This window comes from Streptomyces sp. NPDC047525, from assembly GCF_040643025.1.
Classification (GTDB): domain Bacteria; phylum Actinomycetota; class Actinomycetes; order Streptomycetales; family Streptomycetaceae; genus Streptomyces; species Streptomyces durmitorensis.
The window spans coordinates 115,344-173,014 of sequence record NZ_JBEYTL010000008.1 but is presented as its reverse complement, the minus strand read 5'-3'; the positions used below and the strand labels follow the sequence as shown (position 1 = coordinate 173,014).

The following is a 57,671-nucleotide window of genomic DNA, read 5'->3' as shown; positions in this document are numbered from 1 at the left end:
GTGCCCCAGGAGCTGCGCGGGCGGGCCATGACCGTGCACACGGCGGGGCTCATGACGATCCAGGGAGTCGGGATGGCGCTCGCCGGGCTCGCGGCGGAGTTCTTCGCGGTGAGCACCGTCGTCATGGCTTCGGGTGTGCTCGGCACGGTCTGCTGCCTGGTCCTGGCCGCCGAGGTCCGCGCCACGCACCGTACGGACGACGGAGGGGAAGAGGGCAAACCCGCCAACCTACGGGAACGCGTGACCGAATCGCGAGACGGGGCTGACCACCATATGACCGGCGGGTAAGGTCTTTGGCGTGCCGAAGCCGCTCAGCCTCCCCTTCGATCCCATCGCCCGCGCCGACGAACTCTGGAAGCAGCGCTGGGGATCCGTACCGGCCATGGGCGCGATCACCTCGATCATGCGGGCGCACCAGATCCTGCTCGCCGAGGTCGACGCCGTCGTCAAGCCGTACGGACTGACCTTCGCGAGGTACGAGGCGCTGGTGCTTCTCACGTTCTCGCAGGCGGGCGAGTTGCCGATGTCCAAGATCGGCGAGCGCCTGATGGTTCACCCCACCTCCGTCACCAATACCGTCGACCGGCTGGTCAAGTCCGGCCTCGTCGACAAGCGCCCCAATCCGAACGACGGGCGCGGCACCCTCGCCTCCATCACGGAGAAGGGCCGCGAGGTCGTCGAGGCGGCCACGCGCGAGCTGATGGCCATGGACTTCGGGCTCGGGGTCTACGACGCCGAGGAGTGCGCGGAGATCTTCGCGATGCTGCGGCCGCTGCGGGTGGCGGCCGAGGACTTCGACGAGCAGTAGACGGGCAGTAGGGGAGCGGTAGGGCGGCAGTAGCGGGCGCGCGTAACCGGAAGCGGGGCCGCCGGAAGATCGCGCAAAACGGGCCGATACGCTCGTGGGCATGAAGCGAAGCGTGCTGACCCGTTACCGGGTGATGGCCTATGTCACCGCCGTCATGTTGCTCGTGCTGTGCACCTGCATGATTTTCAAGTACGGCTTCGACAAGGGCGAGGGCCTGACGCTGGTCGTCTCCCAGGTCCACGGCGTCCTCTACATCATCTACCTGATCTTCGCCTTCGACCTGGGCTCCAAGGCGAAGTGGCCGTTCGGCAAGCTCCTGTGGGTGCTCGTCTCCGGCACCATCCCGACGGCCGCGTTCTTCGTCGAGCGCAAGGTCGTGCGCGAGGTGGAGCCGCTGATCGTCGACGGCTCGCCGGCCACCGCGAAGGCCTAGCTCCACTGCGGCAAACACCGCCACGGACATACCCGTGGCCCCGCTGCGGAGCAGCTGATGCCGCAGCGCCTCGACATTTACTAGGACGTCCTAGTAAATTCGAGGGTATGGACGCTGACGCCATCGAGGAGGGCCGCCGTCGCTGGCAGGCCCGGTACGACACCGCGAAGAAGCGCGACGCGGATTTCACCACGCTCTCCGGTGACCCGGTCGAGCCGGTCTACGGGCCACGGCCCGGGGACACGTACGAGGGTTTCGAGCGGATCGGATGGCCCGGCGAATACCCCTTCACCCGCGGACTGCACGCCACCGGCTACCGCGGCCGGACCTGGACCATCCGCCAGTTCGCGGGCTTCGGCAACGCCGAGCAGACGAACGAGCGCTACAAGATGATCCTGGCCAACGGCGGCGGCGGTCTCTCCGTGGCCTTCGACATGCCGACCCTGATGGGCCGGGACTCCGACGAGCCCCAGTCCCTCGGCGAGGTCGGGCACTGCGGGGTCGCCATCGACTCGGCCGCCGACATGGAGGTCCTGTTCAAGGACATCCCGCTCGGTGACGTGACGACGTCGATGACGATCTCCGGACCCGCCGTCCCCGTCTTCTGCATGTATCTGGTCGCCGCCGAGCGGCAGGGCATCGACCCGGCCGTCCTGAACGGCACGCTCCAGACGGACATCTTCAAGGAGTACATCGCGCAGAAGGAGTGGCTCTTCCAGCCCGAGCCGCACCTGCGCCTCATCGGCGACCTGATGGAGCACTGCGCGCGCGACATCCCCGCGTACAAGCCCCTGTCCGTCTCCGGATACCACATCCGCGAGGCCGGTGCGACGGCCGCGCAGGAGCTCGCGTACACGCTCGCGGACGGGTTCGGGTACGTCGAACTCGGCCTGAGCCGCGACATGGACGTGGACGTCTTCGCGCCCGGACTCAGCTTCTTCTTCGACGCGCACCTGGACTTCTTCGAGGAGATCGCCAAGTTCCGCGCCGCGCGCCGGATCTGGGCCCGCTGGATGCGCGACGTGTACGGCGCGAAGACCGACAAGGCCCAGTGGCTGCGCTTCCACACGCAGACCGCGGGCGTCTCGCTGACGGCACAGCAGCCCTACAACAACGTCGTACGCACCGCTGTCGAGGCCCTCTCCGCGGTCCTCGGCGGCACGAACTCCCTGCACACGAACGCCCTCGACGAGACCCTCGCGCTGCCGAGCGAGCAGGCCGCCGAGATCGCGCTGCGCACGCAGCAGGTGCTCATGGAGGAGACGGGCGTCGCCAACGTGGCGGACCCGCTGGGCGGCTCCTGGTACGTCGAGCAGCTCACCGACCGCATCGAGGCCGACGCCGAGAAGATCTTCGAGCAGATCAAGGAGCGGGGGCGCAGGGCGCACCCGGACGGGCAGCACCCCATCGGGCCCATCACCTCCGGGATCCTGCGCGGCATCGAGGACGGCTGGTTCACCGGGGAGATCGCCGAGTCGGCGTTCCAGTACCAGCAGTCCCTGGAGAAGGGCGACAAGCGCGTCGTGGGCGTCAATGTCCACCACGGCTCCGTCACCGGCGACCTGGAGATCCTGCGGGTCTCCCACGAGGTGGAGCGGGAGCAGGTCAAGGTCCTCGGCGCGCGCCGCTCGGCGCGGGACGATGCGCGGGTACGGGCCTCGCTGGACGCCATGCTGGCGGCTGCGCGGGACGGGTCGAACATGATCGCCCCGATGCTGGAGGCGGTCCGCGCGGAGGCGACGCTGGGGGAGATCTGCAACGCCCTGCGGGACGAGTGGGGGATTTACACGGAGCCTCCGGGGTTCTAGTTCGGGCGCTTTGGATGCTTTGGGTGTGTGGGGATCTGCGGGCCTGTTTTGGCTGGTCGCGCAGTTCCCCGCGCCCCTAAAGGGGCGCCCGTCGGCGGTCGGCTGAAAGTCATGGGTGTCAGATGCACGGGGCTGGGTAGGCGCCGCCCGTCCAACCGTCCTGCCCCTGGAGTCACCCTGTGTCACCCGTGAGCCTGCCCGGCCCCACTCGTACCGCTGTGATCGCCATTGGAGCCGCCACGCTCACTCTGCTCGGTGCGCTGACGGTGTACGGCTCCGGTGAGGTGAGCGCGAGCCCGCCGGCCGAGCCGAAGGTCCAGGACACCTTCGACTCGCTGGGCCCGGAGGTGCACGCGGCGAAGCTGTCGAACGGCCGGACGGCTCACTACTCCGACACCGGGAACAAGAAGGGCAAGCCCGTCCTCTTCATAGGCGGCACCGGCACGAGCGCCCGCGCGGCGCACATGACGGACTTCTTCCGCACGACCCGCGAGGACCTGGGCCTGCGTCTCATCTCCGTCGAGCGCAACGGCTTCGGTGACACGGAGTACGACGAGAAGCTCGGCAAGGCCGACTTCGCCGACGACACCCTCGAGGTCCTCGACAAGCTCGGCGTGGACGACGTGAGCGTGATCGCGATCTCGGGCGGCGGTCCGTACGCCGCGGAGCTCGCCGGGCGCGCCCCCGGGCGGATCTCGGCGCTGCACCTCGCGGCGGCCCTGCCGCCCTACGGCGCGAAGCCCGCGTACTGCTCGATGTCCGACGACGAGCTGGCCGACACCGTCAAGGACTCCATCAGGGACCCGCGCAAGTGGTGGGCCTTCCCCGACGACAGCCCCGTGAAGTCGATACCGGGCTTCGCCGACACGGCGTACGAGGAAGGCGCGCGCACCTACAACCAGCGCGGCCAGCAGGCGGACCCCGCGCCGCAGGTGCACGAGCAGAAGCTGTACTGCGGACGGCCGGGCCCGGACCTGAAGAAGCTGGACGCCCCCGTGTACCTCTACGGCGGCGAGAAGGACACGACGGTGCCGCCGGCGACGCTCAAGACCTGGCAGGACGCGCTGCCCGGCAAGGCGAAGGTGCGGACGTACGCGGACTCCGGGCACGACGTGCAGTACCGCCACTGGGACCAGATCCTGGTCGACCTGGCCGGACACGGTGACCGGACGGTCATCTGCCGCGGCAAGCACAGCCGCGTCCTGCCCGCGCGGGAAGCGGACAGCCTCGTCGCCAAGGAGCGGGCCACTCTTGGCAGTTGCGCCTGGTCTCGCTAGCGGTCACCAATGTCCTCAATCGCCGGACGGGCTTAATTCCGGCCCAGCGTCAGTCTGAACAGTGCGCCCCCGCCCGGCGCCCTCTCCGCCGAGAGCTCCGCTCCGTGCGCGTGGGCGATCTGGCGGGCCATCGCGAGACCCAGGCCCGAGCCCGGCAGGGCGCGGGCCTTCTCCGCGCGGTAGAAGCGGTCGAAGACATAGGGAAGGTCCTCCTCCGCGATGCCGGGCCCGTGGTCGCGGACCGTCAGGGCGGTGGCGGTGAGGGAGGCCTCCACGGGGGTGCCCGGCGGGCTGAACTTGGCCGCGTTGTCCAGGAGATTGGTGACCAGGCGCGAGAGGCGCGCGGGGACCCCGGGGATGCTCAGGTCCGCCGCTTCCGGCGTCACCTGGAGCGTGAAGGGCACCTGCGGCCAGTGGCCGCGCGCCGCGTCCACGACATGGGCGACCAGGGGAGCGAGCCGCACTTCCTCCAGGAGGGGCTGCGGCTCCTCGTCGCGGGCCAGCTCGATCAAGTCGTTGACCATGCCGGTGACTTCGCGCAGCTGGCGGGCGAGCGCGCCGGACGCCCGTTCGCGCTGAGCCTCGTTCAACCGGTCGGCGCGGGCGAGGAGTTCGGCGTTCGTACGCAGCGCGGTCAGCGGAGTGCGCAGCTCGTGCGAGGCGTCGGCGACCAGGCGGCGTTGTGCGGTGACCGACTTCTCCAGCTCGGCCAGCATCGCGTTGAACGAGGCGGCCAGGCGCGTCACTTCGTCCTCGCGGCCCGGCGGGCCCGGCGGCAGCTCGATGCGGTGACGGGCGTCGCGGGTCGCCGCGATGCGTTCCGCCGTGGCGGTGAGGCGGGCGACCGGGGCGAGGCCGGTGCGCGAGACCCAGTAGCCGCCGAGCCCCGACAGGAGCACCCCGGCGCCGCCCACCGCCGACAGGAGCCCGGCGGCCTGCCGCACGCCGCGCTCGGCGATGTCGGCGCGCAGGGCGACCTGGACGGCGTCCCCCTTGCCGTAGTGGGTGGTGTACATCCGGGTCGGCCGCCCCTGGAGCGTGAGGCTCGTGTAGTACGGCGAGGCCTTGCCGCCCGCGACCAGCCGCGTGGAGTGGGTGACCGGGAGCAGATAGGGCTTCGACGGATCGTCGGCCGGGTCGGCCGGGACGATCTGGGAGCAGGCGGGGGCGCCCAGGAAACGGCACTCGCCCGTCAGGACGCCCGGCTCGTTGTCGTAGTTCCGCTGCTGGGCGATGAGGGTCGCCGACTGGGTGAGGTTCTGGTCGAGCTGCTGGTAGAGCTTGTAGCGGATGACGAGGAACGCGGCCACGCAGACCCCGACCGCGACCAGCGCGACGGCCGCCGCCGCGGCGAGCGCGAGCCGGGTGCGCAGCGGACGCCTGCGCCGCCACCGGGCACCGAGCCTGCGCCGGGCGCTCATGGGCTGCCGAGCCGGTAGCCGACGCCGTGCACGGTGTGCACGAGGCGGGGCTCGCCGCCCGACTCCAGTTTGCGGCGCAGGTAACCGACGTACACGGCAAGGGAGTTGGAGTCGGGCCCGAAGTCGCGCCCCCAGACCGACTCCTGGATCAGCTCGCGCGGGAGCACCTGTCCCGCGTTGCGCAGGAGCAGTTCGAGGAGGGCGAACTCGGTGCGGCTGAACTCGACGGCGCGGTGGCCGCGGTGGCCGGTGCGGGTCGCCGGGTCCAGGACGAGATCGGCGTACGCGAGGTCGTCGCCGTCGGCGGGGGAGTGCTGCTCCGGGGCGGCGCGGCGCAGGAGGGCGCGGACGCGGGCGACGAGCTCGTCGAGGGCGAAGGGCTTCACCAGATAGTCGTCGGCGCCCGCGTCGAGGCCGTCGACGCGTTCGCTGACGGAGCCGAGGGCGGTGAGGACGAGGACCGGGGTGCGGTCGCCGATGGCGCGCATCTGGCGGCAGACGGCGAGGCCGTCCATCACCGGCATCATCACGTCCAGGACCACGAGGTCCGGCTCCCACCGGGCGATGGCGCCGAGCGCGCGGCTCCCGTCGGCGGCGCCGCGGACGGAGTGGCCCTCGATCGTGAGGGCGTCCTCCACCGCCGCGCGGACTTCCGGGTCGTCGTCGACCACGAGGATCTTGGGCGCGGGGGGTGTGGTCACGCGGGGCCTGCCTGGGTGCGACGGGGGCGGCCTGGCTGCCCGCAGGGCGAGCTCCTCGGAGATCTCATGGTCCAAAGGTGCCAAACGCGGCTCTTAAAACCCTCTTAGACCTGCTCGTGATGCTCCATTGCCATGCGAACACCCGATATGCGATCTCCCGAGTCAGGGGCCCGTGCCCCTCTCTCCGTCGTCATCGGCGCGGGCGGCACCGGTGGACACATCTATCCCGGGCTCGCCCTCGCCGACGCCCTGCGCCGTGCCGTGCCGGGCGCGGTCGTCTCCTTCGTCGGCACGGAACGGGGGCTCGAGACCCGGCTGATACCGGACGCCGGGTACCGCCTGCACACCGTCGACATGATCCCCTTCGACCCGTCGCTCGGCGCCAAGCGGTATCTCCTGCCCGCAGCCCTGGTGAAGTCCGGCGCCCAGTGCCGGGCGATCCTGCGGGCGCAGGGCGCTCAGGTCGCCGTCGGGATGGGCGGCTATCCCAGCGCTCCCGTCATCGTCGGCGCCCGGATGGCGGGGCTGCCCAGCCTGATCCACGAGTCCAACGCCGTGCCCGGCCGCGCCAACCGCTTCGCGGCCCGCCTCACCCCGAACATCGCGGTCGCCTTCGACCGCAGCCGGGAGCATCTGCCGGGCGGCGAGCGCGCGTACACCACCGGGATGCCCATCGCGGCGCCGCTCGCCGTGCTCGACCGGGGGGCGCTGCGGGCCGAGGCCCGCCGGGAGTTCGGGGTGCCGGACGGGGCCCGGATGCTGCTGTTCAACGGCGGCAGTCTCGGCGCGGCCCGTCTCACCGAGGCGGCGGTGGGGCTCGCGGCGAGCTGGCGGCACCGCTCCGACGTGCATCTGCTGATCAAGACGGGGCCTGCCGCGCTCGACGAGACGCGGCGGCGGCTCGTGGAGTCGGGCGGGGACGCGGTCGCCAAGGCCGTGCCCTATCTCGACCGGATGGACCTCGCGTACGCCGCGGCCGACCTGGTGGTCTGCCGCGCCGGTTCGGCGACCGTCGCCGAACTCGCCGCCACCGGCGTCCCGGCCGTGCTCGTCCCCTATCCGCACGCTCCCGGCGACCACCAGACGCACAACGCACGGGTCCTCTCCGACGCGGGCGCGGGCCTGCTCCTGCCCGACGGCGAGACGACGGCGGCGCGGCTCGCCGAGCTCGTCGGGCCGCTCCTTGCCGATCCTGCGCGGCTCGCCGCGATGAGCGGGGCGGCCGATCCGGGCCCGCATGCGCACGCCGCCGATCTGCTCGCCGAGCGGGTCATCCAACTCACCGACCACACCACGCACTTGGAGTACGCATGAGCACGAGCCCGAGCACGAGCATGAGCGCGAGCAGCAACGCCACCACTGGGGACGGCACCTTCGGCTGGGCGGGCCGCACGGTCCTCGTCACCGGGGCCGAGGGGTTCATCGGCTCGACGCTCGTCGACCTGCTCCTTGAGCAGGGCGCGAAGGTCCGCGCCTTCGTGCACTACAAGCCGTACGCGGAGAAGGGCTACCTCGCGCATCTCCTCGGGGACCCGCGGGTCGAGATGCTCGCGGGCGACGTCCGGGACGCGGGGCGTGTGATGGACGCGGTGGAGGGCTGCGACACGGTCTTCCACCTGGCCGCGCTGATCGGGATCCCGTACTCGTACGACTCACCGGGGGCGTACGTCCAGACGAACGTCGTCGGCACGGAGAACGTGGCGGAGGCGTGCCGGCGGCATGCGGTGCGGCGGCTCGTCCACACGTCGACGAGTGAGGTGTACGGGACGGCGCTGACCGCCCCCATCTCGGAGGAGCACCCGCTCCAGCCCCAATCGCCTTACTCCGCGTCGAAGATAGGCGCCGACATGATGGCGCTGTCGCACTGGCACGCCTTCGAGCTGCCGGTGACGGTGGTGCGCCCCTTCAACACGTACGGTCCGCGGCAGTCGGCCCGCGCGGTGATCCCCACGATCCTTGCCCAACTGCACTCCGGGGCACGGGAGATCAAGCTGGGCTCGCTCACGCCCACGCGCGACTTCACGTACGTGACGGACACCGCGCGGGGCTTCATGGCGCTGGCGGAGTGCGAGGCGGCCGTGGGTCACGCGGTGAACCTGGGGGTGGGCCAGGAGATCTCGATCGGTGACCTGGCGGAGGCGCTGATCGAGGCGTCGGGGCGCGAGGCGAAGGTGGTCGTGGACCCGGCGCGTCTGCGTCCCTCGGGCAGCGAGGTGCAGCGGCTCCTGTCGGACAACTCCCGGGCCAGGGAGTGGGCCGGGTGGACTCCGGAGGTCTCCTTGGCGGAGGGCCTGAAGCGGACGTCGGAGTGGGTCGCGGACAACCTCCGCCTCTTCGCGGCGGACCGCTACCAGGTCTGAGGGGCACCTGCGGTGGGCGGGAGCAGCGCCTTCCTCCGCCCGGCGGCTTCGCTGCGCGCTGCGGGTTCGCCGCTGCGCGGCGTCATTCCCACCCACCCGCCCGATTGCCCCGGATCATCTGGGGAGGGGAATCCCCGGTCCGGGTCCAGCCGCAGCCGCAGGCGCGCTGCCCCGTGGAGGGGTGACGTCAGGGGGCGGTGGAGGCCTCCGGGCCAGCCGCCGCCGCGGCCAACCCGCCCAGCAAGAGCAACGTAAAACGCGCGGCCCAGTCCTCGTCGACCGGCTCCGCGCTGACCAGGGCCCGGTGGACCACCGCTCCGGCGATCACGTCGAAGATGAGGTCGGCCGTCCGCCCGGCGGCGGCGGGGTCCGGCTCCGGAGGGAGTTCGCCCCGCTCCTGCGCCCGCTTCCGCCCCGCGAGGACAAGCCGCTTCTGGCGGTCCACGATCGACGTACGGATCCGCTCCCGCAGCGGTTCGTCCGAGGTCGACTCGGCCACCACCGCCATCAGCGCCGTCTTCGTCTCGGGACGGCCGAGCAGCGCCGCGAACTGGAGCACCACACCCTCGATGTCCGCCGCGAGGCTGCCGCGGTCCGGCAGCTCCAGCTCGTCGAACAGCTCCGCCACCGCGTCCACGACCAGCTCGCTCTTGCCCGCCCAGCGCCGGTACAGCGTCGTCTTGGCGACCCCCGCGCGCGTGGCGACGTCGCCGAGCGTCAGCTTGGACCAGCCCAGTTCGACCAGGGCCTGGCGGGTCGACTCCAGGATCGCGGTGTCCGCCGCGGCGTTGCGGGGGCGGCCGCCGGTGCGGGCGTGAGGGGGGATGCGGCTCTGCATCCCGTGACCATACCGGCCAGTACGGAAGAGGCCGGAGCGGCGGCCGAGTGAGGCAGATCACCGAAGTTCACGCAGGTCCGCCTCCCACGCGGCAGCGCAGGACAGTTACGCTACGACTCGTAGCGAAAGAGATGTGGGCGGGACGAACGGCAATTCCTCCTCGGCGCCCACGCTCCTTCGCCGAGCGGCAACCAGTGACACAGCACAGCCACAAAGCACGGCGACACAGCACAGCGACAACCACAGCAGCGGCACCGGCACGGGGTGGGGACCCCGCGCCACAACCATCGGTCCTCCTCGGGACCTTGGCGCCACGGCCGTCCGTAGCCCCGCAATCCGGCGGGGGGCTCCGGACGGGCGCGGTTCCCGCACGGCTTGGGGGAGGATGTACTCATGCAGCCACGGAACATGTCCATGAGCGGAGTCGTCGACCTCGCCGCCGTGAAGGCGGCCCAGGAGGCCAAGGCGAAGGCGGAGCAGGCGCGCGCCGAAGCGGCCAGGCAGGGCGGGGGCGCGGTCCCCGCGGTCTCCCCGTCGAGTCTCGTCATCGACGTCGACGAGGCGGGCTTCGAGCGCGAGGTCCTCCAGCGCTCCACCGAAGTGCCCGTAGTCATCGACTTCTGGGCCGAGTGGTGCGAGCCGTGCAAGCAGCTGAGCCCGCTGCTCGAAGGCCTCGCGCGGGAGTACAACGGCCGCTTCGTCCTCGCCAAGATCGACGTAGACGCCAATCAGATGCTGATGCAGCAGTTCGGGGTCCAGGGGATCCCGGCCGTCTTCGCGGTGGTGGCCGGACAGGCCCTGCCGCTCTTCCAGGGCGCGGCCCCGGTGGAGCAGATCCGTCAGACCCTGGACCAGCTGATCCAGGTCGGCGAGGAGCGCTTCGGTCTCACCGGTCTCGCCGTCGACGCGGACGCCCAGGACGGGGAGCAGCAGGAAGCCCCCGTCGCCGAGGTGCCCGCCGGTCCGTACGACGCCCTGCTCGAAGCCGCCGTCCAGGCGCTGGACGCGGGCGACTTGGCCGGAGCCGTGCAGGCCTACCGCAATGTGCTGAGCGACGACCCGGGCAACACGGAGGCCAAGCTCGGCCTCGCCCAGGCCGAACTGCTGCAGCGTGTCCAGGGCCTGGACGCGCAGCAGGTCCGCAAGGACGCCGCCGACCGTCCCGCAGATGTGGCCGCGCAGATCGCCGCCGCCGACCTCGACCTGGTGGGCGGTCATGTGGAGGACGCCTTCGGGCGGCTCATCGAGGCGGTCCGGCGCACGGCGGGCGAGGACCGGGACGCCGCGCGCGTGCGGCTGCTCGAACTCCTCGAGGTGGTCGGCTCGGACGACCCGCGGGTGACCGCGGCGCGCACGCAGCTCGCACGGGTGCTTTTCTGACACAGCCGTTCGGCCACTCCGTGCGCCAGGCTGTTCGACCCCTCGCGAGCCGTTCGCTGACCAGTCGCTAAACGCTGGGGCTTGTGATGCCCGAGTGAAAAAACCGCTTCCAAGGCGTCACAGTGGCCGCGCTTTACCAAATCTTGGTAAACGCGGCCACTGTTACTTGGAGTAAGCCCAGGCCAGCCTTCTGTCCTGTTGTGCCCTTCAACATCCCGGTCTGTTCCTGGCCATGGGGACACCGTCTGTGGCCGACCGATACCGCGCGGTCGTGGTTCGGTTATCGCGCCGTTACTAGCCAGTAACGAACCCCCTTGTGCGGGGGCCGAGAATGCACCACGATCGGCGACGCTCGGTCCAATAACCCGCAGCCCGAAAGCCAGTCGGGAGCGGGGTTTCTGGGTCCCCACCGAGCAGGCCGGAGACACCCCGTCACCGGTCTTGGACAGGGGGGTCTCTGCCATCCGGCAGGGCCTGTCCGGCAGGTTGTGCGTGTCGCGTGCGACCAGTGGTTGTCGCTCGGGGGTGATCGCCGGTGCTGAGTGGCGCAGTTGCGCGCCTCCCATGCGGGCGCTCTCCTTCCCGAGGACGTAGCGCTTCTCCCATCCCTGCCCGACTGAGCCGCCCGAACGGGACCAGTCAGGGCCGGAGATGTACGTCCGAGAAGGAGGAAAGTCATGGAGTCCGTGGCTCGTGGCGGAACCAGATGGAAGCGGTTCGCCGTAGTCATGGTGCCGAGCGTCGCGGCGACTGCCGCGATAGGCGTGGCCCTCTCGCAGGGTGCACTCGCGGCATCGTTCAGTGTGTCCGGTCAGCAGTTCAAGGTGACTGCCGACCAGCTCGACGGTACGGGTTTCGTCCAGTACGGGGCGCTTGACAGCGGTAAGTCGGGTAACCACCCGGTCGCCGTCGTCGGCCTCAACTCGGCCAAGATCACCAACCTGTGTCAGTCCGTCGTCGTTCCGGTCCCCGTCTTCGGCGATGTGTCGATGACCCTCAAGGCCGGCGGCAAGGGCGGCCCGAGGGTCGAGGCGAAGAAGCTCTACATCGACGCCGATGACCTGAAGGCGGATGCGACGTTCACCAACGTCGACATCGGCGTCTCGGTCGACCAGACCACCAAGGGCCCCGGCCCGGCGAAGGGCGACAAGTACGCCCCGGACTCGTTCGCGCAGCAGGCTGACAAGGTGCGGTTCACCGACGTCAAGCAGCGCGCGTGGGCGACCACCGCCGGCACCTTCAAGCTCTCTGGTCTGGCCATGTCGGTCAAGAAGGGCAAGCACGAGTGCTACTGAGGCAATTGATGCCTTAAGAGCGGTACTTGTTGCGCAGCACGGCCGGGCGCGGGGGCGCGACGGAATCTTGACCTCACACCGTCCCCGTGCCCGAATCCGCAGCACACACAGAACCAACGCCATTCCCCGAGGAGCTGTACGACATGAGCGCCGAAGCGCAAGTGGGACTGGGCGATAAGCTCGGTCGGATGCGCCAATCGTTCCGAGGGTGGCGCGGTCAGCGCCCGTTCTGGGGTGGCCTGCTGACATTGCTCGGCGGCCTCCCGATCATGTACTTCCCGTACGCGAACCTCACGATCGGCACGATGACGATCCGGATGGCGACGACCGCCGGTGCCGGCTCGCTGATCATTGGCGTCCTGCTTGTCGTGCTCGGCCTGACCATGTGGTTCCAGCCGCATTCCCGGATCTTCGCGGGTGTCGCGGCGATTCTGCTCGCCCTGGTCTCTCTGGTGGTCTCCAACTTCGGCGGCTTCGTCATCGGCTTCCTGCTCGCCCTGCTCGGCGGTGCCCTCGGCATCTCCTGGGCGGCGGACAAGCCTGCGAAGGGATCCGCGAAGGGACGGGCCGACAGGTCCGACGGCGGGGCGCCGGAGCCCGCGGCCGCGGGGGCCGCGAACGGGGTGAGCGGCACTACGGACGATCTGTCAGGAACGAGCCCGGACAACGGGACGAACGGGAGGCACCGTGCCGGCTGACGAGGTGCACCAACTGGACTCCGCGGGTGAGCCCCGCGCGAGATCCGGGCCGCGCCACGCGGCACCCAGAAAGCCGCTCCTCACCCGCCTGCACGTGCCGGCGGGCAAGGCGATAGCCATCGCGGCCATGCCGACCGCCGTCCTCATGGGCATGGGACTGACCCCCCAGCTCGCGCAGGCCAAGCCGCTGCCGAAGAACCCCTTCCAGGACGGCCCGTGCGTCACGGCGCCGGACGACGCATCCGAGGCCACCAAGGACGCAGAGAAGGAAGCCGACAAGGCTGCCGCGGAGAAGGCGGAGAAGGAGAAGGCCGAGCAGGCGGAGAAGGACGCCGCCGAGAAGGCCGACAAGAGCGGCAAGGACGACTCCGGCAAGGCCACCGCCGAGCCGACGCCCTCGCCCTCCGCCGGTGACGACGCGGGCTCGGACGGCGACAAGGCCGAGCCGGATTCGTCCGCTTCGAAGGACGAGGCCGACAAGGCCGAAGAGCCTGCTCCGGAGCCCTCCGAGACCAAGAACCCGCTGGACCCGCTGGGTGTCGGTCCCGCTCTCAAGGACCTTTTCACGCCCGACGAGAAGGAATCCGCGAGCCCCACGCCGACCCCCTCCGCCTCGGAGGAGGCCGAGTCCTCGGAGTCCGCCGAGGACAAGGCGAAGGACACCGTCGACGACGTCACCAAGCCCGTCAAGGACACGGTCGACGGAGTCACGGACGGCGTCAAGGACGGTGCCGACAAGGCCGAGGACACGGTCGACAAGGCCAAGGACAAGGCCGAGGACCCGATGGCACCGGACGAGAACGGCAAGAAGCCGTTCCCGTGCGTGGTCGAGAAGAAGGTCGACGGAAAGGGCGAGCAGACGCCCGCGCCGATCCCGAACCAGCCGTGGAACCTGGAAGCCAGCTCGCTGACCCTCAAGGGCGCGGACTACCAGGGCGTCGTGAACCTGACGATGCCCAACGGCCAGTCCAAGCAGGCACTGAAGTACGTCGTCCAGAACACGGACATCGGCGACCTGCACCAGATCGTCGAAGGACCGGCCGGCAAGAAGTACCACGTCCAGGCCGAGAAGGGCTCCACGTCCACGATCCGTGGCGGGGAGACGACGATGTACACCGAGTCGATCTCCGGCAAGCTCTTCGGCCTGATCCCGATCACGTTCGACCCGGAGCACCCGCCGCCCCTGAACATCCCGCTGATCTACTTCACGGACGTGAAGGTCAAGCAGGCGGGCCAGTTCGGCGGCAACCTGCACGTACCCGGCCTGAGCCAGACGATCACCGACTGATCGTCCTGCGATCAGCGGCCGGTCGGCAAGACCCCACCGGGAGCCGCAAAAAGCGCTGAGGGCGCCCCCTGAACCAGGGGGCGCCCTCAGCGTCGTACCAGGTGTCCTGCGGAGGACCTCAGTCGCGCTCTCCGCCGCCCAGGTGGTGCACCCGGACCATGTTGGTGGTGCCGGGGACGCCGGGGGGCGAACCGGCGGTGATGATCACGGTGTCGCCGTCGTTGAAGCGGTTGAGACGGACCAGCTCGGCGTCGACGAGCTCGACCATCGCGTCGGTGTTGTCGACGTGCGGCACGACGTACGAGTCCACGCCCCAGCTCAGGGTGAGCTGGTTGCGGGTGGCCTGGTCGGTGGTGAAGGCCAGGATCGGCTGGGCCGCGCGGTAGCGGGACAGACGGCGGGCCGTGTCACCGGACTGCGTGAAGGCGATCAGCGCCTCGCCGCCCAGGAAGTCCGCGATCTCGCACGCGGCACGGGCCACCGAACCACCCTGCGTACGCGGCTTCTTGCCGGGCACGAGCGGCTGCAGGCCCTTGGAGAGCAGCTCCTCCTCGGCCGCCACGACGATCTTCGACATCGTCTTGACGGTCTCGATCGGGTAGGCGCCCACGGACGACTCGGCGGACAGCATGACCGCGTCCGCGCCGTCGAGGATCGCGTTGGCGACATCGGACGCCTCCGCGCGCGTGGGGCGCGAGTTGGTGATCATCGACTCCATCATCTGGGTCGCGACGATCACCGGCTTGGCGTTGCGGCGGCACATCTCCACGAGGCGCTTCTGCACCATCGGGACCTTCTCGAGCGGGTACTCGACGGCCAGGTCACCACGGGCGACCATGACGGCGTCGAAGGCCGCGACGACGCCCTCCATGTTGTCGACGGCCTGCGGCTTCTCCACCTTGGCGATGACGGGGACCCGGCGGCCCTCCTCGTCCATCACCTTGTGGACGTCCTTGACGTCGCCGGCGTCGCGCACGAAGGACAGGGCGACCATGTCGCAGCCCATCTTCAGGGCGAAGCGCAGGTCCTCGACGTCCTTCTCGGAGAGCGCGGGCACGTTCACGGCCGCGCCGGGCAGGTTGATGCCCTTGTGGTCGGAGATGACACCGCCCTCGACGACGATCGTCTTGACGCGCGGGCCGTCCACCTCGACGACGCGCAGCTCGACGTTGCCGTCGTTGATCAGGACCTGGTCGCCCTTGGAGACGTCTCCGGGCAGGCCCTTGTAGGTGGTGCCACAGATGGACTTGTCGCCGGGGACGTCCTCGGTGGTGATGGTGAACTCGTCACCGCGCACCAGCTCGACGGGTCCCTCGGCGAAGGTCTCCAGACGGATCTTCGGACCCTGCAGGTCGGCGAGGACGCCGACGGCACGGCCGGTCTTGTCGGCAGCGGCACGGACACGGTCGTACCGGCCCTGGTGCTCGGCGTGCGTGCCGTGGCTGAAGTTGAAGCGGGCCACATTCATGCCGGCTTCGATCAGCGAGACGAGCTGCTCTTCGGAGTCGACGGCGGGGCCCAGCGTGCAGACGATTTTGGAACGGCGCATGGGGGCGATCCTATCGGTTTGTTTCGCTTCGGAATATTCCGTCTGGTGGAATCTACAAATGGGCGGAAGTGCGCTCAGGCGTTGCGGTAATGAATTCCTGATGTATTGCGTTTATGACGGGTTTCCGACCAGTGCATAGGTCTGCCGCGCGATCTCCAGCTCCTCGTCCGTGGGGACGACGGCGACCGCGACCCGTGCGTACTCCGGCGAGATCAGGCGAGCCTCGTCGGAACGTACAGCGTTGAGCTCTCCGTCGACCGCGAGCCCCAGTTCCTCCAGACCCGCGACGGCAGCCTCCCGCACCGGCGCCGCGTTCTCACCGACCCCCGCCGTGAACGCGATGGCGTCCACCCGGCCGAGCACCGCGTAGTAGGCGCCGATGTACTTCTTCAGACGGTGGATGTAGATGTCGAAGGCGAGCGCGGCCGCCTCGTCGCCCTCGTCGATGCGGCGCCGGATCTCCCGCATGTCGTTGTCGCCGCAGAGACCGACCAGACCGCTCTTCTTGTTGAGCAGGGTGTCGACCTCGTCGATCGACATCCCGCCGACGCGGGCCAGGTGGAAGACGACCGCGGGGTCCACGTCACCGGAACGGGTACCCATCACGAGCCCCTCAAGCGGCGTGAGCCCCATCGAGGTCTCCACGCACCTGCCGCCCCGCACGGCGCTCGCGGAGGCGCCGTTGCCCAGGTGCAGCACGATGACGTTCACGTCCTGGGGCGCCTTGCCGAGCAGCCCGGCGGTCTCGCGGGACACGTACGCGTGCGACGTCCCGTGGAAGCCGTAGCGCCGCACGCGGTGCTGGTCGGCGGTGGCCACGTCGATCGCGTAGCGGGCGGCCGACTCCGGCATCGTCGTGTGGAACGCCGTGTCGAAGACGGCGACCTGGGGGAGGTCCGGACGCAGCGCCTGGGCCGTGCGGATGCCGGTGATGTTGGCCGGGTTGTGCAGCGGGGCCACCGGGACGAGCCGCTGGATCTCCGCGAGCACCTCGTCCGTGACGACCGTCGGCGCGGTGAACTTCAGGCCGCCGTGCACCACGCGGTGGCCGATCGCGGCCAGCTCGGGGGAGTCGAGGCCGAGCCCGTCCGCGGTCAGCTCGGCGGAGACGGCCTTCAGGGCGGCCTCGTGGTCGGCGATCGGCTCCTCGCGCTCACGCTCCTCGCCGCCGCCCGTCAGCGGGGTGTGCTTGAGCCGTGAGGTCTCCTCGCCGATGCGCTCGACCAGGCCGACCGCGAGACGGGAGCTGTCGCGCATGTCGAGCAACTGGTATTTCACCGACGAGGAGCCGGAGTTGAGGACGAGGACGCGGGTGGCGGTCACAGGAGGAATGCTTTCTGTAGACGTCATACGGGAGGTGCGGGACTGCTAGGCGGAGGTGGCCGGGCCGCCCTGGGCCTGGATCGCGGTGATCACGACGGTGTTCACGATGTCCTGCACGAGTGCGCCGCGGGACAGGTCGTTCACCGGCTTGCGCAGGCCCTGGAGGACCGGCCCGACGGCGATCGCGCCGGCCGAGCGCTGGACGGCCTTGTAGGTGTTGTTGCCGGTGTTCAGGTCCGGGAAGATCAGCACGCTCGCCTGGCCCGCGACCTCCGATTCCGGCAGCTTCGTCGCCGCGACCGAGGGCTCCACGGCGGCGTCGTACTGGATCGGCCCCTCGATCTTCAGGTCACTGCGGCTCGCGCGCACCAGCTCGGTCGCCTCGCGCACCTTGTCGACGTCGGCGCCCGAACCGGACGTGCCCGTCGAGTACGACAGCATCGCGATCCGCGGCTCCACGCCGAACTGCTCGGCGGTGGCCGCCGCCTGGACGGCGATGTCGGCGAGCTGCTCGGCGTTCGGGTCCGGGTTCACGGCGCAGTCGCCGTAGACGAGCACCTTGTCGGCCAGGCACATGAAGAAGACGGAGCTGACGATCGAGGCGTCAGGCTTCGTCTTGATGATCTCGAAGGCGGGCCGGATGGTGGCGGCCGTGGAGTGAACGGAACCCGAGACCATGCCGTCGGCGAACCCTTCCTGCACCATCAGGGTGCCGAAGTAGTTCACGTCCGCGACGACGTCGTACGCGAGCTCGACGGTGACGCCCTTGTGGGCGCGCAGCTCGGCGTACTTGGTGGCGAAGGCGTCCCGCAGCTCCGAGGTCTGCGGGTCGATGACCTGCGAGTCGGCGAGGTCGATGCCGAGGTCCGCGGCCTTCTTGCGGATCTGTTCGGCGGGGCCGAGCAGCGTCAGGTCGCAGACACCGCGGCGCAGGAGCACGTCGGCGGCGCGCAGGACGCGCTCCTCGGTGCCTTCGGGAAGGACGACGCGGCGCTTGTCGGAGCGGGCCTGCTCCAGGAGCTTGTGCTCGAACATCATCGGCGTGACGCGGTCGCTGCTGGGGGCCTGTACGCGGCTGCGCAGCCCGGCCGTGTCCACGTACCGCTCGAAGAGGCCGAGGGCCGTCTCCGCCTTGCGGGGCGTGGCGGCGTTCAACTTCCCCTCCAGGGCGAAGAGTTCGCCCGCCGTCGGGAAGGAGCCACCGGACACGGCGATGACCGGGGTGCCGGGCGCGAGGCGGTCGGCGAGCTTCAGGATCGCTTCGCCCGGCTGTTCGTTGAGGGTGAGCAGGACGCCCGCGATGGGCGGCGTACCGGCGCTGTGCGCGGCGAGCGAGCCCACCACGAGGTCGGCGCGGTCGCCGGGGGTGACCACCAGGCAGCCCGGCGTCAGGGCGTTCAGGAAGTTCGGCAGCATCGCGCCGCCGAAGACGAAGTCGAGCGCGTCACGGGCCAGGCCCGCGTCGTCGCCGAGCACGACGCGGCCGCCGAGCGCGTGGGTGATCTGGGCGACCGTGGGGGCGGCGAGCGCGGGCTCGTCGGGCAGTACGTAGCTGGGCACGGGGAGGCCGGAGGCGAGTCCGTCGTGGATCTCGTCACGGTCGGCGGGCGCCACGCGGTTGGTGACCATCGCGAGGACGTCGCAGCCCAGGGACTCGTACGCGCGGTAGGCGTTGCGCGTCTCGGCGCGGACGGATTCGGCGGTCTGGTTCTTGCCGCCGACGACGGGTATCACCGACGCCCCGAACTCGTTGGCGAGGCGGGCGTTGAGGGAGAGCTCGTCCGGGAGCTGGGTGTCGGCGAAGTCCGTGCCGAGCACGAGGACGACCTCGTAGTCCCTGGCCACCCGGTGAAAACGGTCGACGAGCTGGGAGACCAGCTCGTCGGTGCCCTGCTCGGCCTGGAGGGCGGAGGCCTCGTGGTAATCCATCCCGTACCCGGAGGCGGCGTCCTGCGCGAGCCGGTAGCGGGCCCGCAGGAGGTCGAAGAGCCGGTCGGGCCCGTCGTGGACCAGCGGACGGAAGACCCCCACCCGGTCGACCTGACGGGTCAGGAGCTCCATGACTCCCAGCTCGATGACCTGGCGGCCGTCGCCCCGGTCGATCCCGGTCACGTACACGCTGCGCGTCACGCGTGCTCTCCCCTTCTTCGCTGCGGTTTCCCTGTGTACCCGGCGGGACCGGGCGAGGTGCCTCAGGGTCGGACAAATGCCCCGATATGGTTGCCGTGCCCTCTTGACAATACCTCTGCGGCTGGCTAGGTCGCCCGCCGGACGAAGGGCCTCGTGGAGCGGGCCCAAAGGCCTCCTCCCCAGGATCGGACGGGCCAGCCGTGAGGGCTGCGGTCGGTGGGACGCTTGAGGTGTGAGCGGCGACCGGTTCGCGGCCATGGAACAATCAGACCGGCTCACAAGCATCAACAGCGAGCAGGAGACACAGCGCGATGCGTATCGGAATTCTCACCGCAGGCGGCGACTGCCCCGGCCTCAACGCAGTGATCCGGTCGGTCGTGCACCGAGCCGTGACGCACTACGGCGACGAGGTCATCGGCTTCGAGGACGGTTACGCCGGCCTGCTCGACGGCCGCTACCGCTCGCTCGGCCTGAACGAGGTCAGCGGCATCCTGGCCCGTGGCGGAACGATTCTCGGCTCATCGCGCCTGGAGCGCGACCGCTTCCGCGCGGCCTGCGAGGACGCGCCCGCGCTCGCCAAGGAGATCGGCTTCGACGTCCTGATCCCCATCGGCGGCGAGGGCACGCTCACGGCCGCGAAGATGCTGTCGGACGCGGGCCTGTCCGTGGTGGGCGTCCCGAAGACGATCGACAACGACATCTCGTCGACGGACCGCACCTTCGGCTTCGACACGGCGGTGGGCGTGGCCACCGAGGCGATGGACCGCCTCAAGACGACGGCCGAGTCCCACCAGCGCGTGATGGTGGTCGAGGTCATGGGCCGTCACGCGGGCTGGATCGCCCTGGAGTCGGGCATGGCGGGCGGAGCCCACGGAATCTGCCTCCCCGAGCGCCCCTTCGACCCCGCTGACCTGGTCAAACTGGTCGAGGAGCGGTTCTCGCGCGGCAAGAAGTTCGCGGTGATCTGTGTGGCCGAGGGCGCGCACCCGCAGGAGGGCACCATGAATTACGGTGTCGGCGCGATCGACCAGTTCGGCCACGAGCGCTTCCAGGGCATCGGTACGGCGCTCGCGTACGAACTGGAGACCCGCCTCGGCAAGGAGGCCAAGCCGGTCATCCTGGGCCACGTCCAGCGAGGCGGCACCCCGACGGCGTACGACCGCGTCCTGGCGACCCGCTTCGGCTGGCACGCGGTGGAGGCGGCGCACCGCCAGGACTTCGGCCGCATGACGGCGCTGCGGGGCACGGACATCACGATGGTGCCGCTGGCGGAGGCGGTCACCGAGCTGAAGACGGTGCCGAAGGACCGGATGGACGAGGCGGAGTCGGTCTTCTAGAGGCGGCTTTTCAGCAGCGGCTTTTCGGCGGGCCGGGGGAGGGTGGTCACCCCCCGGTGCTGCCGCCGCCGCCCCGCGTCCCCCGGACCTGAGCCCAGAAATGCTCAAGGATCTTGTCCAGGAAGTCCCGCCCGGCACTCCCTGACGCATCGGCCCCGGCGCCGCCGCCCCAGCTGAGCGTGCGCACCATGCGCGCCTGATAGTCGGCGTGCAGCTGCTGAAGCACGTCCTCAAGGTGCCGCTTCGGCACCGGCAGCATCTTGCTGACGGGCCGGACGTACCCCTGCCAGCGCGAGGTCACGGCGCTGCGCAGCAGCTCGGCGAGGTCGTCGGCGCGTCCGGTGACGGTGATGAAGTCGGGCAGGGCGAGCTGCAGCACCTCGGCGAGGGCGGCGGACTGCCGCTCGTTGCCGCGCCAGGTGTTGGTCTCCTCCATGCGCAGATACGCCTGGATCTCGACCCCGGCCCCCCGAGCGACGTCGTCCGGAGCGAGCCCCCGGGCGATCCGATGCTCGCGCAGGGTGGTCGCGGCGCCCATGAGCTCCCCCGGCGAGCACCACAGCGTCCCGGCGAGGGCGGTGAGTTCGGCGGAAGTGGGCGCGGCGAGCCCGCGCTCCCAGGCGGCGATGGTCTCGGGGGTGATGTAGGAGAGCCCATAGCTCGCCCGCATCCCGTAGGCGACGTGCCCGTGCGCCATCCCCAGCGCCTCACGAAGGCGCCGGGCGGCGGGGAAGTTGAACGGGGGTGTGGGCTGGTGCGGCGGTTGGCTCGGTTGCACGGGCACACGGTATGGGTGCGGGGGGCTGGCGACTACGGTGCGTTCATACGAGGTTGCGGATTGGTGTGAAGCTACGGGGGCTGTTGGGGGCACGGGCTGCCGACCTTCGCCCGATCGTCACTCTATGACTGGGAATCAGTGCGAGACACCATGATTCGGCGCGTTGCGGTGTTCACGTAGTCCACTCGCACGGTGAGTGGGGCGCCGATTTCCATTTCCTTCCTCTGCGCTTCGAACTCCGAAGCGGGCAAGAGTCCCTCGATGTCTCCCTCAAGCTGGACAAAGATCCCGATGGGGGCAATTTTTGCGACAGTTCCGGCGATATTGCGGCTGAATCGCGTGCGTGCGAAATCAAGGAAGGGATCGGGCTGTAGCTCCTTGAGTGACAGCGACGCCTGCTCGCGATCCAAGTCGACGCTCAGTACACATACGGTCACCTCGTCGCCTACGCCGACAACCTCCGATGGGTGGCTGAAGTGCCGCCATGAGAGATTGGGAACAGTGATGATCCCCTTCGTGACGCCCAGGTCCACGAACACTCCGAAGTCCGTCACCGCGGAAACAGGGCCCCTGCACACCTGTCCCTGATGTAGCGATTCGAGGAATTCCCTGGCTGATTTGTCTTCACCGCTGCTCATTCAAGCCTCCCTGCCGGTGTGCATTAAATGTTGATTCCGGTCGATGGGTTTCAGTCGGGCCAGGCGTAGCCTTGGCGATAGTTCATCCACTGGACGTCTTGGATATAGGAATTGAACTTCGGAATATCTTCCTTTGGTATGACCCATTGGAATTCGTCCGGCTTGTTGTCGTGCGTTCGCCGGTAGGCAGGTTTTACGGATTCCGGGAACGCCTCCTTGAATCCTGGCTTCATTGTGAAAATGTGGTAGCCATCTTCATGCATTCCCTGTTCGGCGTATTTCTGTGCAACCCTATCCGTTTCGCCGAGATAAGCGGTTCCGGCTCCCCCCTCTGGTGTATCGGGGTGGAGAGCGGGGTCGAGCCCCTCGGCCTCTCTGGCGCGATTCCCCTTGCCCGGGGCTCGGTAAAGCTTGAACGGCTCGTCGTCCGGGCACGTCGGCGAGAGACCGAGGGGGTCAATCCAGGTATGAGGGTTGTGGACGTAGGCGCCTGAGTTGGGTGCCGGAGCGAGACCGAGTGGGTCAGGTGTGAGGTAGCGCGCGGTCTCTGGGTCGTAGTGGCGGAAGTGGTTGTAGTGGAGGCCGGTCTCGGGGTCGTGGTACTGGCCAGGGAAGCGCAGAGGGGTGTAGGCCGTGCTGGCTGTGGGCCAGGTCGTGGTGCCCCAGAGTGTGGTGCGGGCGCGCCAGGCGACTTCGCCTTGCTCATCGAGGAGCTCGGTGGGGGTCCCGACGAGGTCGGTGACGATGGCGAAGAAGCGGGAGTCGATTTCATGTTGGGGAGCGTCGGCCGCGGTGAGGCGCTCGGTCTGGGCAATGGGGTGCAGACCCTTGTGGTCCCAGGTCAGCGTGACCGGGTTCGGCAGTTCGTCGGAAGTGGTGGTCTGCTCGCAGAGCGTGTTGCCGTCCCAGGTGAAGTCGGTGCGCTCCCGTACGGTCTCTCCGTCGTCGGCCATGCGGAGTTTGGCGGTCCTTCGGCCCAACGGATCGTAGGTGTATCGCCACAGAGTGCCGTCCGGGGTGATGGTCGAGATGAGACGATCCTCGACGTCCCAGCTGTATCGCCAGGTGTCCGGCTTCCGGGAAAGCCGGGCCTTCTGCCGCAGGATGATGCGTCCGAGATCGTCGTGCTCATAGCGGACGCTGCCGGCGCGCGTGATGCGTGTGCCTGAGTAAGCACGTGGGCCTGTCGCCTCGTTGCCGGGGTGGCTCTCAGGCCAGGTGGCATTGGTCTGATTACCTGCGGCGTCGTAGGCGTAACTTTCCGACCAATTCGATGCATGGACTGCGGTGACCCGGCCTGTGTCTTCCAGGTCGAAGCTGCGTGAGCCGGCGATCTGGTCTTCGATGCCGACGAGATGGCCATCCGCACGGTAGGTAAAGGTGCGGTGTTGGGCGGGCCGGTCCCCGTTGGTCGTGAGCGACTGGCTGACAAGGCGGCCGAGGGGGTCGAAGGTGTAGTCGAGGGTGGCGCTTGCGTCGATCTGGCGAGACAGCTCGTGGCCGGTCGAGCTGTAGGAGAAGTCGACGATGTGACCGGACGTGGTCAGCTGGGTACGGCGCCCGGCTTCGTTGTAGGTCCACGTGCTGGAGGCGCCGGTAGGGGTGATGCGTCCCGTGCGGCGGCCCAAGTGGTCATGGGTATGGGTAAGAGTCTGGCCGTTGACTGTCTCGGAGCGGAGCAGACCGGAGTGATCCCGTGACAAGAGGAGTGAAGCATCGGGATTGGTGGCTTGAGCGAGCTGGCCGACCTGGTCGTACGTGAAGTCGGTAACGCGGCCGTCGGCATCCTTCCGGGACATCTGGCCGAGGTTGTTGTACTCGTAACGGACCGTCTGGCCGAGCGCGTTACTGCGGGAGATGAGACCGCCGGCTGCATCGTGGTCGTACGTCTGTGTCCGACCGTCGAAGTCCGTTTCGGATATCAGACGGCCTGCCGTGTCGTATGTGTAATCCCATGCGAGGCCGAGCGGGCTGGTGACCCGGGTCAAGCGCAGATCAAGGTCATGCGTGAAGTCGTAGCGTGCACCGTTGGGCTCGACACGGGCGGCCAGCAAGTCGAAATGGGTGTACTCGGAGCGGGTGACGTTTCCCATGGGGTCGGTGTGGCTGGTGCAGTTGCCTTCACCGTCGTATTCCCACGTCTCGATGGCACCGTCCGGATTGGTGCGACGGGCCAGCTGACCCTCGACTGTCCAGATGAGGCGGGTGGTGTTCCCCTCCGGATCAGTGAAGGAGAGCGGTCGGCCAAATGCGTCCCGTTCCCAGCGGCTGGTAGCGCCCAGGGGATCGGTGACTTCCAGAGGGAGTCCTGCGGGATCGCACCGGACTGACGTTCTGTGCCCCAACGCGTTGGTGATGGAGGTGTTGTGTCCTGCCTCGCTGTAGCCGAACTCTGTGGTGGCCCCGGACCGATCGACGACGGTGGTGCGATTGCCGCGCTCGTCAAATTCTTGCTGCCACGTGGTCCCGTCCTCCAGGTGAATGGAGGAAAGCAGGTTCAGGTCGTCATATGTGTAACTGATCCTCGAACCGTCTGGGCGCACCATTTCGATCGGCTGTCCCAGTGCGCTGTTCCTGAAGGTGGTGGTGTGGCCGAGTGCGTCCGTCCGGGACACGACATGATGATTCGGGTCATAGTCAGTGCGCGTGAGGCTGCCCATTGGGTCGACTTCGGCGATCACTTGGCAGTTGCTGTTGATGACGAAGCGGGTGACGGCGCCGGTGGCCGTTGTGTATTCCGTGACCCGGCACCCTTGCCACTGGGGGCTGGCGATGTCATACGTGAAGCTGCCGCTCAGGTGGCCGGCCTCACCGCGTTGCGTGAGGCAACGGTCGTTCTCGTCGTAGGTGTAGGCGTAGCTGGTCTGGTTGGTGTCGGTCCACGAGGTGATGCGTCGGTGTTGGTCGTAGGCGAACCGCATAGGCGTACCTACGGAGTTACTGATGGACGTCAGGTTCCCATCGGTGTAGCCGTAGCGCTTGATGACGGTGTCTGAGCCGTCCGCATTCGAGGCCTTCAGAGCCAGTGCGCTCACACGCCCCTCGGACACTGTCAGCCGGAGGTGGTAGCCGCCAGAGTGCCGGATGGCTACTGGCGCGCCGGAGTCGTCATGGTCGAAGGAGATGGAATTGCCATTGCGGTCAGCGATGCGCTCCAGCAAGGACAAACCGTCGCTGGGCGGAGCGAACTGGTGGCTGTGCCCGGTAAACGGATTCCTGATGCGATAGCCCCCGTCGGCCAGGCTCTCCAGCGGCCAGCGGGGTCCGGCCTCGGGCAGGACGGGCGTCTCAGGATCTTCGGGATGCGCATAGGCAAGCAGCATGCCGTCTTCGGTGACGAAGACAACGCCTGCGTCATCGATCTCGAGACGTTGGTCGATCGTGGAGGCCCAAGAGGGGCCGAACCACCCACCAGTGCGGTAGCCGGAGGCGGCACGTCGGGCGAAGGAGAATGGCAGGGTTCCGGGCAGGGTGACATCGGTCTCGACCAAGAACATCTGCCCCGTGGCCACGTCGACCGGGTCACCGCAGCCCTTGATCTTGCTTTTGAGTCGGTTGTACGTGCCCTTGGCACCGTCCGTGATGGCGCTGCGGGCCGACTTCAGGCCACGGAGGCCCTTGCCCATGCCCTTGAGCCCGGCCTTGAGGCCCATCGCCCCCTTGGCGAGGCCGCGGAGGCTGGTGAGGCCCTTCATGCCGGGGATGCAGTCCAGGGCGGCGAAGGCGACGTCGAGTAGCCCTGCTTCCCCGTTGGCGTATTTGTTGAGGGTGTCGGCGAGGACGATGAGGGCGGCGATGAGGACGATGGCGCCGAGGATGGGCCCGCCGATGATCATGGCGATGATGCCGAGGACGGCGACGACGACTTTGCAGACGGCGACGATGGTGTCCCAGTTGTCGGTGACCCAGTCCCCGACTTCCTCCCACCACTTGCGGTTCTGGATACCGGCGTCGGAGGCGTCTTCGAGTTTCTTCTTCGCGGTGCCTGCCGCGTCCTCGCGCATCTTGCGCGCGTCTTCTGCCATCTTCTTGGCGGCGTCGAGGTTGCTCTTCGCGGCGGAGACATCCGACTTGGCTGCCGTCTGGGCTTTTTCGGCGGAGTTGGCGTTGCGGGTGGCGGCCTTGACCTTGTCGGGGTCGGGCTTGGGGACGTCTTTCCCGCTGTCCTTGTCGTCCTTGTACTTGTCGGCTTCCTTGCCCGCCTTGTCCATCCACGAGTCCGCGGAGGTCAGCCGGGTCTGGGCGGAGGACAGGTCGCCTTGCGCTTCGCGGCCCTTGACCAGGGCTTTGTCCGCGAGGGCCTGGGCGCGCTCCAGCTCGGGCCAGTAGGTGGAGAGGGCGTCGCCGGCCATCTCGTAGCTCTTCTTGAGCTTCTTCAGCTTGCCCGGCGCGTCCTCGAACTCCGCCGTGAAGGACTCCGCCGTCTTACCCGCCCAGGTGAGGATCGCGTCCTCGCCCGCCATCCCCTTGATGTCGCGGAGGACTTTCGACACGTCGTCGGCGAAGTCATGCAGATTCTTTGCCAGGTTCCGCACCCGGTCCGGATCCCCGGGCGTCGGGTCCTTGTCCAGGTCCAGGACATGCCAGTCTGCTGGGCGATTGCCCCCCACTTCGTAACCCCCGTCACGTTCAACACTTCAATCACCGTACGCGGGTGCGAATTTACCGGAAGCGGCCGACTGACGTCATGGGGATCCGATCTCGCTGCGCTTCCGGCGGACGGCTTCCACGACCACCGCTCTCCACCGGAGATGTTCCGAGTCAGGTGCGTCCCGTCTCTGCCTACGCGACGCTCAAGTCGAGCAGCAGGGACCAGGACTGTGGTGAGTGATCCCGGAACATCCCCGTCACGTTCGCACCACCGGCTATCGGTTGATCGACTGGATCTCCTGGACCACCACGTCCTGATCCGCGCCGAACTCGCCGTCAGGGAGCGGCTTTTCGCCGTTGACTCCCGTGCCGGTCCAGTGGATCTTCCACGTGACCGTTGCCTTGAGCGGGTACGAGCCGTCGCCGGACGAGCGGAGGTACTTCACGCCGCACGAGGGGGTCTCCTTGGACTTGCCCTTGGCGTACGGTTCGCCGATTTTGCCGTTCTTGATGGGGCAGGCACCGGAGGCGGGGTAGGTCTCCGCGTCCTTCGTGCCCGGGTCGATCTTGAGGGAGATCGGCTCCGCCGTGGTCGTCGCCTCGATGCCGATGTCGGGGACGGATGCCGTCACCGACACCGGCTTGAACTCCGCCTCGTCCAGCCAGGCCCAGGTCGGCAGATTGACCTTCGTCTCGCCTTCAGGGGCGAGGGTCACCTTGGTGCCGGGTACGCGGATCTCGGCGTACGCGAGCTTGGAGAGCATCTCCGGAGTTATCGCTTCGGGGATGTCGGCCGGGGGCGGGTCGCCCTTGTCCACCCAGAAGGTGGGCTCGTCGCAGCCGTCCCAGCCGGGTGGGAAGCTCTTGTTGGGGAAGGACGTCCACCAGAAGCCCTTGCCCGCCTTGTCCAGGTTGAAGTTCTTGTAGGGCTCGCCGTCCACGTACCGCTTCTTCTGCTCCAAGTCCCACTGGGAGCCGGTCGACTCGGCCTGCCAGATCGGCTCGACGTACTTCTTGAACTCCGCCGGCGAGTACGTGGGTGCGTACCAGCAGGCAGGCGGGGTCCAGTTCGTCGCGGGGGTCACGGCTCCGGTCTTGGGACCGGAGCCGTTCTTGGAGCGGTCGTAGACGATGCCGGATGCGGTGGCGGACAGTTCGTCGCCGTCCGCGTTGCCCGAGGCGTCGCTGTCAGATCCGGGATTCTGGGCGCCGCCGCCGATCTCGTTGTCAGCCGCCGCCGGGACGGCGCTGAGGAACATGCAGCTGAGGGCGGCGACGGTCAGTACTTTCAAGCGGATTTTTACGGTTGGCACTTGGCACTCCCCCGAGTGGAATTCAATTGTGTGGTGACCCAGACGCCCGCGTCGTTCCTTTGCAGCTTGGCTGCGTAGAGAACGTAGCTGTTCTTCGTCGCGGGAGTCTTGTTGACCTTGTCCTTCTTGAGGTACTTGTCGTAGGCCTTGCTCTGGTCCTCGCAGTAGACGAGGGAGGCGAAGGCGCCATCGCCGGATACGGCCGGGTTGTAGTACCGATAGGCGCCGGTGGTGCGCGCCTTGGCGTCGACGTAGGCCTTGATGAACTTCTGCGTCTGAGCGGCGGCTTCCCCTTCGTAGTAGAAGCGGTACGCCTTGTTCGCCGGGTCCTGCTCGGCGATGGCCATGTCGACGGCCTTGATGGACTGCTCACTGTCGGCCAGGATCGCGTCATCGGCCTTCTTGCCCGTCTTCGGCCAGTCGAAGGTGTACGTCAGGTCCGCGGGCAGGTCGATCTTCGGGCGGTCTGCACTCCCCGAGTCCGATGCGCTGGGCGAAGCCGATTTCTTCGCGCCGTCCTGCTCTGCCCCGGCGATCTTGTCGTTGTCCTTGGACTCGTCGCCGCTTCCGCAGGAAGTCAGCAGCAAAGCTGCGGACGCGGTGAGGGCGACCGTCGCGAGACGGAGAGGGCGGTTCACTGAGCGGCTCCTGGTGAGGGTGAGAGTTGGCGCGAGCTAAGCACGCTAGTGGGAGCTGATCGGTGGCACCAGAGAGATATCTGATGAGCAATGGGGCGTGCGGGGTTTATCCCGGTGAAACCGGGCGGCCTTTTCAATCCCAGGGCTCGCGCACCGGTTTCCGCTTCCACCATTCCCCGAGGTCGGACTCGGGTTTCTCCTTCGACGGGCGTACCCAGGGGCGAAGCGACCGCTCCGGGTCGGGGACCGTCGCGGCGTCGAAGCGTACGTCCAGGGCCGAGAGGTGCCGCCCCAGGGGGCCTTCGCGCGCTTCCGCCGGGAGTGCGGTCATCACCTGCTCCAGGGAGTCCCGGGAGTCCAGGTCGTTGCTGTACGCGCTGATGACGTAGAGGTCCTCGCTCTTCTCCCGGCCTGGTTCCAGTCTCCGTACCAATCGTTCCCAAGAGGCGACGTAGTGGGCCACCGAATAGACCGCGTCCGTGATCGTCGGACGCAGTCGCTGAGCCACACGTGACCGTTCGAGTTCCAGCCGTTCCGCGTCGCATTGTGCGATCGCCGCCCGCACCGGGCCTGACAGCTCCGACCACACCGCCTCGGTCAGCGGTGCGTCCTGGAATTGCCCCGGCGGGTGGCTCCAGAGCGTCTCGCTCCGCTCGGTGTCGCCGGACGCGCCCAAGACGTTCCTCAGGACGCGCACCCTTCTGCAGAGCACCAGCCCCGTGCCTGCCTCGGATTCGATCGCGATGGCCACATGGCGCGGCCCCGCCCCGGTCTGCGCCAGTGTCCTCAGCGTTGCTCGTTCGTGTCTGTCGGCCAGGCGCAGTCTGGGGGCCACGTACCGGGTTCCGAGTTGTACGGCGGCCACTCCCTCGAAGTGCAGGTCCAAGTCCGTGGATTCGGTGTTCTCTGGGAGTGCGCGGAGCAGCAGTTGGGAGTGGCCCACTCCGTAGCGCCACATTCGGAACGTACGTGGTGACTGGAAGTGCATGCGGCCTCCTTTCCGGAGGAGGGTCAAGCGCAGGGAAGGAGTGCTCATGGGGATCGGGCAGCGGAAAGCCATGGATCTTGAGGGGTATATGGAGCGGGCGCGTAGCGGGCCCTGTTTTGTCTGTGCGTTCCTTGCCGGGGATCCCGGCTATCCGCATCACACCATCCACGAGGACGACGACCACGTCGCCTTTCTCGATCGGTGGCCCACCCTTCCCGGCAAGGTCCTCGTCGTGCCGAGAGCCCATGTCGAGCATGTCGTCCGTGATCTGGACGCGGCGGCGTACGCGCGGCTCATGCTCTTCGTGCGGGAGGTCGCCCTCGCAGTCGAGCACGTCTTCGACGCCGAGCGGACCTACGTCTACTCCCTCGGCAGCCAGGAGGGGAACAGCCACCTCCACTGGCACATTGCCGCCCTGCCGCCCGGAGTCCCGTACGAGGAGCAGCAGTTCCATGTCCTGATGACCGAGAACGGTGTCCTGGATGTGGCGCCGGATGAGATGGCCGACATCGCCGCGCGGCTCCGGCGCGCCATCGCCTCGCCGTAGCCCCCCGGCCGGGGCCCGCTACTGCCGCGTTGCCTCGAACTTCTTGTCCACCTTGCCGACTTCGGACCACGTGCCGTCCTCACGGCGGTCGAACCACACCGGGCGCTCGCGAGCCGAACGGCGCTTCTCGAAGGAGACCTCGTCGAGTACGCCGTTGACGGAGACGCCCTGGATCTCGCGGTCCAGGGTGTGCCGCAACGAACTCGCCGAGGTGGCCGAGCCCTCGGCCGGGAGCTTCTTGAGCGCCGTCGCCAGGGCCAGGGCGCCGTCGTACAGCTCCTGGTTGCCGCGCGCCGGGAGGTTCTCGTCGGGTTCACCGGAGTAGTTGCGGGTGCGCAGGACGCCGTCGGGGACGGTCTTGTCCCTCCTCTCTGCCGTGGACCGCTCCTCCGAGTCCTCGCAGACACCCTCCGGATCGCTCTGGGTCAGCACCGGTCCCTTGAAGCCGTCGGCCCTCAGCTTCTTGGCCCACACGTTGATGTCCGCACCCGTGGGCACCACCACCGCGTCCGCCCGTGCCTTGCCGACCAATGCCGGGATCCGCGCCGTCTTCACCTCGTCGGGCGACGTGTCCAGCGACTTCGTGGTCACGCCTGCCCTGCGCAGCGCGGTGCCGATGCCGTCCTCGCGGTCCGTCCAGATCTTGTCCTCGGCCACGAACACCCGGCGCGCCTCGGTCCGTGTCAGGAGGTAGTCCGCCATTGCTTCGCCCTGCCGCGCCTCGTCGGCCGGGATCGCGAACGCCCCTGCCGCATGGGCGACTTCGGAGCACGTGCTGATCTCCGGCAGGAACGCCTCGTCCGTGTCGTGCACCCAGGAGAAGTCGACGGTGTCACCGATGACGGCGAGCATCTCCGGATGCCTGGCGAGGAGCTTGCGGGACGTCGTGTCCGGGTTGGCGGACACGGGGACGATGCGGAAGCGGCTGCCGCCTTTCGCGCCGAGCGTCTCGGCGAACGCGGACTCGACGGTGCGCTTCTGCTGCGTCGTGAACTGCTTGAACTCCGACTTCTCGTACGTGTCCCCGGCCCCGCCCGAGCGATCGGCGCCGACGTGGGTGTAGCTGTGTGCGACGCCGATCGTGTAGACGGCCGGGCTGTCCTTGGCGCCGGACGCGGACGCGGAGGCGGACTCGGTGTCGGGTGCGGCGAGTGAGCGTATGCCCAGGCCCGCCGTGATGCCGACCGCCGCCAGGACGAGGGCCGTCGTCATCAATACGCGCTTGCGTGAGCGCAGTTGGGGGCCCGGCGCGTCCGGGGGCGTGGGTTCCTTGCGGACACCCGGCGAGTGCGGTGACTGGAGTGACTGGGGGCGGGCGTCCTCGACGGCCCGGGAGTCCGCTGCGGGGACGGAATCCTGTACGTCCGGCGCCGGAGTGTCGTACGCGGCACCAGCCTTTGCCCTCTCCGCCCCCGCCGCCAGGATCCTCTCCAGCGTCGTCGCCGCGTCCGCGGGCCGGTCGGCGGGGGACTTGGCCAGGAGGTCGAGTACGAGGCGCTCCACCGGAGGCGTCACCTCGGCCCGTGCCCGCGAGGGCCTCAGCGGTGCGTCGTTGACGTGGTTGTACATGACGCCGGCCGCCGAGCCGGTGAACGGCGGTCTGCCGACGAGGAGTTCGTAGAGGACGCAGCCGAGCGCGTACAGATCGGTGCGTCCGTCGCCCGCCTCCTGGCGGAACCGTTCCGGCGCCAGGTACGGCACGCTGCCGAACGGCAGTTGCCCGGTCTGCGTGAGGCGGGCGTCTCCCGCGGCGCGCTCCATGAACGTCGCGATGCCGAAGTCGACGACCTTGGCGGTGCCGTCCTGCGCGATCATCACGTTGCCGGGCTTGATGTCGCGGTGCACGACGCCCGCCGAGTGCGCCGCGTCCAGGGCGCGGCAGATGTCCGCCGCCCAGCGCAGCGCGTCCGCCACCGGCACGCGGATGCTCTCGCGCAGCACCTGGTCGAGCGAGCGGCCCTGCACCAGCGCCATCACCAGGTACGGGGTGCCGTCGTCCGTGCCGTGGTCGTGGACGGCGACGATGTACGGGCTGTCCAGCGAGGCCGCCGCGCGGGCCTCCTGCCGGAACCGGGCCAGGAGCTGCTCCTGATCGTCCCCACCCGCTGATCCCGCTGATCCCGCCGAGCCCGTCGCCGCGAGCAGCTTGACCGCCACCTCCCGGCCCAGGCTCCGGTCACGGGCCCGCCAGACCTGCCCCATACCCCCGGAGCCGATCGGCGCCAGCAACTCGTACCGATCGTTCAGCAACCGCCCGTGCACGGCGTTCCCCCTTCGACGCCGATGATCCTAGCCATGGCCCCACGGCGCCCGACCGCCGCTGGATAGGTTCGCCTCATGGACGAAATGGCCCTGCTCAAGCGTTCCGGCGGTCCCGTCACCCGTGGTCGGCTCAGGCGTGAGCTCGTGGACCTCGGGCTGCGTGCCGGGGACATCGTGATGTTCCATACCGAGATGTCGGCGATCGGGTATGTGGCGGGCGGTCCGCCGACCGTCATCGGCGCCCTGCGCGACGTGGTCGGCGAGCGCGGCACCCTCATGGTCACCTGCGGTTGGAACGACGCCCCGCCCTACGACCTCACCGACTGGCCGCAGGCCTGGCAGGACGCCGTGCGTGCGGAGCACCCCGCGTACGACCCCCTTCTCAGCGAGGCGGACCACAGCTACGGTCGGCTCCCCGAGGCCCTTCGCCGCTGGCCGGGGGCCGTACGAAGCCGTCACCCCGATGCCGGCTTCGCGGCGCTCGGCCCGGCCGCGGCCGCGCTGGTGGCCGACCACCCCTGGGACGACCCGCACGGCCCCGGCAGTCCGCTGGGGCACCTGGTCGCCATGGGCGGGCGGGTCCTCCTGCTGGGGGCTCCGCTGGACTCCCTCACGCTGCTGCACCACGCGGAGGCGCTCGCCGATGCGCCCGGCAAGCGGTTCGTGGAGTACGAGCAGCCGATCATCGAGGAGGGGAAGCGGGTCTGGCGGCGCTTCCGCGACATCGACTCGTCGGACGGCGCCTTCGACTACTCCTCCGTCGTGCCGGAAGGACAGTGGCCGTTCGAGGTCATCGCCCGGGACATGCTCGCGGCAGGGATCGGCGTCGAAGGGGCGGTCGGGGCCGCCAGGAGCCATCTCTTCGAGGCCGGGGACGTCGCGAGCTTCGGCGTCGCCTGGATCGAGGAGAAGCTGGGCGTCGAGCAGTAGTACGCGACGTCCACCCTTCCTGCCTTGGACGGATCACCCCTTCACCGCACCCCCCAGCGCGAACCCGCCCCCCAGACGGCGCGAGATGAGGACGTACAGCAGGATCACCGGCGTCGAGTAGATGATCGAGAAGGCCGCCAACTGGCCATAGACGACCGTCCCCTTGTTGCCGAAGAAGTCGTTGATGCTGACCGACGCCGGCATCTGCTCCGGGGTCAGGAGCAGCATGAACGGGACGAAGAAGTTGCCCCACATCATGACGAACGAGAAGACCGTGACCACGGCCACTCCCGGGCCCATCAGCGGCAGCACGATACGGATCAGCGACTGGAAGGACGACGCGCCGTCCGTCCACGCCGCCTCCTCCAGCTCCTTCGGGACGCCGTCCATGAAGTTCTTCATCAGCCAGATGGCGAAGGGGAGTTGGGACGCGGCGAAGAAGAAGATCGTGCCCTGCATCGTGTCGATCAGGTCGACCTGGACGAACAGCGCGTACACCGGGACCATGATCGCCGTGATCGGCAGGCTCGTCGCGAAGAGGATCGTCAGCATGAAGGGGCGGTTCAGGCGGGACTTGAAGCGGGACAGGGGGTACGCGGCGAGCGCCGCGCAGACCACCGTCAGGAGCGTGCCCCCGCCGCACAGCAGCAGGCTGTTGAGGAGAGGCGTGAAGGTGATCTCCGGGGTCAGGACCGCGTCGTAGTTGTCCAGGGTGATGCCGTCGGGGACCTTCACCTTGAGGTCGGCCTTGGTGTCGAGCGACGACAGGATCACCCAGGCCAGCGGCAGGACGAACGCGGCGGCGACCACGAGCAGGCCCGCGTCCGCCGCGATCCGACGGGTCGTACGGCGTGAACGCATGGTGCGGGCAGGGGAGTTGACGGTGTTCGCGGACACTCAGACCTCCGTGCGGAGCAGGCGCATATAGACGAGGGAGAAGAGTGAGCCGACGACCAGGAGCAGAAGCGCCACCGCCGTGCCGTAGCCGATCATGCTCTTCTGGAAGGCCTGTTCGTACATGAACAGAGGGAGGGTCTGGCTGCGGTTTCCCGGGCCGCCTCGCGTCATCACCCAGATCAGGCCGAAGACGGAGAGGGTCTGGAGGGTGTTCAGCATCAGGTTCGTGCCGATGGAGCGGCGGATCATCGGCAGCGTGATGTGCCACATGCGGCGCCAGCCGCCCGCGCCGTCCACCTCGGCCGCCTCGGTGATCTCCTTGGGGATCTCGTTCAGGGCCGCCGAGTAGACCAGCATCGAGAACGCCGTACCCCGCCAGACGTTGGCGAACGACACCGCCAGGATCGGCAGCGTGTACATCCAGTTCTGGGACGGGAGATGGAGGAAGTCGAGGACCGCGTTGAGCGTGCCCTCGCGGCGGAAGAACGCGTACAGGAGGAAGGCCGCTACCACCTCGGGCAGCACCCACGCCGTGATCACGATCGCGCCGGTGAGCGTGCGGACCGGCTTGGACGCCCGCTGCATCAGGGACGCGAGGGCGAGGCCGATGGTGTTCTGCCCGATGAGCGAGGACACGACCGTGAAGACCAGGGTCAGCCAGACCGCGTTGAGGAACGCCTCGTCGCCGAAGGCCTTACGGAAGTTGTCGAACCCGACGAAGCTCGACTCCGCCTGGCCGGTGAGCTGGAGGTCGGTGAAGGCGATGTACGCGCAGTAGCCGATCGGTCCTGCCAGGAAGAGGAGCAGCAGGATCACGGCGGGGGACACGGGCAGCGCGCGGGACAGGGCCCGGCCCGTCAGCTTGCGGCGGGACGGTGGATGGGAGGAGGCCGGGCCCGGCGCTGTCTTGACGATGTCGCCGGGCCCGGCGGGGGGTGCGGTGGTCACCTCGGGGCACTCACTTCCCTTGCGTACGGACGACAACTACCGCGCGCCGGCGGTCACTTCTCGACGACCTCGCCGTCCGTCGCCGCCTTGACCTCGTCGTCGTATCCGCTCGCCGCGTCCTCCACGGAGGCGTCGCCCGTCGTGACCTTCTCCATGGCCTCCTGCACCGCGGTGGAGACCTTCGGGTACGCCGGGTACGCCGGCCGGTAGTGCGTCGAGGGCACCAGGTCGGTGAAGAACTTCAGGCCGGGCTGCGCCTTGAGGTACGCGGGGTCGGCGGCGACGTCCTTGCGGACCGCGATGCCCGAGTTGGCCACGTACCACTTCTGGGCGTTGGCCTTGGTCTGCATCTGCTCGATGAACCTGAACGCCAGGTCGGGGTTGGACGCCTTGGTCGGGATGGCCCAGGTCCAGCCGCCGGACATGCTCACCTTGCCGGGAGCCTCGCCGTTCTGGGTGGGCATGTGGGCGAGGCCCAGTTTCTTCGACCACTCGGGCCACTCGTGACCCGCGCCCTTGCCCCAGTCCTGCGGCAGCCAGGAGCCGTCGAGGTTGATGCCGAGCTTGTCCTCGGGCAGGAGCTCGCCGCGGACCCGGGTGGCGAAGTTCGGGTCGAGGGCGTCGGTGACGTCAGGGCCGAGCTTCTCCTTGTAGACCGTCTCGACGAACTTCAGGGAGTCCTTGAAACCCTGGCTTCCTGTCACCCACTTCTTCGACTTCGGGTCGTACATCGGGTCCTGGCCCGTGCCGTACAGGAGCATCTCCATGCCCTGCATGGTGGCGGCCTCGCCCGCGGGCTTGCCCGTGTAGACGTTCAGGGGCGTGACGCCCGGGACCTTCTTCTTGATGGTCCGCGCGGTCTCGAGGATGTCGTCCCACGACTTGGGCTGCCAGTCCGCCGGCAGACCGGCCTTCTTGAAGATGCCCTTGCTGAACCAGAGACCGCGGGTGTCGGTGCCGTCGGGCACGCCGTACGTCTTGCCGTCCGCCGCCTTCGCCGCCGACTTGGACGTCCCGATGAACTGGTTCCAGTCCTCCCACTTGTCCAGATACGGGTCGAGCGGCTTCAAGTACCCGCTGGTGATGTCCGAGTTGATGAGGAAGGTGTCCTCGTAGACCAGGTCGGGCGCCGTCTTCGGGGAGCGCATCATCTGCTGGAGCTTGGTGTAGTACTCGGAGTCCGGCGCCTTGATCGGCACCAGCTTCACCTTCTTGCCGGGGTTCGCCTTCTCGAACTGCTTCTTGATGTCCGCCAGATAGGTGTCCATGACCTTGACCTGGTTGTCCGTGGACTGTTTGAAGGAGACCTTCACGGTGTCCGGATCGTCGCCGGAGTCCCCGCCGCACGCGGTGAGGGTGCCGGCGGCGACCAGGGCGGTGGCGAGGAGCAGAGGGGTGGTGGGACGCACGGGCACGACCTCCTACTGGCCGACGCGGCTGGGTTACCACGCAGGGCGCAACGCGGGGCTGCCCGGTGAACGTAAGGGCGGGCTCGGAGCAAGGTCAATGCTCGTGCATCGCCGCTTGTCATCAACGTGACAACGTTGTTATGGGAGGCCGCATCGGGCGTGAATCGGCGTACGCGGGTGGGGACTTGGGGCGCCAGATGACGTCGGGTGGCGCCAGGTCGCGTCAGGTGGCCGACGTCAGCCAGCGGTAGGCGTACTCGGGGCGGCCGACGTGGCCGTACTGCGGGGTGCGGGCGGCGCGGCCCGTGGTGACCAGGTGTTCCAGGTAGCGGCGCGCGGTGATGCGGGAGATCCCCACGGTCTCGGCGGCGACCGCCGCGGTGACGCCCTCGGGGGGTGCGTCGCGCAGGGTGCGGGTCACTCTCTCGAGGGTGGGGCCGCTGAGCCCTTTGGGCAGGGCGGCGGGGCTGGGCGCGCGCAGGGTGGCCAGGGCGCGGTCCACCTCGTCCTGGCCGGTGGCCTCGCCCGCGGCGGTGCGGAACTCGGCATAGCGGGTGAGGCGGTCGCGCAGGGTGGCGAAGGTGAAGGGCTTCAGTACGTACTGGACCACGCCGAGGGAGACGCCCTCGCGTACGACCGCGAGATCGCGGGCCGAGGTGACGGCGATGACGTCCGCGCGGTGGCTCGCGGCGCGCAGGGTGCGGGCCAGCTGGAGGCCGTGGCCGTCGGGGAGGTGGAGGTCGAGGAGGAGCAGGTCCACCTCGGTCCGGTCCAGGGCGCGTTTCGCCTCGGCGGCGCTGTGCGCCTTGCCCACGGCGTGGAAGCCGGGGATGCGGTTCACGTAGAGGACGTGGGCGTCCGCGGCGACGGGGTCGTCCTCGACGACCAGGACCCTGATCGGCTCTGTCACTTGGTGCCTCCGTCTGCTGCGTCCGGTGAGCAGGACGCCTCGTCGTCAACGTCCGCCGCCGGGGACCACGTCCGGCGGCCCGCGCCGACGGCGGCCGTCCGCAGGTGGACCTCGAACTCCGCGCCGCCCCCCGGCGCCTCCCGCACCACGAGTGTCCCCTCGTGCTTGGTCACCGTCTGGTGGACCAGGGCCAGGCCGAGGCCCCGGCCCGCCGTGGCCTTGGTCGACCAGCCGCGTTCGAAGACCGCCTCGGTGTGGGCCGGGTCCACCCCGGGGCCGGTGTCCGACACCCGCAGCGTAAGGCCCGCCTCGTCGGCCCGCGCCGTCACCGTCACGCGGGCCGCGGGTGAGCCCTGGGCCGCGTCCACCGCGTTGTCGATCAGGTTGCCGAGGACGGTCACGAGGTCGCGCGCGGGCAGGTCCGCGGGCAGCATGCCGTCGTCGATGCTGCTGTCGGGGGAGACGACGAGCTCCACGCCGTGTTCGTTGGCCTGGGCCGCCTTGCCCAGGAGCAGGGCCGCGAGGACCGGCTCGCTCACCGCGGCGACCACCTGGTCGGTCAGCGTCTGCGCCAGTTCCAGCTCGGCCGTGGCGAAGTCGACCGCCTCTTCGGCGCGGCCCAGCTCGATGAGGGACACCACCGTGTGGAGCCGGTTCGCCGCCTCGTGGGCCTGCGAGCGCAGTGCCCGCGTGAAGCCGCGCTCCGAGTCCAGCTCGCCGGTCAGGGCCTGGAGCTCGGTGTGGTCGCGCAGGGTGACCACCGTGCCCCGGCGCTCACCGCTCGACACGGGGGACGTGTTGACGACGACCACGCGGTCCGCCGTCAGGTGCAGCTCGTCCACCCGCGGCTCGGCCGCGAGCAGCGCGCCCGTCAGCGGTGCGGGCAGGCCCAGCTCGGCGACGTTCCGGCCGACCAGGTCGCCCGATACGCCGAGCAGCTCGCGCCCTCCGTCGTTGATGAGGGCGATCCTGCGCTGTCCGTCCAGCATCAGGAGTCCCTCACGCACCGCGTGCAGCGCCGCCTCGTGGTAGTCGTGCATACGGCTCAGCTCGGCGGCGTTCATGCCGTGGGTGTGGCGGCGCAGGCGGGCGTTGATGACGTACGTACCGAGTCCGCCGAGCGCGAGCGCGCCGGCCGCGACCCCGAGCAGGGCGAGGAGCTGGCCGCGCGCCTTCTGGCTGATCTCCTCGATGGTGATGCCCGCGCTGACCAGGCCGGTGATGCGGTCCGTGCCGTCGTCGGCCCGGATGGGTGTGACCACGCGCACGGAGGGGCCGAGCGTTCCCGTGTACGTCTCGGTGAAGGTCTCGCCCCGCAGGGCGTCCGCCCGGTGGCCCAGGAAGCGCTCGCCGATCTGGCCCTCGTCGGGGTGCGTCCAGCGGATGCCGTCCGGGTCCATGATCGTCACGAAGTCGACCCCGGTGTGCAGGCGTACGTCCGTCGCGTACGGCTGGAGGGTCTTCGTCGGATTCTCGCCACGGGCGGCCTCGCGCACCGAGGGAGAGTCCGCCACCGCCCGCGCCGCGGCCGTCGCCTGGCGGCGCGCGCCCTCCTCGGCCTGCTGCCGGTCGCTCAGGAACGTGAAGAGCGCACATCCGGCCACCACGACGGTGACCAGCACGATCTGCATCGCGAAGAGCTGCCCGGCGAGGCTGCGCGGGCGGGGTGGACGGGCGAGGGCCATGCTGCCAGTCTGCCTGGCCGTATAAGTGCGAACTAAATGAACGCAAGGGTGACCGCCCTCACAGGGCGAGAGATAGTCACCGGGATTCGCCTGCCCAGGACGTGAGCCGCACGCACTGGCCGAAAACGCCGACGTAGTCGTTCAAGGAGGGCCCTCGTGGCCGACACCACCGACAGCCAGGTGGCAAAGGCGCCCGCAGCCAAGCGGGACCGCACCCACTATCTGTACATCGCCGTCATCATCGCCGTCGTCCTCGGTATCGGTGTCGGTCTGCTCTTCCCCGACTTCGCCAAGGAGCTCAAGCCGGTCGGCACCGGCTTCGTGAACCTGATCAAGATGATGATCTCGCCCATCATCTTCTGCACGATCGTTCTGGGCGTCGGCTCGGTCCGCAAGGCCGCCAAGGTCGGCAAGGTCGGCGGTCTCGCGCTCGCCTACTTCGTCGCGATGTCGGTCGTCGCGCTCGCCATCGGCCTGCTCGTCGGCAACATCCTGCACCCGGGCTCGGGCATGGACATCTCCGACTCCGAGAAGGGCGCGGGCCACGACGCGGCCGAAGAGGCGGACAAGGGTCTCGTCGACTTCGCGCTCGGCATCATCCCGAAGACGCTCGTCTCCGCCTTCACCGAGGGCGAGGTGCTGCAGACGCTGCTCGTCGCGCTGCTCGTGGGCTTCGCGCTGCAGGCCATGGGCCGTTCCGGGGAGCCGATCCTGCGCGGCATCGGGCACATCCAGAGGCTCGTCTTCCGCGTGCTCGGCATGATCATGTGGGCAGCCCCGGTCGGCGCGTTCGGCGCGATGGCGGCGGTGGTCGGCGAGACCGGCACGGACGCCCTGAAGGCGCTTGCCACGATCATGATCGGGTTCTACGTCACCTGTGCGCTGTTCATCCTGATCGTGCTCGGCACGCTGCTGCGCCTGGTGACCGGCGTCAACCTCTTCAAGCTCCTGAAATACCTGGGCCGCGAGTTCCTGCTCATCCTCTCCACCTCCTCGTCCGAGTCCGCCCTTCCGCGGCTCATCGCGAAGATGGAGCACCTGGGCGTCAGCCGCCCGGTCGTCGGCATCACCGTCCCGACGGGCTACTCCTTCAACCTCGACGGCACGATGATCTACTTGACCATGTCGTCGCTCTTCATCGCCGAGGCGATGGACCAGCCGCTCGGCATCGGTGAGCAGATCTCCCTGCTCCTGTTCATGATGATCGCGTCCAAGGGCGCGGCCGGCGTCTCGGGCTCGGGCATCGCGGTCCTGGCCAGTGGCCTGCAGTCGCACAAGCCGGGCCTGGTGGACGGCGTCGGCCTGATCATCGGCGTCGACCGCTTCATGAGCGAGGCCCGCGCCCTGACCAACTTCGCGGGCAACGCGGTGGCGACGCTCCTGATCGGTACGTGGACCAAGGAGGTCGACCGGGAGCGGGTCGAGCTCGTGCTCGCCGGGAAGCTGCCGTTCGACGAGCGGACGCTGCTCGACGACAGCGCTCCCGAGGCCGACGACGCGGGCCAGGAGACGGTGGACGCCATCCCGCCGCAGCCGGAGGGCGCCGAGAAGAAGTCCCTGACGGCTTAGCCGTCGCTGGTCGCGGCCCTTCGGTCGGCGACCCTGGTCACCACCTCGGTGGCCTTGGAGGCGGGCAGGCCCGCCGCGGTCAGAATCGTGATCGCGGTGGACCTGCCCGCCTTTTCCGCTGGTACGACACCGTCGTTGACGGCCTCCATCACGGCGAACAGGATCCCTTCGAGCACGTAGCCGAGCGCCCGCGTCGGCAGCGGCGACACGAACGTGCCGCCGTCCAGGCCGCGTTGGAACGTCTCCAGGCCGGACTCGTGGACGCGGCCGAGCCGTTCGCGGATGCCGCCCATCGTGACGCTCCGGTGGGAGAGCGAGAGCAGCAGACGGTAGCGGTCGGCGACGTCCCAGACGGCGAGCAGTGAACCGGCCACCGCCTCCGCGGGGTCGTCGATGCCCTCGCGACCCGCGCTGTGCGCGCTCTCCACCGCCTCGACGGCCCGCTCCACGATCGCCTCGATCAGCGCGTCACGGCTGGGGAAGTGCCCGTACACCGTCCGGCGCACCACACCCGCGGCGCGCGCGATCTGGTCCATGGACGCGTCGGGGTCGCGCAGCAGCTCGGCGACGGCGACGTCGAGGATGCGGCGGCGGTTGGCGTCGGCTCTGACGCTGCTCGCGGGGCGGGGATTCATGGCCCCATTCTGCCCACTCGCGCGAGCCCCCGCTCACCCACTTGCACATCACTGTGCAACATCGGGTATCTTGCACATCAGTGTGTAGTTACACAAGCTTGTGCAATACGGGATGGGTGAAATCCAGATGCCTCTGCTGATCAACGAACCGGTCGAACGGATGGACCGGCCGTACGCCCGCCGCTGGTGGGCCCTGGGTGTGCTCTGCCTGAGCCTCCTCATCGCCGTGATGGCGAACACCGCGCTGACCGTGGCCGCGCCCGACATGACCATGGACCTCGGCCTGTCCAGCTCCGACCTGCAGTGGGTCATCGACGCCTACACCGTCCCGTACGCCGCGCTGATGCTGCTGCTCGGCGCGATCGGCGACAAGTACAGCCGCAGGGGCGCGCTGGTGCTCGGCCTGGTGATCATGTCCGCGGGCGCCGGGGCGGGCGCGATGGTGGACAGCTCGACGGCGGTCATCGTGGTCCGCGCCGTGATGGGCGTGGGCGCGGCGCTGATCATGCCCGCGACGCTCTCGCTCCTCGCGGCGACCTTCCCGCGTGCCGAGCGGGCCAAGGCGATCACCATCTGGGCGGCCACGTCCGGCATCGCGATCGCGGCGGGCCCGCTGATCGCGGGTGCGCTGCTCCGCGACAACGGCTGGCACTCGACGTTCCTGATCAACATCCCGGTGGCGGTGCTCGCGATCATCGGCGCGTTCGTCCTCGTGCCGCCCTCCAAGGCGGCGCAGCACGGCCGGATCGACTACGTGGGCGGCCTGCTCTCGGTCGTCTGGGTGGGCTCCCTGATCTTCATGATCATCGATGGCCCGCACTTCGGATGGGGCGTGCGCGCCATCTCCGCCGCGGTGGTGGCGGGCCTCGGCCTGATCGCCTTCGTCCTCTGGGAGCTGAAGCACCCGCGCCCGGTCCTCGACGTACGCAAGTTCACGCAGCGTGGCTTCGCGGGCTCGAACCTGGCCGTGGCGCTCTTCTTCCTCGCGGTGTTCGGCGCCTTCTACTACCTGACGCAGCACCTCCAGTTCGTCCTCGACTACGACCCGCTGGAGACCGGCATCCGCATGCTGCCGCTGGCCGGTGCGGTGTTCGTGGGCTCGGCGGTCACCGGGATCCTCGCGCCGCGCATCGGCGGCAAGATCATGGTGGTGGCGGGCATGGTCGGCGGGACGGTGGCCCTGGCCCTGCTCACGCAGATCGAGGCGGGTTCCACGTACGCGGACTTCGTGGCACCCCTTGTCATCCTCGGTATGTCCCTGGGCTTCGCGGTCTCGCCCTGCACGGACGCCATCATGGGCGCGTTCCCCGAGTCGGAGCTCGGCGTGGGCGGCGCGGTGAACGACACCTCGCTGGAGCTGGGCGGTTCGCTGGGGATCGCGGTCCTCGGCTCGGTCCTCGCGGGTTCGTACTCGTCGAAGCTGGCCGATGAGACGTCGGGCAGCAAGCTTCCCGCCTCCGCGCTCGACACGGCCCAGGACTCGGTGGGCGCGGGCAACGGCGTGGCCCAGGGCATCGCCGAGCAGGCACGCGAACTCACGGAGAAGGCGGCGAAGGCTTCATCGCCTCAGGAGGCGGCGCAGCTGAAGGCGCAGGCGCAGGAGCTCGCCGGGGGCGCGCACCAGATGGCGGACGCGGTGGGCTCGGCGTTCTCTGGCGCGGTGGCCCACACCAGTCTGATCGGTGCGGTGATTCTGGGGGTGGGGACTGTTGTGGTTGCTGTGATGCTGCCGGGGCGGCGCAAGGGTGCGGCTGCGGCGGGGGCCGAGGCTTTGGAGTCCTCGGATGCTCCGGAGACCGCGGAGGCTGCGGAGGTCGCCGGGCGGCGGTAGCTCTTCGGGTGCGGCGCCGTTTCTGCCTGCGCCGCTGCTTCGCGGCGGGTCTCTCCCGCCCACCCACCAGATTGCCCCGTGGTACGGGTGGGTGGGCGGGGGCAATTCGCGGCGGCGCGGCGGGGTTAACCTCGAGGTCGGAAAAACGGGGCAACGGGGAAGGGGGCGCAGCTCATGGGGCCCAAGCCGATGCGAGCGGCCATCGGGGAGATGTGGATCAACTGCCAGGTCTGCAAGGGGGATCTGTTCCGCGACCGGGAGGTCAAGCTCAACAGCTCCGGCATGGAGTTCATGAACCTGGCGTGGGCGAACGAGTCGGCGACCGGGCTCATCTGCTGGCGCTGCGGCTACGTCCACCTCTTCGTGAACCGTGAACTCCGGCTGCACCGAGCGGACAAGTGACGGCAGAGGAAGCAGAAGGTACAGCGGAAGCAGAAGGCGCAGAAGGCGCAGAGGACGCAGAGGGCGGCGGAGGCTGCGTCGCCTGCGCACTCGCCGCAGGCACCCGCCCGCTTCCCGGCGGCACCCTGCTGCGCACCGCGCACTGGACCGTCGAGCACTGCGTCGGCCCCCTCGGCACCGGCACCCTCATCGTCAAGCCGCTGCGGCACATCACCGGCGTACACGAGATGAGTGCGGGTGAGAGTGCCGAGCTGGGGCCGCTGCTGACCCGGGTGACCTCCGCCCTGCGCACGGCAGTTGGCGACGAGTGCGAGCAGGTCTACGTCTGCCTGTGGTCGCACGCCGGGCGCGTGCCCGGTCACATCCACTTCGTCGTGCAGCCCGCCCGTACGTCTGACATCGACCGCCACGGCGACACGTACGGCCCCGCCCTCCAGATGGCGATGTTCGCCGAGGGCGCGGAGTTGGAGCCGGGTGCCGTGGAGGAATTCTGCGGGCTGATGCGCCGTGTGCTGGATGAGGATTCCGCCATCCAGGTGGGCGCGTGCGCAAACTGTTGACTGATATTCAAACCTGCCAGTAACTTCAGCGTTGTACCACCGAGACCCGCCAAAAGCCGCTGAAGCCTGCCCAAATCCCCTGTACAGCAAGGCTCTTGGCGCCTGCGGCTTGCTCGCTCCTCCCCGGGACTGACCCCCCATCGGATTCAAAGGAGACTCCAGATGGCAATCCGCACCCGCACCGGCACCCGCACCGGCACCCGCACCCGCTCTGGCTCTCGCGCCCTGCGCCTGGCAGCCGTTCTCGCCGCCGCAGGTACCGCCACCCTCGGCCTGACCGCACCCGCCCACGCGACCGGCGGTGACCCGCTCGACTACGTCGCCCTCGGCGACAGCTTCAGCGCCGGGTCCGGCATCCTGCCCCTCGACCCGACCGCGCCGCTCCTCTGTGCGCGCTCGACGGCCAACTACCCGCACGTCGTGGCCCAGCGCACCGGCGCCAAGCTCACCGACGTGACCTGCGGCGGAGCCCAGACCAAGGACTTCGCCGGGTCGCAGTACCCCGGCGTCGCCCCGCAGCTCGACGCCGTCGACGCCGACACCGACGTCGTGACGCTGACCATCGGCGGCAACGACAACAACACCTTCATCGGCGCGATCGTCGCCTGCGGCTCCGCCGGGGTGCTCTCCGGCGGCAAGGGCAGCCCCTGCAAGGACGCCAACGGGGACAAGTTCACCAAGGAGATCGACGCCAGTACGTACCCCGCGCTGAAGAACGCCCTGCGAGCGGTCAAGGCCAAGGCCCCGAACGCCCGCGTCGGCATCCTCGGCTACCCGTGGATCGTCCCGGCCAAGGCCGACCCCAGCTGCTTCGCCAAGATGCCGATCGCCACCGGGGACGTTCCCTACCTGCGCGACCTTCAGGCCCACTTGAACAAGGCCGTGCAGCGCGCCGCCTCCGAGACGGGTGCGACGTACGTCGACATGGCCGCCGCCTCGGAGGGGCACGACGCCTGCAAGCCGCTGGGCACCCGCTGGATCGAGCCCGTGCTGTTCGGCACCAACTTCGTCCCGGTGCACCCGAACGCCCTCGGCGAGAAGGGGATGGCCGATCAGGCCATCGGCGTGATGAAGCTCAACTGACCATCACAGCCCTTGTGGTGATGGAGCGTCACGGCCGCTTCGTCCATACCGCCACGTAGTCCACCGCCATCGCCTTCCCCGGCTCCGTCTGCGCGACCGGAGTCGCCCTGCCCGCGACGCCGTCGGGGAAGGCGCCGCCCATCGCGACGTTCAGCAGGATGAAGTACCCCGCGTGGTCCGTCATGTTGGACCACGTGGCGGCGGAGAAGCGGTCCTGGGAGAGGGTGTGGAACTGCTCTCCGTCCACGTACCAGCGCAGCTGGTTCGGGCTCGTCGAGCGGTCCCATTCGAAGCGGTACGTGTGGAACGCCGACTGGCAGCTGGTTCCCGGACACGCCCGGCTGGCGCCGAGGCCCTGTGTCTCGTTGCAGTCGCCTCCCGGGTTCACGCCGCAGTGCAGTACGCCCCAGACGGAGTTGATGCCGTTGACGTTCTCCATCACGTCGAACTCGCCTATCGCCGGCCAGTTCTGGTAGTTGCCGCGGTAGGGCGCGCCGAGCGCCCAGAAGGCGGGCCAGTAGCCGAGCGCGCTCTCGCCGGTGATGTCCGGCATCTGGATGCGGCCCTCGATGGCGAGCGTGCCGCCGTCCGGGGCCTTGAAGTCGGAGCGCTTCGTCTCGATGCGGGCCGACGTCCAGTTCCCCGCGCCGTCCTTGCGCGGGGTGATCCGCAGGCTGCCGTTTCCGTCGAGGGCGAGGTTGTCGGGGGAGTCCGTGTACGACTGGATCTCACCCGTGCCCCAATTGCCGGGCCCGCCGGGGTAGTTGTGGCCGAGGTCGATCTGCCAGTTGTCGGCGGAGGGGCGGGAGCCCGCGGCGCCGTTGAAGTCGTCGCTCCACTCCAGCGACCAGCCGGGCGCCGGTGGGACGTCGCCGCGAGCCGTGCCGGGCGTCATCAGGGCGCCGAGCAGACCGACGGCGGCCAGACCGGCCAGGACGGGGCCGGTGCGGGGGGATCTGGCGAAGCGGCCGATGCGAGTGCTGCGGGCGGGGTGAGTGGTGCGAGCAGTGTGAGTGGTGCTCATGGAACACCTCCGTGGGGGGAGTGTGCGTACCGGTGAGAGCGCTCTCAGAAACGCTCTCCGGTTTTTGTAGTTGCAGACATGCCGGGCGTCAATGGCTCCGGACCGTCAACTTCCCGAACACGTACGGTGGTTGGGTGAGCGAGCCCCAGCACGCCGACTTCTGGTTCGACCCCGTGTGCCCGTACACCTGGCTCACCTCCCGGTGGATCCGCGAGGTCGAGCGGGTGCGGGACGTCACCGTGCGCTGGCGGGTGATGAGCCTCTCGGTGCTCAACGAGGACCTCGATGTCGACCCCGAGGACCCGGAGGGCCGGTGGGGTGACTACATGCGCGGTCCGGGCCGGGTCTGCGCGGCCGTGGCCGGGAAACACGGGAGCGAGGCGCTGGGGAGGTACCTCGACGCGCTCGGGGTGCGGCTGCACGAGCGGGGCGAGTGGGACGGTGCCGAGCGCGCCCTCGCCGACGCCGGACTGCCCGTGGAGCTTGCGGCGCTGGCCTGGACGGAGGAGTACGACGATGCCGTGCGGGCCTCGCACGAGCAGGGCGTCGCGCTGGTCGGCCCCGAGGCCGGGACGCCCGTGCTCTCCGTCCGGGGAGCGGGAGCCGTCTTCGGCCCGGTCGTCTCGCCCGCGCCGAAAGGAGAGGCTGCGGGGCGGCTGTGGGACGGGGTGGTGCTGATGGCGGGCGTCCGGGACTTCCGCGAGCTGAAGCGGCCGTACGGCGAACTCGACTTCCGCTGACCACTGACCGCTGACCACTGACCGCTGACCTTCGACTCCTCGGGCAGCCCCGCACCGCCCAACTCCCCCTGCTTGCTTACCTTTTCGTAAGTACCTGACTAATTAGTCGGTACTTGTGAGGAATCCGGCGCCCGTCAAGCATGGTCCACATGACGAACCAGAGCCACAACCCTTCCGAATCCTCTGTCACCGTCCTCGGCCTCGGCGCCATGGGACAGGCCCTCGCCGGTGCCTTCCTCAAGGCCGGTCACCCCACCACCATCTGGAACCGCACGCCGGACAAGGGTGACGACCTGGTCGCCAGGGGTGCCGTGCGCACGGCCACGGCAGCCGAGGCCGTCCGTGCCTCGGACCTGGTGGTCGTCTGCCTCTACGACTACGAAGCCTCGCGGGCCGTGCTCGGCCCGATCGCCGCGGACCTGTCAGGCCGCGCCCTGGTCAACCTCACGTCGGACACCCCGGAGCGCTCGCGCGAGGCCGCGGCCTGGGCCGCCGAACACGGCGTCGCGTACCTGGACGGCGCCATCCTGGTGCCGGTGACCGTGATCGGCACCCCGGACGCGCTGCTCTTCCACAGCGGCCCGAAGTCCGTGTACGAGCGGCACGAGGGCACGCTCAAGGCGCTCGGCGGCAACACCGTGTACCTCGGCGAGGACCACGGCCTCGCGGCGGTCTACGACAACGCCCTGCTCGACTTCTTCTGGACCAGCATGTCCGGCCTCGTGCACGCGTTCGCGCTGGCCGGGGCGGACGGTGTGAAGGGTGCGGACCTCGCGCCCTATATGAGCGCCCTGCTCTCCATCTTCCCGCCGGCCATCGAGTCGACGGCGGTCGAGGTCGACTCCGGCGAGTATCCGGGCGAGCAGGCCCCGCTCGTCACGGAGGCCGCCAACGTCGATCACATCATCCACGCCTCCGCACACCGCGGTCTGGACGTGCAGGCCCTGAACGGCGTCAAGGCCGTCCTGGACCGGGCCATCGCCAAGGGGCACGGCGCGGACGGCTGGACGGCCGTCATCGAGGCCATCCGCACGCCCGAGCCCCAGGCCCTGGCCCGGGCCCACTGAACACTGAACAACAGGCGGGCCTCGCCCCCTGCGGCGTACGGTGAAAGTGACCGCCGTCACAGAGCAGGAGCCGTGCGATGACTGGTGAACCGAGCTTCTTCGAGATCGGCGTCGAGGACCCGGAGCGGGGGCGCGCCTTCTACGGGGAGCTGCTCGGCTGGTCCTTCGAGCCGGGGCCGTCCGGACAGGGATATGTGATCTCGACCCCGGGTGTGCCCGGCGGCATGCACGGCGGTGACGCGGGCGCCGCGCCCTACCTGTTCTTCCGGGTGGACGACATGGACACCGCGCTGGCCACCGTCATCAAGCTGGGCGGCACGGTCGAGGCGCCCATCGGCGGCGAGAGCGAGGAGTCGGACGCCGCCTTCGGCCGGTTCCGGCTCTGCAAGGACGACCAGGGCTCCACCTTCGGCCTGCACCAGCCGCCGCCCGCCCGCTGAGAGCCGCCGCTCGCCCGCCGAAAAGAGGCGGGACCGCACGCTGGCCTTGACGCCTGCGTCAAGGATTACCGTCGTACGCATGCGCATCGGCGAACTTGCGGAGCGGGCCGGCACCACCACGCGGACGCTTCGGTACTACGAGTCACGGGGGCTGCTGCCCGCCCGTCGCAGTGGCAACGGCTACCGCACCTACGACGAGGACGACGTGCGGCTCCTCGAGCAGATCAGGACCCTGCAGGACTTCGGGTTCGACCTGGAGGAGACGCGGCCCTTCGTGGAGTGTCTGCGGTCGGGGCATCCGGCGGGCGACTCCTGCCCCGCGTCGCTCGACGTATACCGCCGCAAGCTCGGTGAACTCGACGCGCTGATAGTTGAGTTGAGCGCGGTGCGCGAACAGGTCGGTGCGCAGCTCGTGCGCGCCGAGGCGGCGGTTGTGGGAGGCCCGGACCCGCAGTGCGAGCTGACGGGCTGAGGGGCTGAGGGAGAGGGAGCACAAGCATGGCGATGGTCAAGGCCGACGGTGTGGCCGAGGTGACGGACGCGGACTTCGAGGGGGAGGTGCTCAAGGCGGATCTGCCCGTGCTCGTGGAGTTCGGCGCGGAGTGGTGCGGCCCGTGCCGCCAGCTCGCGCCGGTGCTCAGCGAGATCTCGCGCGAGGAGGCGGAGCGGCTGAAGATCGTGCAGCTGGACGTGGACCACAATCCGCGGACGGCGATCGCGTACGGGATTCTCTCGGTGCCGTCCCTGCTGGTCTTCCGGGGCGGTGAGCCGGTGAAGTCCATGGTGGGCGCGCGGCCCAAGCGCAAGCTGCTCGCGGAGCTGGCCGAGGCCGAGGTGCTCTGACCTACGCGGGATCGACGCGGGTCTACGCGGGTGAAAAAGAAATACCCCGGACGAATTGACGTCCGGGGTATTTCTTCGCGTATATTGGATCCTTTCGCGACGCCTGGCTCATTTGGGCGCACGGAATCGCGAGAATCTGTATAAGAGCACTGTAACTGGCGAGGGGCTGAATTGTCAACCGAGGAATTGCGGGAAGAGCAGCAATTCGTCTCCGGGCTGTACGCGCGCCTCGACGCGCTGCGCGAGGAGGCAGAAGCCGCCGTGCGGGCGTCGTTGACGCAGGTCGGCAACGGTCTGCAGGCCAGGCTTGAGCGTGACGTCCTGGTGGCAGAGCGGTCCGGGCTGCTGGCCGCCTTCAACGCGGGAGAGAACGGCCTCTGCTTCGGGAGGCTCGAATTCCGCGACGGCCGTGATCACCACATCGGGCGCATCGGAATCCGCGCGTCCGACATCGAACGCACCCCACTCGTGATCGATTGGCGTGCCGATGTCGCACGCCCCTTCTATCTCGCGACCGGTCATACGCCGATGGGGCTCAGGCGGCGCAGGCACATCACCACCGAGGGCCGTGACGTGACGGCCCTGCACGACGAGATCCTCGATCTCAGCGACACCACCCGCACCGGGTACGAGGGCGCGGACGCCGACGAGGTGCTGCTCGCCGCGCTCGACTCGGCCCGCACCGGACGCATGCACGACATCGTGCAGACCATCCAGGCCGAGCAGGACCGCATCATCCGGGCCCCGCACCACGGCGTCCTCGTCGTCGAGGGCGGCCCCGGCACCGGCAAGACGGTCGTGGCGCTGCACCGCGCCGCGTTCCTCCTCTACGCCCACCGCCAGCTGCTCGCCAAGCGCGCGGTCCTGATCGTCGGCCCGAACCCCGCCTTCCTCGGCTACATCAGCGAGGTCCTGCCAGCGCTCGGCGAGACGGGCGTCCTGCTCTCGACGGTCGGCGAGCTGTTCCCCGGTGTGAGCGCCACCGGCACCGACACCCCCGAAGCCGCCGAGGTGAAGGGGCGGGCGGAGATGGCGGACGTGCTCGCCGCCGCCCTGCGCGACCGGCAGCGGACGCCCGAGCCCGGCGCCCCGGTGATCATCGAGCACGACGACGGCGACCTCGTCCTTGACTGGACGATCGCCCAGGAGGCGCGCGAGGCGGCCCGTGAGGCGGACGTCCCGCACAACCTCGGCCGCCCGCACTTCGCCTTCCGCGTCATCGACATGCTCACCGAGCAGCTCGCCGAGCGCCTGGGCGCCGACCCGTACGGCGGCCCGAACTTCCTCGGCCCCGACGACATCGCCCAGCTCGGCAAGGCGATCGCCGCGAGCCCCGAAGTGCACGCTGCCATCGAGGAGTTGTGGCCCCAGCTCACTCCGGAGGGTTTCCTCGCGGACTTCCTGGAGGAGCCGACGCCGCATCTGCCGGACGAGGACGCGAGGCTCGTGCGACGCTCGCGCGGCGCCGAGTGGACCGCCGCCGACGTCCCGCTGCTCGACGAGGCCGCCGAGCTGCTCGGCAGCGACGACAGCGCGGCACGGGCGATGGCGGAGGCCGAACGGGCCAAGCAGATCGCTTACGCGCAGGGCGTGTTGGACGTCTCGTACGCATCCCGTACGTACGAGTTCGAGGACAAGGACGACGACGAGTCCGAGGTCCTGCTCGCGCACGACATCATCGACGCCGAGCGCATGGCCGAGCGCCAGGAGGAGGACGACCACCGGAGCGCCGCCGAGCGCGCGGCGGCGGACCGCACGTGGGCGTTCGGGCACATCATCGTGGACGAGGCGCAGGAACTCTCCGCCATGGCCTGGCGGTTGCTGATGCGGCGCTGTCCGACCCGCTCCATGACGCTGGTCGGCGACCCCGCGCAGACGGCGGAGGCGGGCGGCTGCGGCTCCTGGGAGTCGATCCTGTCCCCGTACGTCGAGGACCGCTGGGAGTACACACGGCTCGGCGTCAACTACCGCACGCCGGTGGAGATCATGGACGTGGCCGCCGAGGTGCCCCGCGTCGAGCACCCCGATTTCCAGCCGCCCAGCTCCGTGCGGTCCACGGGTGTGGTGCCGTGGGCGCGCCGCACCGACGACCTCGCGGCGGCCGTGGCCGACGCGGTGGCCGCCGAGACACGGGACGACGGCCGCCTCGCGGTGATCGCCCCGCGCGAGCTGCACGACGAGCTCGCCGTAAAGCTCCCCGGGGTGACGGCCGGGGAGGCCCCGGACCTGACGCGGCCGGTCGTCCTGATCGACCCGCGTCAGGCGAAGGGCCTGGAGTTCGACACGGTCCTGGTCGTGGAGCCGGGCCGTTACGGCACGAGCGACCTGTACGTGGCCCTGACCCGGGCCACGCAGCGGCTCGGCATCCTGCACGCGCAGGAGCTTCCGGTGGCGCTCAAACAGGTCGCAGCCACACCGTAGCCAGGGGCGGCAGGGTCAGGCGCAGGGACGCGGGGCGGCCGTGCGACGCCACCGGCTCGGTCTTGACCGGGTCCGGGTTGGTGACGTCGCCGCCGCCGTAGCGTGCCAGGTCCGTGTTCAGGACCTCCTGCCAGGCGGTGAACTCGCCCGGGACGCCCAGGCGGTACTCGTGCCGCACCACCGGCGAGAAGTGCGAGATGGCCAGGAGCGGCGCTCCGTCCGTTTCCTGGTCGGCGTAGCGCAGGAACGCGAAGACGTTGTCCTCGGCCGCGTCGCCCTCGACCCAGGCGAAGCCGCCGGGGTCGGTGTCGCGCTGCCAGAGGCACGGCTCGCGGCGGTAGACGGTGTTCAGGTCGCGTACGAGGTCCCGGACGCCCCGGTGGTCGGCCTCGGCCCCGTACGCGGGGTCGAGCAGCCACCAGTCGGGGCCGTGCCCCTCCGACCACTCGGCGCCCTGCGCGAACTCCTGTCCCATGAAGATCAGTTGCTTGCCGGGGTGAGCCCACATGAAGCCCAGGTAGGCGCGGTGGTTGGCGCGCTGCTGCCACCAGTCGCCCGGCATCTTCGACACCAGGGACCGCTTGCCGTGCACGACCTCGTCGTGCGAGATCGGCAGGACGTAGTTCTCGCTGTAGGCGTACACCATCGAGAACGTCATCTCGTTGTGGTGGAACTTGCGGTGCACGGGCTCCTTCGACACGTAGTCGAGCGAGTCGTGCATCCACCCCATGTTCCACTTCAGGCCGAAGCCGAGCCCGCCGAAGCCGCCGGGTCCCTCGTGGTGCGTCGCGCGGGTCACGCCGTCCCAGGCCGTGGACTCCTCGGCGATCGTGACGACGCCGGGGGCGCGGCGGTAGACGGTGGCGTTCATCTCCTGGAGGAAGGCGACGGCGTCGAGGTTCTCGCGCCCGCCGTGCACGTTCGGCGTCCATTCGCCGTTCTCGCGCGAGTAGTCCAGATACAGCATGGAGGCGACGGCGTCGACGCGCAGCCCGTCGATGTGGAACTCCTCGCACCAGTAAGTGGCGTTCGCGACAAGGAAGTTGCGGACCTCCTTGCGGCCGTAGTCGAACTCCAGGGTGCCCCAGTCGGGGTGCGCGGCCCGGTCCGGGTCCTCGTGCTCGTACAGCGTCCGTCCGTCGAACTCCGCGAGCGCCCAGTCGTCGCGCGGGAAGTGCGCGGGCACCCAGTCCATCAGGACGCCGATGCCCGCTCTGTGCAGGGCGTCGACCAGGTACTTGAAGTCGTCGGGCGAGCCGAGGCGTGCCGTCGGCGCGTAGAAGCCGGTGACCTGATAGCCCCAGGAGCCGCCGAAGGGGTGCTCGGCGACGGGCATCAGCTCGACGTGCGTGAACCCCAGGTCGGCGACGTACGCGGGCAGTTGCTCGGCCAGTTGACGGTACGTCAGGCCTGGTCGCCAGGAGGCCAGATGCATCTCGTACACGGAGAACGGCGCCTCATGGACCGGCACCTCCGCACGGCGCGCGAGCCACTCCTCGTCATGCCACTCGTGGTGCGACTCGTGCACGACGGAGGAGTTCGCGGGCGGGGTCTCCGTGCGGCGGGCCAGCGGGTCGGCGCGCAGCGTCTTCGAGCCGTCGGGCCGGGTGATCTCGTACTTGTAGAGCTCGCCCTCGCCGACCGAGGGCACGAACAGCTCCCAGACACCGCTGCCGCCGAGCGAGCGCATCGGGAAACCGGTGCCGTCCCAGAAGTTGAAGTTCCCCACCACGCGCACGCCCAGGGCGTTGGGCGCCCACACCGTGAAGCGTGTCCCGGTCGCCCCCTCGTGCACCATCGGGCGTGAGCCGAGCGCGTGCCACAGCTGCTCGTGCCGGCCCTCGCCGATCAGATGCAGATCGAACTCGCCGAGCGCGGGCAGGAAGCGGTACGCGTCGTGGATCTCAAGATCGGCGTCCTCGTACGTGATCCGGAGCCGGTAGTCGTCGGGAATCTCCCGCAGCGGAAGCACCCCGGAGAAGAACCCTTCCCCGTCGTCCTGCAGCTCCGCCCGCAGATCCTTGGCGACGACGGCGACGGAGCGCGCGTACGGCCGCAGCGCGCGGAAGGCTATGCCCTCGCGCACGACGTGGGCGCCGAGCACCCCGTGCGGGTCGTGGTGCGTGCCGCCCAGGAGACGGGCACGGTCGGCCCGGGGGACGGGCGACGTGGGGCGGCTGCTCTTCTTCAGCCGCTGCTTCGGGCGGTCGGGCTCCGGCTTCCGCTTGCCCTTCTTGCTGGCCTCGTCGGACGGTTTGCGCGGCTGCGGGCGGGGGGTCACGGGGGAGCCTCCTCGGCGATGGCAGGTCAGTGGGGTTCGGTGGCGGGGCCGTTCGTGGCGAGGCGCTTGATCGCGGCGAGGGGCACGGGGAGCCAGTCGGGGCGGTGGCGGGCCTCGTAGAGGACTTCGTAGACCGCCTTGTCCGTTTCGTAGGCGCGCAGCAGTACCGGGTCCATACGGGGATCGCGGCCGGAGACCTCCGCGTACCCCGTGCAGTACGCGGCCCGGCAGTCGCCCGCCCACTCGGTCGCCCACGGCTCGCTCGAGCGCGCCGCGTAGTCGAAGGACCGGAGCATGCCCGCCACATCGCGCACCGGCGGCTGCGGCATCCTGCGCTCGGACAGCGCGCGCGAGGGCTCACCCTCGAAGTCGATGAGCGACCACTCCCCGGCGGGCGAGCGCAGGCACTGCCCCAGGTGCAGGTCACCGTGGATGCGCTGCGCCGTCCACTGGGCCTCGCCCCGGCCCAGGTCGGCGAGGGCCTCGAAGGTCGTGCGCAGGGCGGCGGCGTACGGCTGAAGGGCGGGCACCGCCTTCGCCGCCGCGTCCAGGCGGTCCGCCATGCCCCCGGCGATCAGCTCCATCTGGGCGCGGCCCAGCGTGACGGTGGGCAGCGCGCGGGCGAGCGCCAGGTGTACGTCGGCCGTCGCGCGGCCGAGCGCCCGCGCCTCGCCGCTGAAGTCCCGGCCGGCGGTGAGCTCCCGCAGGGCCAGCTCCCAGCCGTCCGCCGTGCCCTTCAGATAGGGCTGGAGGACACCGAGGACGTTCAGGTCGTCCGCGACGTCCGCAAGGAGCCAGGCAGCGGGCGCGGGCACCTGCGCACAGCCCTCGCGGGCCAGCATCAGGGGCAGTTCCAGGTCGGGATTGACTCCGGGGACGATACGGCGGAACAGCTTCAGGATGAACGTGTCGCCGTACACGAGCGAGGAGTTGGACTGCTCGGCGGCGAGCACACGCGGCGCGAGGTCGTCGCCGATGTCCTTGCGCGGGTCGCGCTCGAAGCGGAGCTTCCCGACCCGCGCCTCCATCCGCAGCGCCTCCAGGAGGAACCCGGACATGCGGGCGTCGTGCATCGCTTCGTAGACCGTGAACCCGGCGAGGGGCCCCCGCGTCACATGGCCGATCAGCGCGGGCGCGAGCCGTGGCGGCAGCTCGCGCCGTACGCCCAGGAGGAGTTGATAGCAGTCGGCGGGCAGTGCGGGCGCGCCGCCGGTGACCTGCGCGGGCACCTGCGGCTGCCGCACCCGTACGAGCAGGTGGAGAAGGCCCAACTCGGAGGTCGGCGGCAGCAGTTCGGTCGCCGTGACCAGGGTGAAGTCGGTGATGGGATGGCCCTTGCCCGCGAACCAGCGCTGCCGTGGCAGCCACGCGCGCAGCAGCGGATCGAGCGAGGCGAGCAGCGCGTCCGTGGTGATGCCCGGGCGGGTGACGGCTTCCGACATGGCGTCGCGTCCTTTCCGCGGTGCGGACAAGGGAGGAGTGCGGGAGTGCCGGTTGTGCGGGAGAGTGCCCAGGGCGGGGCGGTGGAAACCGCCCCGCACAGGAGTAGCAGGGGTGGAGCCTACGCCGCGTCCCTGCGCAGCCGGAACCAGTAGAAGCCATGTCCTGCCAGAGTCAGCAGATAGGGCAGCTCACCGATGGCCGGGAAGCGCACGCCACCGATCAGTTCCACGGGGTGGCGGCCGTTGAAGGTCTGCAGATCCAGTTCGGTGGGCTGCGCGAACCTGGAGAAGTTGTGCACGCACAGCACGAGGTCGTCCTTGTACTCGCGCAGGAACGCGATCACCGCCGGGTTCGACGACGGCAGTTCCGTGTACGAGCCGAGCCCGAACGCCGGGTTCTGCTTGCGGATCTCGATCATCCGGCGCGTCCAGTGCAGCAGCGAGGACGGCGACGACATGGACGCCTCGACGTTCGTGACCTGGTACCCGTAGACCGGATCCATGATCGTCGGGAGGTAGAGCCGTCCCGGGTCGCAGGACGAGAAGCCCGCGTTGCGGTCGGGCGTCCACTGCATCGGGGTGCGCACCGCGTCGCGGTCACCGAGCCAGATGTTGTCGCCCATGCCGATCTCGTCGCCGTAGTACAGGATCGGCGATCCGGGCAGCGAGAGGAGCAGGGCCGTGAACAGCTCGATCTGGTTGCGGTCGTTGTCCAGGAGCGTGGCCAGGCGCCGCCGGATGCCGATGTTGGCGCGCATCCGCGGGTCTTTGGCGTATTCCGCGTACATGTAGTCGCGCTCTTCGTCCGTGACCATTTCGAGGGTGAGCTCGTCGTGGTTGCGCAGGAAGATGCCCCACTGGCAGCCCGAGGGGATGGCCGGGGTCTTGGCGAGGATCTCGGAGACCGGATAGCGGGATTCGCGGCGCACGGCCATGAAGATGCGCGGCATGACGGGGAAGTGGAACGCCATGTGGCATTCGTCGCCGCCGTCCTTGAAGTCGCCGAAGTAGTCGACGACGTCCTCGGGCCACTGGTTGGCCTCGGCGAGCAGCACCGTGTCCGGGTAGTGGGCGTCGATCTCGGCCCGGACGCGCTTGAGCAGGCCGTGCGAGCGGGGGAGGTTCTCGCAGTTGGTGCCCTCCTCGGCGAAGAGGTAGGGCACGGCGTCCAGGCGGAAGCCGTCGATGCCCAGGTCGAGCCAGAACCGCAGGGCGGAGATGATCTCCTCCTGGACGGCCGGGTTCTCGTAGTTGAGATCTGGCTGGTGGGAGAAGAAGCGGTGCCAGAAGTACTGCTTGCGCACCGGGTCGAAGGTCCAGTTCGACGCCTCGGTGTCGACGAAGATGATGCGCGCGTCCTGGTACTGCTTGTCGTCGTCCGCCCAGACGTAGTAGTCGCCGTAGGGCCCTTCGGGGTCGCTGCGGGACTCCTTGAACCACGGGTGCTGATCGCTGGTGTGGTTCATCACGAAGTCGATGATCACGCGCATGCCGCGCTGGTGCGCGGAGTCCACGAACTCCACGAAGTCGGCGAGGTCGCCGAACTCGGGCAGGACCGCGGTGTAGTCCGACACGTCGTAACCGCCGTCCCGCAGCGGTGACTTGAAGAACGGCGGCAGCCACAGGCAGTCCACGCCGAGCCACTGGAGATAGTCCAGCTTGGCGGTGATGCCCTTGAGGTCGCCGATGCCGTCGCCGTTGCTGTCCTGGAAGGACCGCACCAGGACTTCGTAGAACACGGCGCGCTTGAACCACTCGGGGTCGCGGTCCTTGGCGGGCGTGTCCTCGAACGTGTCCTGGACGGGCTCGTTGATGATCATGGTGTGGGTGACCCTCCGATCAACGGTGAGGACGGTCGCAGGACCCTGAAGACGTGCGCGGGCGTGCGGCCCGGCTCGAGGCGCACATAGTTGGCCCTGCCCCAGTGGTAGGTGACGCCGGTGAGCTCGTCGCGCACCGGCACGGTCTCGTGCCAGTGGAGGCCGAGTTTCGGCATGTCCAACGAGACCGTGGCCTCCTGGGTGTGGTGGGCGTCGAGGTTCACGACCACCAGAACCGTGTTCGATCCGTCCGTGTCGTCGGCCGTCTTCGAGTACGCGATCACCGCTTCCTGGTCCGTGGGATGGAAGTGCAGGTCACGCAGTTGCCGCAGGG

Annotated in this window: 48 protein-coding genes and 1 pseudogene (2 of these 49 cut by a window edge); 25 read left to right on the top strand and 24 right to left on the bottom strand. The window is 69.2% G+C overall.

Annotation, left to right across the window (positions count from 1 at the left end):
* The 5 genes from ABZ833_RS24220 to ABZ833_RS24200 form a co-directional block, all read left to right on the top strand.
* Positions 1-288, top strand: partial view of an MFS transporter gene (locus ABZ833_RS24220; protein WP_361049916.1) — the 3' end only. It extends 1,062 nt beyond the left edge of the window; the window shows 288 of its 1,350 coding nt (coding positions 1,063-1,350); its start codon lies off the left edge, out of view; the stop codon is at positions 286-288.
* Positions 289-298: 10 nt separating this feature from the next.
* Positions 299-808 carry a MarR family transcriptional regulator gene (locus ABZ833_RS24215; protein WP_361049914.1) on the top strand — a complete coding sequence of 170 codons (510 nt, stop codon included), beginning with the start codon at positions 299-301 and terminating at the stop codon, positions 806-808.
* 100 nt (positions 809-908) lie between these two features.
* Positions 909-1,241 carry a DUF3817 domain-containing protein gene (locus ABZ833_RS24210; RefSeq protein ID WP_344527649.1) on the top strand — a complete coding sequence of 111 codons (333 nt, stop codon included), beginning with the start codon at positions 909-911 and terminating at the stop codon, positions 1,239-1,241.
* Between the two features lie 107 nt (positions 1,242-1,348).
* On the top strand, positions 1,349-3,049 hold the full coding sequence (locus ABZ833_RS24205) for a methylmalonyl-CoA mutase family protein (RefSeq protein WP_361049912.1): 1,701 nt from the start codon (positions 1,349-1,351) through the stop codon (positions 3,047-3,049).
* Positions 3,050-3,267: 218 nt separating this feature from the next.
* Positions 3,268-4,326, top strand: coding sequence for an alpha/beta hydrolase (locus ABZ833_RS24200; protein WP_361049910.1), 1,059 nt, complete (start codon positions 3,268-3,270; stop codon positions 4,324-4,326).
* 32 nt (positions 4,327-4,358) lie between these two features.
* On the opposite strand, the gene ABZ833_RS24195 is transcribed toward ABZ833_RS24200, so the two are convergent.
* Together ABZ833_RS24195 and ABZ833_RS24190 are read right to left on the bottom strand one after the other, a co-directional pair.
* A complete protein-coding gene (locus ABZ833_RS24195) occupies positions 4,359-5,747 on the bottom strand; it encodes a HAMP domain-containing sensor histidine kinase (RefSeq protein ID WP_361049908.1) in 1,389 nt (462 codons plus the stop codon).
* Positions 5,744-6,448 (bottom strand): response regulator transcription factor, encoded by a 705-nt coding sequence (locus ABZ833_RS24190; protein ID WP_361049907.1) that lies wholly within the window; start codon positions 6,446-6,448, stop codon positions 5,744-5,746. Before ABZ833_RS24190 ends, ABZ833_RS24195 begins: the two co-directional genes overlap by 4 nt.
* A gap of 132 nt (positions 6,449-6,580) precedes the next feature.
* On the opposite strand from ABZ833_RS24190, the gene ABZ833_RS24185 reads away from it, so the two are divergent.
* On the top strand, positions 6,581-7,762 hold the full coding sequence (locus tag ABZ833_RS24185) for a UDP-N-acetylglucosamine--N-acetylmuramyl-(pentapeptide) pyrophosphoryl-undecaprenol N-acetylglucosamine transferase (protein WP_361049905.1): 1,182 nt from the start codon (positions 6,581-6,583) through the stop codon (positions 7,760-7,762).
* Positions 7,763-7,782: 20 nt separating this feature from the next.
* On the top strand, positions 7,783-8,808 hold the full coding sequence (locus tag ABZ833_RS24180; RefSeq protein ID WP_361050774.1) for an SDR family NAD(P)-dependent oxidoreductase: 1,026 nt from the start codon (positions 7,783-7,785) through the stop codon (positions 8,806-8,808).
* Positions 8,809-8,995: 187 nt separating this feature from the next.
* On the opposite strand, the gene ABZ833_RS24175 is transcribed toward ABZ833_RS24180, so the two are convergent.
* Entirely contained in the window at positions 8,996-9,646 is a 651-nt protein-coding gene (locus tag ABZ833_RS24175) for a TetR/AcrR family transcriptional regulator (RefSeq protein ID WP_361049903.1), read from the bottom strand.
* A gap of 393 nt (positions 9,647-10,039) precedes the next feature.
* Here ABZ833_RS24175 and ABZ833_RS24170 point away from each other — a divergent pair, with 393 nt between their 5' ends.
* The 4 genes from ABZ833_RS24170 (at position 10,040) to ABZ833_RS24155 (ending at position 14,307) form a co-directional block, all read left to right on the top strand.
* The gene (locus ABZ833_RS24170; RefSeq protein WP_361049901.1) at positions 10,040-11,026 is read left to right on the top strand and encodes a tetratricopeptide repeat protein; all 987 of its coding nucleotides are present in this window, start codon (positions 10,040-10,042) and stop codon (positions 11,024-11,026) included.
* Positions 11,027-11,703: 677 nt separating this feature from the next.
* A complete protein-coding gene (locus ABZ833_RS24165; protein ID WP_344518856.1) occupies positions 11,704-12,321 on the top strand; it encodes a DUF6230 family protein in 618 nt (205 codons plus the stop codon).
* A 143-nt stretch (positions 12,322-12,464) separates the two neighbouring features.
* Positions 12,465-13,019: a DUF6114 domain-containing protein gene (locus ABZ833_RS24160; protein WP_361049899.1), complete on the top strand. Its 555-nt coding sequence runs from the start codon at positions 12,465-12,467 to the stop codon at positions 13,017-13,019.
* Complete coding sequence (locus ABZ833_RS24155) at positions 13,009-14,307, top strand: hypothetical protein (RefSeq protein WP_361049897.1); 1,299 nt, start codon at positions 13,009-13,011, stop codon at positions 14,305-14,307. Before ABZ833_RS24160 ends, ABZ833_RS24155 begins: the two co-directional genes overlap by 11 nt.
* A gap of 118 nt (positions 14,308-14,425) precedes the next feature.
* Here ABZ833_RS24155 and pyk read toward each other — a convergent pair whose 3' ends face one another.
* From pyk to pta, 3 genes are all read right to left on the bottom strand, one after another.
* Positions 14,426-15,856, bottom strand: a complete 1,431-nt coding sequence (gene pyk / locus ABZ833_RS24150) for a pyruvate kinase (protein ID WP_361049895.1) — start codon at positions 15,854-15,856, stop codon at positions 14,426-14,428.
* Between the two features lie 111 nt (positions 15,857-15,967).
* Complete coding sequence (locus tag ABZ833_RS24145; protein ID WP_361049893.1) at positions 15,968-17,179, bottom strand: acetate kinase; 1,212 nt, start codon at positions 17,177-17,179, stop codon at positions 15,968-15,970.
* Between the two features lie 45 nt (positions 17,180-17,224).
* Positions 17,225-19,309 carry a phosphate acetyltransferase gene (pta, locus tag ABZ833_RS24140; protein ID WP_361049891.1) on the bottom strand — a complete coding sequence of 695 codons (2,085 nt, stop codon included), beginning with the start codon at positions 19,307-19,309 and terminating at the stop codon, positions 17,225-17,227.
* 311 nt (positions 19,310-19,620) lie between these two features.
* Between pta and ABZ833_RS24135 the strand changes: the two genes are divergently transcribed.
* A complete protein-coding gene (locus ABZ833_RS24135) occupies positions 19,621-20,646 on the top strand; it encodes a 6-phosphofructokinase (RefSeq protein WP_249587678.1) in 1,026 nt (341 codons plus the stop codon).
* 46 nt (positions 20,647-20,692) lie between these two features.
* Here ABZ833_RS24135 and ABZ833_RS24130 read toward each other — a convergent pair whose 3' ends face one another.
* The 6 genes from ABZ833_RS24130 to ABZ833_RS24105 form a co-directional block, all read right to left on the bottom strand.
* The gene (locus ABZ833_RS24130) at positions 20,693-21,430 is read right to left on the bottom strand and encodes a helix-turn-helix transcriptional regulator (RefSeq protein ID WP_361049888.1); all 738 of its coding nucleotides are present in this window, start codon (positions 21,428-21,430) and stop codon (positions 20,693-20,695) included.
* Positions 21,431-21,546: 116 nt separating this feature from the next.
* Positions 21,547-22,062, bottom strand: a complete 516-nt coding sequence (locus tag ABZ833_RS24125; protein WP_361049887.1) for a S1 RNA-binding domain-containing protein — start codon at positions 22,060-22,062, stop codon at positions 21,547-21,549.
* Between the two features lie 50 nt (positions 22,063-22,112).
* Positions 22,113-26,672 carry a DUF6531 domain-containing protein gene (locus tag ABZ833_RS24120; protein ID WP_361049885.1) on the bottom strand — a complete coding sequence of 1,520 codons (4,560 nt, stop codon included), beginning with the start codon at positions 26,670-26,672 and terminating at the stop codon, positions 22,113-22,115.
* A gap of 255 nt (positions 26,673-26,927) precedes the next feature.
* Complete coding sequence (locus ABZ833_RS24115) at positions 26,928-27,911, bottom strand: hypothetical protein (protein ID WP_361050771.1); 984 nt, start codon at positions 27,909-27,911, stop codon at positions 26,928-26,930.
* Between the two features lie 41 nt (positions 27,912-27,952).
* Entirely contained in the window at positions 27,953-28,603 is a 651-nt protein-coding gene (locus ABZ833_RS24110; RefSeq protein ID WP_361049883.1) for a hypothetical protein, read from the bottom strand.
* 133 nt (positions 28,604-28,736) lie between these two features.
* Entirely contained in the window at positions 28,737-29,591 is an 855-nt protein-coding gene (locus ABZ833_RS24105; protein ID WP_361049881.1) for a hypothetical protein, read from the bottom strand.
* Between the two features lie 70 nt (positions 29,592-29,661).
* Between ABZ833_RS24105 and ABZ833_RS24100 the strand changes: the two genes are divergently transcribed.
* A complete protein-coding gene (locus tag ABZ833_RS24100; RefSeq protein ID WP_361050768.1) occupies positions 29,662-30,138 on the top strand; it encodes an HIT family protein in 477 nt (158 codons plus the stop codon).
* An 18-nt stretch (positions 30,139-30,156) separates the two neighbouring features.
* Here ABZ833_RS24100 and ABZ833_RS24095 read toward each other — a convergent pair whose 3' ends face one another.
* Positions 30,157-32,400 (bottom strand): protein kinase, encoded by a 2,244-nt coding sequence (locus tag ABZ833_RS24095; protein WP_361049879.1) that lies wholly within the window; start codon positions 32,398-32,400, stop codon positions 30,157-30,159.
* 75 nt (positions 32,401-32,475) lie between these two features.
* On the opposite strand from ABZ833_RS24095, the gene aac(3) reads away from it, so the two are divergent.
* On the top strand, positions 32,476-33,330 hold the full coding sequence (gene aac(3) / locus ABZ833_RS24090; RefSeq protein WP_361049878.1) for an aminoglycoside 3-N-acetyltransferase: 855 nt from the start codon (positions 32,476-32,478) through the stop codon (positions 33,328-33,330).
* 33 nt (positions 33,331-33,363) lie between these two features.
* On the opposite strand, the gene ABZ833_RS24085 is transcribed toward aac(3), so the two are convergent.
* The 5 genes from ABZ833_RS24085 to ABZ833_RS24065 all read right to left on the bottom strand — a co-directional run bounded on the left by ABZ833_RS24085 (position 33,364) and on the right by ABZ833_RS24065 (position 39,179).
* A complete protein-coding gene (locus ABZ833_RS24085; protein ID WP_361050765.1) occupies positions 33,364-34,191 on the bottom strand; it encodes a carbohydrate ABC transporter permease in 828 nt (275 codons plus the stop codon).
* Positions 34,192-34,227: 36 nt separating this feature from the next.
* Complete coding sequence (locus ABZ833_RS24080; protein ID WP_249592833.1) at positions 34,228-35,088, bottom strand: sugar ABC transporter permease; 861 nt, start codon at positions 35,086-35,088, stop codon at positions 34,228-34,230.
* A 140-nt stretch (positions 35,089-35,228) separates the two neighbouring features.
* Positions 35,229-36,590 carry an extracellular solute-binding protein gene (locus ABZ833_RS24075; RefSeq protein WP_361049876.1) on the bottom strand — a complete coding sequence of 454 codons (1,362 nt, stop codon included), beginning with the start codon at positions 36,588-36,590 and terminating at the stop codon, positions 35,229-35,231.
* A 217-nt stretch (positions 36,591-36,807) separates the two neighbouring features.
* The gene (locus ABZ833_RS24070; RefSeq protein ID WP_361049874.1) at positions 36,808-37,494 is read right to left on the bottom strand and encodes a response regulator; all 687 of its coding nucleotides are present in this window, start codon (positions 37,492-37,494) and stop codon (positions 36,808-36,810) included.
* Positions 37,491-39,179 carry a sensor histidine kinase gene (locus ABZ833_RS24065; protein ID WP_361049872.1) on the bottom strand — a complete coding sequence of 563 codons (1,689 nt, stop codon included), beginning with the start codon at positions 39,177-39,179 and terminating at the stop codon, positions 37,491-37,493. The genes ABZ833_RS24070 and ABZ833_RS24065 overlap by 4 nt, the downstream gene beginning before the upstream one ends.
* A gap of 180 nt (positions 39,180-39,359) precedes the next feature.
* Between ABZ833_RS24065 and ABZ833_RS24060 the strand changes: the two genes are divergently transcribed.
* Positions 39,360-40,748, top strand: a complete 1,389-nt coding sequence (locus ABZ833_RS24060) for a cation:dicarboxylase symporter family transporter (protein WP_361050761.1) — start codon at positions 39,360-39,362, stop codon at positions 40,746-40,748.
* Here ABZ833_RS24060 and ABZ833_RS24055 read toward each other — a convergent pair.
* The gene (locus tag ABZ833_RS24055; protein WP_249587667.1) at positions 40,745-41,383 is read right to left on the bottom strand and encodes a TetR/AcrR family transcriptional regulator; all 639 of its coding nucleotides are present in this window, start codon (positions 41,381-41,383) and stop codon (positions 40,745-40,747) included. The two genes, ABZ833_RS24060 and ABZ833_RS24055, sit on opposite strands and share 4 nt — an antisense overlap.
* Before the next feature lie 127 nt (positions 41,384-41,510).
* Here ABZ833_RS24055 and ABZ833_RS24050 point away from each other — a divergent pair, with 127 nt between their 5' ends.
* The 4 genes from ABZ833_RS24050 (at position 41,511) to ABZ833_RS24035 (ending at position 45,259) form a co-directional block, all read left to right on the top strand.
* A complete protein-coding gene (locus tag ABZ833_RS24050) occupies positions 41,511-43,214 on the top strand; it encodes an MFS transporter (RefSeq protein WP_361049870.1) in 1,704 nt (567 codons plus the stop codon).
* A 174-nt stretch (positions 43,215-43,388) separates the two neighbouring features.
* Positions 43,389-43,616, top strand: a complete 228-nt coding sequence (locus ABZ833_RS24045; RefSeq protein WP_361049868.1) for a hypothetical protein — start codon at positions 43,389-43,391, stop codon at positions 43,614-43,616.
* Entirely contained in the window at positions 43,613-44,176 is a 564-nt protein-coding gene (locus ABZ833_RS24040; RefSeq protein WP_361049866.1) for a hypothetical protein, read from the top strand. The genes ABZ833_RS24045 and ABZ833_RS24040 overlap by 4 nt, the downstream gene beginning before the upstream one ends.
* Before the next feature lie 162 nt (positions 44,177-44,338).
* On the top strand, positions 44,339-45,259 hold the full coding sequence (locus tag ABZ833_RS24035; protein WP_361049864.1) for an SGNH/GDSL hydrolase family protein: 921 nt from the start codon (positions 44,339-44,341) through the stop codon (positions 45,257-45,259).
* Between the two features lie 37 nt (positions 45,260-45,296).
* On the opposite strand, the pseudogene ABZ833_RS24030 reads toward ABZ833_RS24035, so the two are convergent.
* Positions 45,297-46,154: pseudogene (locus tag ABZ833_RS24030) on the bottom strand (glycoside hydrolase family 16 protein); the annotation flags it as partial.
* Positions 46,155-46,417: 263 nt separating this feature from the next.
* Between ABZ833_RS24030 and ABZ833_RS24025 the strand changes: the two are divergent.
* The 6 genes from ABZ833_RS24025 (at position 46,418) to ABZ833_RS24000 (ending at position 51,794) form a co-directional block, all read left to right on the top strand.
* On the top strand, positions 46,418-47,023 hold the full coding sequence (locus ABZ833_RS24025) for a disulfide bond formation protein DsbA (protein WP_361049862.1): 606 nt from the start codon (positions 46,418-46,420) through the stop codon (positions 47,021-47,023).
* Positions 47,024-47,172: 149 nt separating this feature from the next.
* Positions 47,173-48,090 carry an NAD(P)-binding domain-containing protein gene (locus ABZ833_RS24020; RefSeq protein ID WP_361049860.1) on the top strand — a complete coding sequence of 306 codons (918 nt, stop codon included), beginning with the start codon at positions 47,173-47,175 and terminating at the stop codon, positions 48,088-48,090.
* 77 nt (positions 48,091-48,167) lie between these two features.
* Positions 48,168-48,530 (top strand): VOC family protein, encoded by a 363-nt coding sequence (locus tag ABZ833_RS24015; protein ID WP_361049858.1) that lies wholly within the window; start codon positions 48,168-48,170, stop codon positions 48,528-48,530.
* Between the two features lie 79 nt (positions 48,531-48,609).
* The gene (locus ABZ833_RS24010) at positions 48,610-49,002 is read left to right on the top strand and encodes a MerR family transcriptional regulator (protein WP_361049856.1); all 393 of its coding nucleotides are present in this window, start codon (positions 48,610-48,612) and stop codon (positions 49,000-49,002) included.
* Positions 49,003-49,034: 32 nt separating this feature from the next.
* Positions 49,035-49,373 carry a thioredoxin gene (gene trxA / locus ABZ833_RS24005; RefSeq protein WP_361050759.1) on the top strand — a complete coding sequence of 113 codons (339 nt, stop codon included), beginning with the start codon at positions 49,035-49,037 and terminating at the stop codon, positions 49,371-49,373.
* 171 nt (positions 49,374-49,544) lie between these two features.
* Positions 49,545-51,794, top strand: coding sequence for a helicase (locus ABZ833_RS24000; RefSeq protein ID WP_361049854.1), 2,250 nt, complete (start codon positions 49,545-49,547; stop codon positions 51,792-51,794).
* Here ABZ833_RS24000 and glgB read toward each other — a convergent pair.
* The 4 genes from glgB to ABZ833_RS23980 form a co-directional block, all read right to left on the bottom strand.
* Positions 51,769-53,985: a 1,4-alpha-glucan branching enzyme gene (gene glgB / locus ABZ833_RS23995; RefSeq protein ID WP_361050756.1), complete on the bottom strand. Its 2,217-nt coding sequence runs from the start codon at positions 53,983-53,985 to the stop codon at positions 51,769-51,771. The two genes, ABZ833_RS24000 and glgB, sit on opposite strands and share 26 nt — an antisense overlap.
* Positions 53,986-54,101: 116 nt before the next feature.
* On the bottom strand, positions 54,102-55,517 hold the full coding sequence (locus ABZ833_RS23990) for a maltokinase (RefSeq protein WP_361049852.1): 1,416 nt from the start codon (positions 55,515-55,517) through the stop codon (positions 54,102-54,104).
* Between the two features lie 119 nt (positions 55,518-55,636).
* A complete protein-coding gene (gene treS, locus ABZ833_RS23985; protein WP_361049850.1) occupies positions 55,637-57,337 on the bottom strand; it encodes a maltose alpha-D-glucosyltransferase in 1,701 nt (566 codons plus the stop codon).
* Positions 57,334-57,671: the 3' portion of an alpha-1,4-glucan--maltose-1-phosphate maltosyltransferase gene (locus ABZ833_RS23980; RefSeq protein WP_361049848.1), read on the bottom strand. It continues 1,792 nt past the right edge of the window; the window shows 338 of its 2,130 coding nt (coding positions 1,793-2,130); the start codon falls outside the window, past its right edge; it ends in the stop codon at positions 57,334-57,336. The genes treS and ABZ833_RS23980 overlap by 4 nt, the downstream gene beginning before the upstream one ends.

What these genes read in the sequence shown, in the direction of transcription:
- ABZ833_RS24135 (WP_249587678.1), top strand. Translation starts at nt 19,621, where the DNA reads ATGCGTATCGGAATTCTCACCGCAGGCGGCGACTGCCCCGGCCTCAAC.
- trxA (WP_361050759.1), top strand. Translation starts at nt 49,035, where the DNA reads ATGGTCAAGGCCGACGGTGTGGCCGAGGTGACGGACGCGGACTTCGAG.
- treS (WP_361049850.1), bottom strand. Translation starts at nt 57,337, where the DNA reads ATGATCATCAACGAGCCCGTCCAGGACACGTTCGAGGACACGCCCGCC.
- ABZ833_RS24210 (WP_344527649.1), top strand. Translation starts at nt 909, where the DNA reads ATGAAGCGAAGCGTGCTGACCCGTTACCGGGTGATGGCCTATGTCACC.
- ABZ833_RS24105 (WP_361049881.1), bottom strand. Translation starts at nt 29,591, where the DNA reads ATGCACTTCCAGTCACCACGTACGTTCCGAATGTGGCGCTACGGAGTG.
- ABZ833_RS24065 (WP_361049872.1), bottom strand. Translation starts at nt 39,179, where the DNA reads ATGGCCCTCGCCCGTCCACCCCGCCCGCGCAGCCTCGCCGGGCAGCTC.
- ABZ833_RS24175 (WP_361049903.1), bottom strand. Translation starts at nt 9,646, where the DNA reads ATGCAGAGCCGCATCCCCCCTCACGCCCGCACCGGCGGCCGCCCCCGC.
- ABZ833_RS24205 (WP_361049912.1), top strand. Translation starts at nt 1,349, where the DNA reads ATGGACGCTGACGCCATCGAGGAGGGCCGCCGTCGCTGGCAGGCCCGG.
- ABZ833_RS24115 (WP_361050771.1), bottom strand. Translation starts at nt 27,911, where the DNA reads ATGTTCCTCAGCGCCGTCCCGGCGGCGGCTGACAACGAGATCGGCGGC.
- ABZ833_RS24085 (WP_361050765.1), bottom strand. Translation starts at nt 34,191, where the DNA reads ATGCGTTCACGCCGTACGACCCGTCGGATCGCGGCGGACGCGGGCCTG.
- ABZ833_RS24015 (WP_361049858.1), top strand. Translation starts at nt 48,168, where the DNA reads ATGACTGGTGAACCGAGCTTCTTCGAGATCGGCGTCGAGGACCCGGAG.
- ABZ833_RS24035 (WP_361049864.1), top strand. Translation starts at nt 44,339, where the DNA reads ATGGCAATCCGCACCCGCACCGGCACCCGCACCGGCACCCGCACCCGC.
- ABZ833_RS23990 (WP_361049852.1), bottom strand. Translation starts at nt 55,517, where the DNA reads ATGTCGGAAGCCGTCACCCGCCCGGGCATCACCACGGACGCGCTGCTC.
- ABZ833_RS24055 (WP_249587667.1), bottom strand. Translation starts at nt 41,383, where the DNA reads ATGAATCCCCGCCCCGCGAGCAGCGTCAGAGCCGACGCCAACCGCCGC.
- pyk (WP_361049895.1), bottom strand. Translation starts at nt 15,856, where the DNA reads ATGCGCCGTTCCAAAATCGTCTGCACGCTGGGCCCCGCCGTCGACTCC.
- ABZ833_RS24045 (WP_361049868.1), top strand. Translation starts at nt 43,389, where the DNA reads ATGGGGCCCAAGCCGATGCGAGCGGCCATCGGGGAGATGTGGATCAAC.
- ABZ833_RS24170 (WP_361049901.1), top strand. Translation starts at nt 10,040, where the DNA reads ATGCAGCCACGGAACATGTCCATGAGCGGAGTCGTCGACCTCGCCGCC.
- ABZ833_RS24195 (WP_361049908.1), bottom strand. Translation starts at nt 5,747, where the DNA reads ATGAGCGCCCGGCGCAGGCTCGGTGCCCGGTGGCGGCGCAGGCGTCCG.
- ABZ833_RS24165 (WP_344518856.1), top strand. Translation starts at nt 11,704, where the DNA reads ATGGAGTCCGTGGCTCGTGGCGGAACCAGATGGAAGCGGTTCGCCGTA.
- ABZ833_RS24010 (WP_361049856.1), top strand. Translation starts at nt 48,610, where the DNA reads ATGCGCATCGGCGAACTTGCGGAGCGGGCCGGCACCACCACGCGGACG.
- ABZ833_RS24125 (WP_361049887.1), bottom strand. Translation starts at nt 22,062, where the DNA reads ATGAGCAGCGGTGAAGACAAATCAGCCAGGGAATTCCTCGAATCGCTA.
- ABZ833_RS24180 (WP_361050774.1), top strand. Translation starts at nt 7,783, where the DNA reads ATGAGCGCGAGCAGCAACGCCACCACTGGGGACGGCACCTTCGGCTGG.
- ABZ833_RS24020 (WP_361049860.1), top strand. Translation starts at nt 47,173, where the DNA reads ATGACGAACCAGAGCCACAACCCTTCCGAATCCTCTGTCACCGTCCTC.
- ABZ833_RS24100 (WP_361050768.1), top strand. Translation starts at nt 29,662, where the DNA reads ATGGATCTTGAGGGGTATATGGAGCGGGCGCGTAGCGGGCCCTGTTTT.
- ABZ833_RS24160 (WP_361049899.1), top strand. Translation starts at nt 12,465, where the DNA reads ATGAGCGCCGAAGCGCAAGTGGGACTGGGCGATAAGCTCGGTCGGATG.
- ABZ833_RS24185 (WP_361049905.1), top strand. Translation starts at nt 6,581, where the DNA reads ATGCGAACACCCGATATGCGATCTCCCGAGTCAGGGGCCCGTGCCCCT.
- ABZ833_RS24050 (WP_361049870.1), top strand. Translation starts at nt 41,511, where the DNA reads ATGCCTCTGCTGATCAACGAACCGGTCGAACGGATGGACCGGCCGTAC.